The organism is Psychrobacter sp. GW64-MNA-CIBAN-0177 (assembly GCF_040309585.1).
Taxonomy (GTDB): Bacteria; Pseudomonadota; Gammaproteobacteria; order Pseudomonadales; family Moraxellaceae; genus Psychrobacter; species Psychrobacter okhotskensis.
Window position 1 is genome coordinate 1 of the sequence record NZ_JBEOOY010000007.1, and the last position, 57,671, is coordinate 57,671.

Consider the following 57,671-nt stretch of genomic DNA (forward strand, 5'->3'; position numbering starts at 1 on the left):
AAACCAAGTGGTGTGTTATTTCACTCAGATCAGGGCACGCATTACACCAGTAAGAAATTTGCTGAATCAATCGATGATTGCGACGGTATGACACAGAGTATGAGCCGTCGTGGAAATTGTTGGGATAACGCCCCAACTGAGCGCTTCTTTAGAAGCTTCAAAACAGAGTGGATGCCAAAGGGCGGTTATGAGAATATCGCTGAGGCTAAAAGTGCCATTAGTGATTATATCTGGGGCTACTATCAAACCGTGAGACCGCACACTTTCAACAATTATTTAACACCAGCTGAAACAGAAAGACGTTACTTTAATCAAAACCTCTTATCAGGTGTCCTAAATTAGTTGACCACTACATAAGCGTTATTTAAATAGCCGCGCTATGACATTATAAAAGGGAAAGTTATGAATAAGCGTCACATATCCATCCTAATGCTTGCCATGACGGCACTATTATCAGGCTGTGATCAATCGTCGCAAGACCCGAATGTCATGCTGTCAGAAGGGCAAAAAGACCCAATCAAACAGCTGGAGATCACCTCAAAAATTGATCATAGTAAACTTGGCTATCAGCAAACCTTTTATGTGCCGATTTACTCTGACATTTATACCGATAGAGACAATCGTAAGGTCTTGCTGTCTGCGACTTTGAGTGTGCGTAATACCACCTTAAAAAAATCACTTTATATCAATAAAATCGATTACTACGATACCCGTGGGGCTTTCGTAAAATCATATCTGAATAAACCTATCGAGCTACCAGCAATGGGCACGCTCAATTATATTGTCGAAAAAGAAGAAGACAAAGGCGGCTCTGGAGCTAACTTCATCATTGAAGTCGAAGGTATTGATGAGACCGTCGCCCCAGTCATTGAGGCGGTGATGATAGGCAATTTTAGCAATAAAGCCTTTGCCTTTACCACGCAAGGCACGCCAGTTATACATTGATAAATGCTATATTACTAAAGGCTTACTTATAAGGGCTGTGAAGTGCTGTGAGCTTTTTAATACTCCCCCAACAGCCAACCACTGGCAAAGGCAAAATATTCTCGAAACCATGCATTATAACGAATGGATAAAGGGGTCGGGCTAGCCACCGTAATTGGCTGTTGATAGCCTTGATGCCTTGCAATGGCTGCTGCCCGAATGGTATGAAAATCACTGGTCACGATAGCAATAGGGTCAGTGATAGAGACGCCTTGCGCCGCTAATAGGGCTTGGCTATTGGCTAAATTTTCTTCTGTACTGGTGCTTTTACCTTCTTGTAGAATGCGTTCAAACGGGATGCGGTACGTCTCGTGTAAGTAGGACGCCATGATATCAGCCTCGCTACGGCTACGCTGAAAACCAACACCACCGCTGGTTATTACTATGGCGTTTGGTTGTGCATCAATGAGAGGCGCCGCAGTATCTAAGCGCTTGGCTAAGGTAGGAGTGGGTTTGCCTGCGACTGTGCCTGAACCTAATACAATGATAGCTGCCACTGTCGGCGCTGGCTGCTGGCTTCGTTCAATCTGCTGCTGCAGTGACCAAACAAACACCATAAAGCTGATAAGCCATAGGATAAATAAGCCCCATAAGCCATACCATACTCGCTTAAATAGAGGGTGATGCCTGATGAAACGGCGAATTCGTTCCCAGTAAATGCCATGAATGACAAAAATTACGCCAATAATAAATGGCACTACTGAGCCAAAGTTAATCTTGCCAATAATCATCAATACAGCGCAGTCTATGGTGATGATGATACCGACAATGAGTAGGAGTATACGGATGAGTAAGGTTTTGGACATAGCTGAAAACTGCTTGTGTTTAATGAACTGCAAGATAATTATAATACCAACGATATAATCCTTGAGCTAGCTACCGTTAACTTAGATTTTTAGTAAAATATAATATTTTGATTATAAGATATTGACGGATGAGCTGTTTAAGACCCATCAGCGCTCATGAAGATAGGGCATTCATGTCGATGACAGTAGTGGCTGATACTCAAAAAATAGCAGCTGGGATACTGAGAAAAAACAGCGAGGCGTCCAGTAAAGGCGCGGGCGGGGTTTAGTAAATAAGTTTAAATAGGAATAACTAGAAAAATCAGGCAAGATAAAGTTAAGCGTTATTGCTTAACACTTAGGAGATGTTTTAAAGAAATTTGGATAGAGTGTAAAACTAGAGGCTTTGATAAAGCAGAATAAGATTGGCGGTGAAGGAGGAAGTCTAACTATATTTTCAAGTGATTGATATAAATGTATTTAATATACTGTAGCTAAGTATTAGACCATCAAATAGACCAACAGGTTTGTAGTATTGGATGTAAGGTAAATAATGGGATTTATCTCATGATTAATCGTAACTAAATATTTCTAAAGCATTATTTAGTTTCAAACATATACTATCACTAAAAAGCGTTTTTTGGTTATTAAGGTTTCCTTCCCATTCACTAAAGATCTTTTAAAAAGAAATTTCGCCAAATATATCGTCGTAACTGTCATAAGTTTGACGCTTAATTTCATTACCTTGCTTATCAATAATGACCTGCGTGATTTGGTCACCTTCTAAGTACATAGTGGCCAGACCATTGATAAAATAACCGTCGCTGACATCTGTGTATAAAGATAAGTCGCCCACATCGGGAGAGGCTGCATTATATTTTGGCTCAATGACTACTCGACCTGCGTGGTCAATAAATCCCCATTTCAACTTATCGTTATCTCCGACACCTACCGCCGCCAGACCTTCAGAAAAATCCAATGCGGCATCCCATGTAGAGGCAATAACTGGCTGACCTTTAGTGTTTATATATCCTACTTTTTGGTCATCTGTCAGACTAAAATTTGCTAGACCTTCCTTAAAGTTGCCAAGCTGTTGGTATCGAAAATCAATGACGGTATCGCCATTACTGTCAATGGCACCAAATTTTTCATTTCTTAACACCGTTACCAGTCCATTTGAGAAATCTCCAACATAGCGATAGACATAAGGAATGACGAGCTTGCCTTGCTTGTCCATAAAGCCCCATTTGTCATCTTTATAAACCGCAACTCGACCTTCACTAAAATTATGCATCTCAGGTACGAAGTCAAAAAAGATAGGATAAATAACAGGTATGGCAACCTTACCTTGAATATCGACATAACCAATCGTGTCATAACCGTGCGTCACGTAAGCCATGCCGTCATGGAACTCACCGCAATGATCATAGATAGCAGGGGTAATAACATTCCCAGCGCTGTTCTTAAATCCACAAGTGTCGTCATGACCTTCTATTGAGCTATGATATTCAACGGGCAAGTCGGGACTGACACCACGCGTGCTATCACTCGAAGATGAGGGCATAACGCTTGTTCCCCATGAATCCGTCGCTACGTCGGCTGCTGTACAGCCGATTAAGAAAGCTAGTAATGTACATAATCCTAGAGCTTTCATATGAGTCCTTTTCAATAGGTCTTCTTATGAAAAGTTGATAGTCGCCAACTGCACTTGTATCGGCGGTGGGACCGTAATTTTCATATCCACGATAGCACCACTGCGCGTAACCTGATAGCACTCATCCGCAGCAACGTCCTCTGGTGATGAGGGCTCCGTAAGAGTGGTGTGCAGGCACAACCAAGCAGTATTGTCAGTGGCTTGCTTAAGCGACCAGGTTTGAATGGCTGTCTGTGTTAGGTCATTATCATATTCTGTTGGCATCACACTTTTCGCAAATTCACCCGAGTCACCGATAGCGGCTGTTGTAGGTAAGGCACTGAACGTTATGTCAATGTCTAGCGCTTCTTGATCAGGTGAGCCATGACTGGTCAGCGGATCTAAGCTGTAGTAGCGTGTGAGTGTTGCAGAAGTTAGAGGCTTGCTGTTGAGGGTCATTACGTTATCGTTCACCACAGTGAACGCTGTCTTATTATCGACCTTAACTTGGCCTTTTCGAGTTTGGGTGGTCGTTATTTTTGAGATCATACCTTCATTAGACAGTGCTATTATTTTAACGAAATTGCCAGTAATTAACTGAGATAATGGCGCAGAGATAGGATATTGCACGCTATCATTGAGTGGTTTTGTATGACCTTGTATAGTCGTGCCAGCAAGCAAAACAACCGCACAGCATAGTCTTAAGATTCTCATATATTCATCCTTATTTATACCTATCACAGACTGTTATAAATTATTCTCTTAACACCGTCTTCTAATGGGCTTGAATCTACTACTTTAGTACTTAATAAATCACCTTTAGCGTTGATGTTATAGCATTCAGACATAGTGCCATTGGCGTCATTCAATAGCAGATTTTCTGAAGCGTTTATACAAAACCAAGCGGTATCATTAGTAGCGCGTTTCAGCGACCAACTCTGAGTATATTTGCTGATTAACTTATCTTGACTGCTGTCGCTATAGACACTCTCAGTGATAAACTCGCTTGAGTCGCCTATAGTTGCCATTTTGGGCATATCAGAGGTTTGATTAGCTACCGAGTACTCCCCTAGATTGTTGGTAAAGCCATAGAACTTTACAGGGTTTAGGGTATAGTAATTGATTGATATTAGCTGCTGATCGATGATGCCATCTGATTTTATGGTATAAGCAGTTTCGGCACCTTGTGCCTGCTGGTTGTTGAATGTCATTTTCCCTTTGGGAACGACTTTTATCTCAAGCACTGTGTTTTGATTGTCATTGGCTTGTATCAGGGTATCAGTACGCGCTTTGGTATAGATATTGAGTAGGGCGGTCTCTACAGGATATTGCGTGACTATTTGGTTTGATTTATTTGGGGTTATCACATCGTTATTCATAGTAGTACAAGCACTTAGGCCTAGAGCTACCACTGCTATTAATGCTAATACTTTCATAAATTAACTCGCTAATAAGTTATAGGTTTTTATAATATTTATTTAGCTATGACGTATTTTTTTAATGCAAATACATTGTAGCTTGGTTAGTAGTAGAACCTTTTATCTTCATAATCTACTTATTACTTCTATAGTTTTAACACCAACTTCTGTTTTATAAGTTTCTATTATTTTACTATCTAAAATATCGCCATGTTCGTCAATTTCAAAACATTGAATTTTCTTTTTCTTAAAAGCTAAATTACCGTGTGCCAGTTCTTCCATACAAAACCATGCTGTATTCTGACTGGCTTTTGATAACGACCACTTTTCTGTATAAGATCTTATTTGGTTACTTTTGCTACTATCTGAATACACTATTGCAGCTACAGACTTACCAGAGCTACCTACATTCGCTACTCTAGGTAGGATAGCGCTTTGCGTAGCTACGCTATATTCTCCTGAGCTACTCGTATAGCCTTTAAATAGGAAAGGATTGAGAGTAAAGTAACTCATTCTGATATTTCTAGTTATCACTTCGTTATCTATGCTAGTACTAGAGATTGATTGTACGCTTTGAACCTGTTGATTTTCAAAATTAGACGCTGCTTTGGGTATTATTTTATAGTCAAATTCTAAAGATTTTTTATCAGAAAGTAGGCTGTATAGCGAGTCGCTATATTCTTTGGTAAAAATGTTTATCACAGCCGTCTCAACGGGGAACTGAGTTACATCTGAGTCGGGATTATTGATGGTCGAGCTACTTTTTATACCCGTTGTACAAGCGCTTAGAGCTAGGCTAGCTAGTAGACAGAATGCAATTGTTTTCATATGGTTTATTTCTATTATTGGGTTAATTCTAGATATTGCTTACAGCTGTAGCGATTGCCATTTTGACAGGCTTTACCGTACCATTTGATTGCTTCATCATCACTTTGAGCGACACCATCACCATTGAGGTATAACGACGCAAGCATTGCTTGAATTGAGTGGTCGTCCTTACCGCTCTCTACTATCTTGTTCAACCACTTAAAAGCTTGCGTATAATCCTGTTCAATATCGTTACCATGGTAGTACATCCATGCTAGACCTGTTTGTGCCAAGATATTTCTTTGATTTGCTGCTTTTGTATACCATTTTAGGGCTTCTTCATGATTTTTTTGTACGCCTTCACCTCTAGAGTACATTCTTCCCAGTTCCAGTTGAGCAGTATCATGACCTTGTTCAGCAGCTTTTTGATACCAGTATACCGACTGGTGATAATTCCTTTCAGTACCATAGCCATCATAGTACATAAAGCCTAGTGCATAGTAAGAGCGAACAGCATACTCATCGTTCGGATCTTCTCCATTAGCCATTTTCTGAAATAGTTTGAGCGCTTTTATCTGGCTTTCATGCTCGTTGTAGTGACTATGATAGTCATACGCAAGACTAAACAAAGCGGGAGGATAGTTTTGTTCTGCTGCTTTTGTAAGCCAGTATTTTGATTTTTCTAAATCCTCGGTGATTTTATCACTATGAGCGTATATTAACGCTAAGCCAAACTGCGCTTCGGCCACATCCTCTTTAATCGCTTTTTGATACCATTCAAAAGCTTTGGCATGATCTAGCGGGACATGTATACCATCATGATAAAAAAGGGCAACCTTAGACTGAGCGACAGCATTACCTTGGTTAGCTGCTTTTAAATACCAACTTAAAGCTTTTTTAGCATTTTTATCTACGTCTTTACCTTCATAATAGAAGTCGATAGGTTCATTATTAAAAATACGATAGTCTGGTTTTACGAGCGTCTGATAGTGCTTAGCAAGCTCAAGCTGAGACTGAACATCGCCTGATTCAGCTAATGCTTTAATAGACTCAAAATTTGCCGCTAATACTGACCAGCTGATACTCAGTGCTAGTATTGCTATTGCCATTTTTTGGATAAAATGTCGTATTAAAACCATGCTTTGCCTCAAAGTAAAAATAAACAAATGTTACACGAATTTGAAATAATCTCATAGTTAAATACCCATCAGTTTAAGATATCCATATCAGACCCTGCTATCATTACCTCACTATAAAAACTCTTACCTTCCAAAGTATCTAGGAACCATAAATGCCCAGCCAAATCAATCAAGACGATATTAATAAAGCCGTATGGAATGCCTGTGACACCTTCCGTGGGGTCATTAGCGCCGATACCTATAAAGACTTCATCTTAACTATGTTGTTCCTAAAGTATTTGTCAGACGTCTATCGCGATGAGTACAACAAACTGGTTGAGCAGTTTGGTGACAATCCAGAACTGATCCATGCCATGATGTCCAAGCAGCGTTTTGTCTTACCTGAGGGCGCAAGCTTTTGGGATTTATATGAGCAGCGTCATCAGCCGGGCAATGGTCAACGTATCGATGAGGCCCTTCATGCGATTGAAGAAGCCAACGGCACTAAGCTCAAAAACGTCTTTCAAGACATCAGCTTTAACACCGATAAACTCGGTCAAGAAAAGCAAAAGAACGAGTTACTGCGGCATTTATTAGAAGACTTTGGCAAAGATATCCTTAACCTAAGCGTTGAGCGTGTCGGTAGTTTGGACGTGATTGGTAATGCCTACGAGTTTTTAATCAAGCACTTTGCCGCCAGTAGTGGCGCAACGGCGGGTGAGTTTTATACGCCACCAGAAGTATCGAGTTTACTGGCGACTATCCTTGAGCCTGTTGAAGGTGATCAAATCTGTGATCCGGCTTGCGGTTCAGGGTCGCTACTTATTAAATGCGGGGCGATGGTACGCAAAAACTCAAACTCCAAGAAATATGCGCTATACGGTCAAGAAGCCATTGGCTCGACATGGGCACTGGCTAAGATGAATATGTTTTTGCATGGTGAGGACAACCACCGAATCGAGTGGGGCGATACCATCCGCAATCCGCTGCTACTTGATAAGGACGGCAAGCACTTATTACAGTTCGATGTGGTCACTGCCAATCCGCCGTTTTCACTGGATAAATGGGGTCATGAGGATGCCAGCAGCGATCCTTATGGTCGCTTCCATCGCGGTGTACCGCCCAAGACCAAGGGCGACTATGCGTTTATCAGTCATATGATCGAAACGCTCAAGCCTGCGACTGGGCGTATGGGTGTGGTCGTACCGCATGGCGTGCTGTTCCGTGCATCCAGTGAAGGTAAAATCCGTCAGCAACTTATCGAAGAAAACCTGCTCGATACAGTGATTGGCTTACCTGAAAAGCTATTCTTCGGAACCGGTATTCCAGCCGCTATTTTGCTGTTTAAGAAGAATAAAACCGATCCTGTCAGTGGTAAAGTTGATGACTCCGTACTGTTTATCGATGCCAGTAATGAGTTTAAATCAGGTAAAAATCAAAATCAGCTGACTGAAGATAACATTGCTAAAGTCATTGAGACTTATAAGGCGCGAGAAAGTGTCGATAAATATGCGTATCTAGCGAGCTTTGATGAGATAAAAGAAAATGACTTTAACCTAAATATTCCACGCTATGTCGATACCTTTGAGGAAGAGGCGGAGATTGATCTGGATGCGGTGCGTGCTGAACGTCTTGAGTTAAAGGCTGAACTCGATAGCTTAGAGATTGAGATGGCAGGGTTTTTAAAGGAGTTGGGTTATGGTGCCTAAGGGTTGGAAATTAACCTCACTTGGTGATATTTCTAGTAAAGTTCAGACTGGACCTTTCGGTAGTCAACTTCATGCTCACGAATATACAGATGAAGGCATTCCAGTTTTGATGCCAAAAGATTTGATTAACGGCAGAGCAGACATTAATAGTGCTGCAAAAATTACAGAGTCTAGAGCTGATGATCTTGCTAAGCATAAATTAAAAAAAGGCGATATTTTATTCAGTAGAAGAGGTGATGTTGCTCGATTTGGTTTAATAACGGAAGAGTCTGAAGGTGCACTGTGTGGCACAGGATGTTTAAAAGCTTCTATTAGTAAAGAACACTCGGCATTATTTTTATCTTATTTCCTACAAAAAAGTGCAGTAAGAAAGTGGTTAGAGCAAAATGCTGTTGGTCAAACAATGCTTAATTTAAATACTACGATACTTTCTGAACTACCAATTATGGTTGCCTCTTCAAAACAAGAACAACAAAAAATCGCCAAAATTCTATCTACTTGGGATAAAGCGATTGGCACCACTGAGCGTTTAATTGCCAATAGTACCCAGCAGAAAAAAGCCTTGATGCAGCAGTTGCTGACGGGTAAAAAGCGGTTGCTTGATGAGTCGGGGAAAAGGTTTGCGGGTGAGTGGGAAGAAGCAACAGTATCATCTTTTGGTAAGGTTGTTACTGGTAGCACGCCACCAAAAAATGATTCTAGCAATTATGATGGCAATATATCTTGGGCTACAGCTGAAGATTTTAAGCAAAAGTATGTATCAAATACTAAAGTTAAACTAACAGAATCAGGGGCAACTAAAGCTAGAGTTGTTCCTAAAGGAAGTGTCTTAGTAACTTGCATAGCGTCTATAGGAAAAAATGCGATAGCCAATGAAGATTTAGCTACCAATCAACAAATCAATTCCGTGGTAATTAATAAGAATAATTCAAATGAATTCTTTTATTATCTAATAGAGTTTAATACTCATAAATTACTAGCTTGGGCAGGGACTACAGCTGTACCTATACTAAATAAGACGAGTTTTGAAAAGGTAAAATTCATAGTACCAAATCTAAAAGAACAACAAAAAATCGCCACTGTTTTAACCAATGCCGATAAAGAAATTGAGTTGCTTGAGCAGCAATTGGCTGATTTGCAGCAAGAGAAAAAGGCGTTGATGCAGGTTTTGTTGACGGGTAAGAAGCGGGTGCGGGTTGATGGTTTAGTTTAAATATAACTAAGTAAAACTACTAGCGTAAATTAATGATTGTGTATATTATTAATCTACACAATCATTAATAATAATTGTCGATAGGATTGTGATATGGGTCCTCGCCATTATTATGTATTACTTTTTTGATGAAGTCAGGGTCTTGAAACCTATTATTATGAAACCTTAGCCAACTAAAAAGACGTACAATAACATATATTTCAGGACGTTCATTTCCCTTAGGAGATAATAAATGTTTAAAAATATACTTTAAGCCAGGTTCTAACTGGTTTAAATTTTTTTCAAAACTATCTGGAAAATTCCTACTATTCACTAGTAAATTAACATCCCCTATCTGCTTGGCATCGAATGGATACTCATTGAATATTAGTTTATATGCGTAAACACCGAATGACCAAGAATCATAGTTTTTTGTTTTTTCACCTTCTTGTAAAAAGTCTGGCGCCATAGTTACGAACGAAGATAGAAGCCGTCGGTTATTGTCGCTAAACACTAGATCTTCATCTACATCTCTCTCAAAACGAAATGCCTCATGTTGATAGAAGTTATTCTTTTGGCAACTCCCCATATCAAGAAATACCACTCCCGGTTCATTTTGCTTCTGATAATCCAAATCTAAATTAGGCATACTATAGTTGTCTTTAATTAGTATATTTCCTGGATGTATATCTCTATGCTCATAACCTAATCTATTGAAATAATTTAAACCTGAAGCAATCCGATGTAGTAATGTTATTTTTTGCTCTAACGTATAACTGTTCGTCTTTAGATTACTCAGTAAAACACCTTCTTGGTACTCATACGAAAAAAAATTTATTAATCCATCACACATATTAGTATATTTATGGACTAGTACTGGTAGTGGATAACTATTTTTAGGGATTAAAATTCTGCTCGTCTTAATATAATAGTTATCGAAATCTGGAGTTGCGTTAATATGATTATATTCTAAGACTGATGCTTCCTGTTTGAAGCGCTCTAATTCGATGTTATTTCTAGGTGCAATTAAAAACTTAATAACAACTTTTCTTTCGCCTTCCATATATAAGCAGTTTAAAGAACTACCTCCTCCCAATTTTTTATGGAATCTATATCCATCAATTCTATACAAACTTAAACTTTTTAAAAACTTCTTAGTTGAAAACTTATCATCTAGCTTACTATAACTCTTTAATCTCATATTTTTTGCAATATAGCATGATTTCTCCTTTGAATCCTGAAGGTATATCTTTAAAAGACTTCTCAATGCAATAGTATTTACTTTCAAGCCACTCAACAATCTCTTTTTCATCGTAACAACCCTCACTCCTTTCTTCAATATCTTCTTGAATATCAATAAGATCAATTACATTTGGACTGTAAATAAACCTAATACCTTCATCTTCTATAGGTACTATTTTATGGACATATCCAAATCTTAAAGCTTGATGCAAGTCTGTAGTACAAAAAATAGTTTCACTTCTTGCTCTCACTCCGAATTTATTATAAAACCAGTTATCAGCTACATTATGTATATTGATATTAGTATGCAATGGTACTCTAGGTTCTTTCAAAAATTTATTCTCAAGAATATTGTTATTGTTAATGTACGATAATCCTCTATAGAGCTTCACCTCACTCTCCTTTAAATCAATTTTAAGTTATAACGATCAAAATTGTTTAATCCATACCATATTAAAATTATTTTACATATTTACTTTATTTATAAGAACTGCAAATCTTACGTTAGAGTCATTTTAGCCTCACTTTTAATGGACATACTGGCAAATTATATAGGCTATCGTGATCAGTGTGTAGATACCATCTTGCCGAGGGACGAGGCGCGAATACAGTTTTAAAGAATACCGTCCCATGACTCGCATATTTCCCACTTTTTAAAGCATTCAGATATCGAGGCTACTTTTTTTGAGCTTTTACTTTTTATTTCTTGTCAAAGTAAATTGACACCATAACAACTATCAACTAATCTATACCCAACATAACCGCCACGCTTAGTGCCCTTTGGGTAACGCGCAACCTTGGCGGTTTTTCTTTACCTTTTTTATGACAGTATCGGACGAAATAAAGTGGCCTATAGCGATTGCTAACGACTCACTGCTATACTAACTCAATATTACTCATCCTCTATCAATAAATCCTACCGATGCAAAGCGTAAAGCTTGGACATAACCATGGAAATAAAAAAGTTAACGCTAAATAACCTAGGACGCTTTGAGAGCCTTGAAGTGGACTTTGCCCCGACTGAAGATAACGAGTCGAATGTTACCGTATTTATTGGTAATAACGGCGCAGGCAAGACCTCAATATTAGACGCATTAGCGACTTCATTAAGCTGGTTCGTTGCACGCTTGCGTACCGAAAAGGGCAGTGGTCATGCCATCGATGAGCTGTATATTATCGATAACGCACCAGCAGCTAGTATCACTTTGCAATTATCTGATGATATTCAAACCGATAGCGAAGCCGCGCTTTTATCGTATCAATGGACGTTAGTTAAAGCACGTAAAGGGCGCAAAAGCGATAAGTCTAGTAATTTGAGCCATCTTTCTAAGCTTGTAGATAATTACCGTCAGCAACTTACCGATAACGATAGTGCTAGCCTGCCTTTGATTGCTTACTATCCTGTTGAGCGTTCAGTGTTAGATATTCCATTAAAGATTAGAAACAAACACAATTTTGATCAGATAGACGGTTATGACAGTGCGCTGAATCAAGGCGTGGACTTTAGGCGATTTTTTGAATGGTTTCGCGAGCGTGAAGATATTGAGAACGAGGAGGAGAATAGAAGGTACGAATCATTTATTGAGATTGAATTCTCAGACATTGACGCTTTAATGGACAATTATGAGCAAAGAATAAAAAAGATAGATTTTAATGATGTAGATACTGCAAAAAAAGAAATTGGAGACATACAAGAGTCAATATCTTTTATTAAAAAAATTTTAAATGATGAATACCAAGACAATCAACTAAAAGCAGTTAGAACCGCTATCACAGCTTTTATGCCCGATCTAAGCAATATTCGAGTACAGCGTAAGCCACGTCTGCATATGGCAGTCGATAAAAACGGTAAATCACTGAATGTTATGCAACTCTCGCAAGGTGAGAAATCACTTATGGCGTTAGTAGGAGACATTGCTAGACGTCTAGCAATGATGAATCCTGAATTGGACAATCCTTTACACGGCGATGGCATTATCTTGATAGATGAAGTCGATATGCACCTGCATCCCAGTTGGCAGCGTAACCTTGTGCAGCGCTTTACCGATACCTTTCCTAAATGCCAGATTGTCCTAAGTACTCATTCGCCTTTAGTCATTAGCGATCAAAAGGATATTTTAGTTTATTTGTTAAATGATGGTGAGATCATCGCATTGCCACCTTTATATGGTGAGGACGTTAATACTGTCTTGCTAGAAGTGATGGATACTGACATTCGTGATCATGATATTAACGAAAAGCTTGGCAATCTATTAGATGCAATACAGGATGCTGATATTGGCAATGCTAAAACGCTTTTAGAAGCTTTAGAAATGGAGCTGCCATCAGGCAACATGGAGCTTGCCAAAGCAAGGTTGCTACTTCGTAAAAAGGAGCTGCAACTTGCGAAAAATAACTAAGCAAACAGGGTTTGAGCCACAAAGTCTTACCCGCTGGAAGCGAGCAAACCCTCATGGCAATTACGATAAATTAAATAAAGTAGAAAGAGAAGATATTCGACTTGCTTGTGCAACAGAACAGTTCTATCTCTGCGCATACTGCTGCAAACCCATTTCAGGTAATGGCAAAGATTGCATGAATGAACATGTCCTCGCTAGACGCATAGCGCCAAATAGGAGCCTTGATTATACCAATATTGTTGCCAGCTGTAGGACCCCTAAACAATGTGATAATGCACATGGTTCGCAGCCATTACCACTTACGCCTTTTGATATTGAATGTGAGACAGACTTAGAGTTTAAGTTAAGTGGTAGAGTGGAAGGCAAAACTGCTAAGGCCAAAGAAACCGTTCGCGTATTAAATTTGGGCAATGACAATAAATCTTTGGTGGAGCAAAGACGGCAGTTTGTACAAGCTTTATTATTAGGTAATGGCATTAACCCTAATGATGTCATAGATGATAGTGATTTAATCCAAATGGTCATTGATGATTTATCGCATCCTAAGAATGGCAAACTTGAAGCCTTTGCGCCAATTGCTATAAATGCATTGAGGCAATGGGTGGCGTAATGTCTAATAACACGATTAACTTCGCAGAAGAATTTAGCTCAAAGATTCCTGCCTTAACTTTGCTCAGCACGCTGGGCTATCAATTTATTCCACCCAGCCAATGCAATGCCATGCGCTCAAAAGCAGCGTCAAACAAAGCCACTAATCAAGTGGTGTTACTGCCCATCATGCGTGCGTTTTTAGCCGAGCAAACCTTTACGTTCGAAGGCACAGCGCATCATTTATCAGATAGTGCCACTGATAAAATTATGCACGAGCTCAATCCTGCGATGAACTTAGGCTTGCAGCTCGCTAATGAAACCCTCTATAACGCTATGCTTTATGGCGTGACCGTGACGGAGTTTATCGACGGTAAAAAGACCTCGCAAACTATCGGCCTGATAGATTGGGATCATATCGACAACAACAGCTTTCACGTTACCGAAGAGTTTATCGTACAAAATGCCGAGGGTACAGGCAACGTCATTCCTGATATCGTCTGCTTTGTGAATGGTCTGCCGCTGGCAGTGATCGAAGCCAAACGTCCTGATTCGAGTAGAGAGTGGCAATCGACCAACGCCCAGGCGATGTCCCAGCATATTCGCAATCAACATCAAAAAGAAATACCGCATCTATTTGCCTATAGCCAGTTATTACTAGCGGTCAATGGTAATGACGGTCTGTATGCTACCTGCGGCACGCCTGAGAAGTTTTGGGCAAAATGGGTTGAAGAAGAAATCTCTGAGCCTGAGTTTCATCGTTTAAAGAACCAAAAGCTTAATAGTGAGCAGATTGAGAGTTTGTTTAGCCATCGTCCTGCCTCTGTTAAAAATGAATATCGGTCATTAATTAATAACGGTGATCTAGTCGTCACCGACCAAGACCGCTTAATCATCAGTCTTTTGCAGCCTGAGCGTCTGCTTGAGATGACGCGCATGTTTACCTTGTTTGATAAAAAGGCTGGCAAAATTGTTGCGCGTTATCAGCAAGTCTTTGGCATCAAAGCCCTGATTGAACGTATCAGTACTTTTGACGAGCAGGGCAGTCGTGAAGGTGGGGTGATTTGGCATACCACAGGTAGTGGTAAATCTTTTACGATGGTGTTTTTCTCTAAGGCGCTTATTTGGTTAGAGCAGCTCGCGAAGTGTCGAATTATTGTCGTCACCGACCGTGTCGATTTGGAAACCCAGCTGAGCAATACCTTTAAGTCTGGTGGCGTAATAACCAGCAAACGCGATAGTCGTGACGCCATGGCAACTTCTGGTCGCCGTCTAGCTGAGCAAATCGGTCACGGTAATGAGCGCGTTATCTTCTCCATTATTAACAAGTTTGGTTCAGCCGTTAAGTATGATGAATGCTATAACGATAGCCCAAACATCATCGTCATGGTCGATGAAGGTCACCGCAGCCAAAACGGTGAGAACAATATTCGTATGGCACAAGCCTTGCCAAATGCCGCCTTTATTGCCTTTACTGGTACGCCATTGCTAAAAGATGATAAGACCGAAAACAAATTCGGTAGCATTATTCACTCCTACACCATGCAGCAAGCGGTCAAAGATAAAACCGTTACGCCACTGTTATATGAAGAGCGCGTTCCTGAGCTCAATACCAATGACGCCGCTATCGATGCTTGGTTTGACCGTATCACCCAAAAGCTTAGCGAGGATCAAAAGAGTGACCTAAAACGTAAATTCTCCCAAAAAGGTCAAATCTATCAGGTTGAAGGTCGCATTGAGCTCATCGCTCATGACATCTCTGATCACTTCCAAAACTTTAAACAGCAGTACCTTAAAGGTCAACTGGCCTGTGACTCTAAAGCCTCAGCTATCCGCTATAAAATGGCGTTAGATAAGATTGGCAAAGTGACCTCAGTGGTTGCCATGTCGCCACCTGATACCCGTGAGGGGCATGATACCGTCGATGGCGAGTCAAAAGACATTGTCCAGAATTGGTGGCAAGCCAATGTCGCCAATCAGTATGGCGGTGACGAAAAAGCCTATACCAAAGCTATCATAGAAGCCTTTAGTCAGGATGATGGTCCTGACATTATGATTGTTGTCGATAAGCTACTAACGGGCTTTGATGAGCCAAAAAACACCGTACTGTATATCGATAAGCCCTTAAAGCAGCACAACCTGATTCAGGCAATTGCACGGGTAAACCGCTTGCATGAGAAAAAACGCTTTGGTTATTTGATTGATTATCGTGGCATCTTAAAAGAGCTGGATATCACTATTGAAAAATACCAAGACTTAGCAGAACGTACGCAAGGCGGCTTTGATATCGAAGACCTTAAAGGTCTATATAACGCTATGGATACCGAGTATAAGCAGCTACCAAGATTGCATAGCGAGTTGTGGGCGATCTTCTCATCGGTAAAAAACAAGCAAGACGGACAAGCATTAAGGCAGGTGCTGGCGCCAAAGATGCAAGAGATCGACGGCAGAGTAGTCGATACCAGGCTTAAAGAGCGTGACGACTTTTATGCTGCCTTGACCGCATTTTCTAACGCTATGAAAATTGCGTTGCAATCGGCGTCTTTCTTTGAAGACACCTCATTTGATAACAAACGTGATCGCTACAAGCAGGATTTAAAAGCCTTTATTAACCTACGTAAGCAAGTCCGTGAAGATGCAGATGAAACCATCGACTATGATGAGTATGAAGCGGACATTCGTAGCTTACTTGATAAGCATATCGCTGGACTTGAGGTTCGTGAGGCAAAAGGTGCTTACTTGGTTGGCAACTTAGGTAAGAATGTTAAGCCTGAAGCATTAAGCGATGATGAAGCCCGTAACCAAACGGATAAAATCACTGGTCGGGTGACCAAGATGATTGAACAAGATTTGGCTGATGACCCTTATGCCCAAGAGTATTTTTCTAAACTGCTTAAGCAAGCGATTGCTGATGCTAAAGCCATGTTTGATGCACCTGTAAAGCAGTACATGATGTTTGCTGACTTTGAGCAAGCCGTCAAAGACCGTGATGTCGCTGATATGCCGAATGCGTTTATCGATGATAGTGGTAAATTGAACAAACATGCTCAGGCGTACTTTGGTTTGTTTAAGCATTTATTTGATTTTGATTTCTTGATAGATAAAGATTTAGATAACGACAAGCTAGTCGCTTACGCCTTTGAGATTGATAAGATCGTTAAGACAGCAGTGGCTGAGTATTCTATCAATCCAGCAGAAATTGAAAATGCTATTAGTGTCAAATTGCTGCCGATGTTATTTATGGATTTAGGTATTGATAAAGCGCAACAGCTTATCGAGGAAGTACTAAAGATTACCCGTCTTGGACTTTCGAGAGACAAGTAGCCTAAGAGTAGCAAGAGGGTAGTAGGCAATGACTGAGAATGGTGCATTTTATTATGGTCAAGATAAAATTGACTATGAAGTCGTGCGTAAAGAAGCAACTTATGTCGTGCGTAAAGAAGCAACTTATAAAGAAAAGATAAATAAGCCTGAAAGCGACAAGCTGATTGCTAAAAAGGCTAAGCCTCGAAAAGTGATCATTAAAGTACATCCTGATCAGCGTGTGGTCGCCACCGCACCTAACGATGCTACCGATGAGATGATACACGATGCGATGATGCAGCGTGCGCGCTGGATATGGCAAAGCCTACAAGACTTTGCCAAGCAACAAGATCATGTATTACCCAAACGTTATGTTAGCGGTGAGACCCAGTTTTATTTGGGTCGTCGTTATGTGTTAAAAGTGATAACCAGTACAGAAACTGCTGATGGGATAAACAGCACGGTGAAGCTTAGTCGCGGTAAGCTGAATGTGGAATTGTCTCAAATTGATTCTGAATTAGACTCTGAAAAACAAGCAGTTCTCGTGAAAAGCTTGATTGATAAATGGTATAGAAATAAATTTAGATCGATCTCTAGAGAGAGGCTTGAAGCCTTGATATATAAGGCTTCATGGGTGAAAAATAGTCCTTCAATAAAATTAATGACCATGAAAAAGCAGTGGGGAAGTTGCTCAACTAAAGGCAATTTAATACTCAATCCGCATTTAGCAAAAGCCTCAAAGGAGTGCATTGATTACGTGATACTACATGAGCTCTGCCATATCGCTGAGCATAATCATAGCGAGCACTTTTGGCGCTTATTAACGCAAGTAATGCCAAACTGGAAAGAGGTGAAGGCTAGACTTGATGGTATGGCTGAGTTTTACTTGAATGAGTAAAATTTGGAGCTAGATAGTTTAAGATGGTTTTTTGGAAAAATATCAGCCTCCGATATACTCGAGGCGCTTCACTATGCTACTCAATAGAGTTATTCTGTAGTAATTTTAAAGGCACTACAGCATCCGCTTTAAGGTGTTATCCTTTTTAATGTAATGATGATACAAAGCCATAGCAGTGTGGACAATGATTAGTGCTGTCAGCATCCAAGCCAGTGGTGCATGCAGTTGACCCAGCGTTGCCGCCCAAGCAACCTTTTCACCTTCAGCAAAGATATCAAAGCCGAATGCGGTTAGGCCATAGCCTCCACCAATCATTATCATGATTCCAGCTAGCGGCAGCAGTAACATACACGCGTAAAGCAAACCATGACCAGCGATAACCAGCTTGGCAGTGGTTGGCTCGTGTACTGGACGTTGATGGCGTTGCGAAGCGACCCACATCAGTCTCAGGACAACTAATACGAGCAATAGAACACCAATAGAAACATGCCAAGGCACTAACGTCTGACCGATCCAATGCTCGCCGTCGCTGATACGGTCAGTGAACTTAAGTAACTACCAGAAGATTAATACTGTCATACTCCAGTGAAAAAATTTGCTAATGCGACCATAGCGCTCTTTCGAATCAATATTCATAACCTTTTCTTCTTGTATTGGCTGTGATGCTCAATTAAGCCCATTCGATAACAAGCGTCTCTTTGCCAGCCATACGTAGCAAATGATCACTGACAACTTGCTGTAATTTTGGCAACTGCTCGGTATCACTTTTGAGTGTTACTATCAGTAAGTCAGTACAATACATCTGACAGACACCCATGGGCAGCTCAATCTCACCTTTATCTGAGCTTAGGGTAACGGGCAGCTTATGTGCCCAGTGCTTGCACAGTCGATTCATTATTTGCTGCGGATTTTGTGTTTGTATCGTTGCGCTAGATGTTAGCATAATTAAATACCCTTATTATTAATGATAGAAACTTACCGTCTAAAACTCGTTAAGCAATACTTTCTACAATACCACCTTCAACCCGTAGTGCTGAACCCGTGGTTGCGCTCGCTTGTGTTGAGGCAATATAGACACTCATGTTGGCAATTTCTTCAGGGGTTGCAAAACGCTTAAGTAGCGTTGATGGACGGTTCTCATCTAAGAATACGCCTTCCATCTCCTCCGCTGAGACGCCGCGCTCATCCGCCAGTTCTTGCATCATGGCTTTTGCGCCCTCGGTTCGAGTCGGTCCTGGCAAAATACTATTCACTGTCACACCGCTGCCCGCTAACACTTTGGCAAGACCACGTGATACGCCTTGAATAGCTGCTTTAGTCACGCCGTAGTGCACCATTTCAGCTGGGATATTCAATGCCGATTCACTAGAGATAAACTGAATACGACCCCAACCTTTTTCCTTCATTGCTTTTGCATAATGCCGCGACAGACGGACACCGCTCATGACATTAATTTGGAACATCTCCTCCCAAGCATTGTCATCAATATCAAAGAAAGGGGTGGCGCCATAAATCCCTAGATTGTTCACTAAGATATCTACTTCTGGCAAGGTGTTGATAATTGTCTGACAGCCACCAGCCGTCCCCGCATCAGCAACAATGCCTTTTATATTATTGGCATCATTAACAGCATCAGCTTGTTGAAGCTGTTTGATCGCCTCATCAACGCCAGCTTGATCGCGACCAACGATAGTGACTTGTGCGCCAGCTTTGGCAAGACCTGTTGCAATAGCGAGGCCAATACCCGCAGTTGAACCTGTGACGAGTGCTGTTTTTCCATTAAGGTCGATGTTCATAATATTTCTCCGTTTATAAATAATTTTTGTCTATGTATGTTTGCTGCTTTGTGAGTATCAGTTTATAAAGAATTAAATGAATATCAGATTAATAAATTTAGCCAAACTGAAAGGCTGAAATCTGAGTTTTCATGACTTGCTGAGAATATGTTTTCTTACCTCTATCTGTTCCTGCTGCCCCTACGGCAACCATTAAAGGTAGCAAATGCTCCTCCGCACCTAATAGATGAGAATCCAATGCATGAGGTGCCTCTGGCCAATTAGCAAGCGCTGCAAAGCGCTCATCTGCATTAGCTGCAACTGCTGTCGTTAGCCACTCGTCAAATATTACTGACGGTGCGGTAAAACTCGAATCACCATAGCCGCGCATATTATGAAAGCTCATACCACTGCCTACGATCAACACGCCTTCATCACGTAGTGAGGCAAGCGCTTGGCCCGCTCTTAGATGTACTTTTGGGTCTAAATCATGACGCAGAGATAGCTGTACTACTGGAATATCGGCGTCAGGGAACATCAGTTTCAGTGGAATAAACACCCCATGATCAAAACCTCTGGAACTGTCCTGCTTATTGCTTAAACCAGCATCGATGAGCAAATGACCAATTCGCTCAGCCAGTACTGGCGCACCAGCTGCTGGATAAGTCAGCTGATACGTATGCTCAGGGAAGCCAGAGTAATCATAAATCAGCTCAGGCTGCTTGCTGGCAGTAATACTAAACTCCCGCGTTTGCCAATGGGCACTGACTATTAAAATAGCTTTGGGACGCTCTGGCAAACCATTTGAGCTATTAGTTAAAAAGTCAGCCATCTGATCCCAAGTGTCTGCTGGTTGCCAATCCATAAAAAAACAAGGCCCGGCACCATGAGGTATAAACAATACAGGTTGCTTGACTGTGGTTGATTCATTATTCATGAACTTTACTCCTTTATCTTGCTAAATATGTTCAGGCCCTGTGGGCACGATTCCATTGGGATTTAACGCTTTGATAGAGTAATAGCCTGCTTTGATGTGCTTGATACTCACCGTCTCTGAAATGCCATCAAGCGCTAAGATTCGTAGCATATAAGCATGTAGAGAACTCATATCTTTGATCAAGTTACGGTTGCATTTAAATAGACCGTGATAAGCGGCATCAAAACGTACTAAAGTCACAAACAGTCGAATATCTGTTTCCGTCAGCTGCTCACCAAATAGATAATGACGACCATCACTCAGGCGCGCCTCAAGCATATCTAAGGTGTCAAATACTTGCTGATAAGCTTCTTCATAAGCCCCTTGTGTCGTCGCAAATCCTGCTTTGTATACGCCGTTGTTTAAATTCTCATAGATAACTAAGTTTAGGGCTTCGATATCATCAGCAAGCTCTTTTGGAAACAAGTCAACGTAATTTGGCACGAGTTCTGTAAAAGCGGTATTTAGCATACGTAAGATATCAGCAGACTCATTATTAACGATAGTATTGGTTTTTTTGTCCCAAAGCACAGGTACAGTCGCGCGTCCGGTAAATTGAGGGTCTGCTTTGGTATAAAGTTGATGAGCAAATTGGGCATAATTAATAGGATCACTGTCAGCACCGTCAAAGCCACCAAACTGCCAGCCTTGATTGCCAAGCTGCGGATTGACCACGGTAATATCGATTATATCTTGCAGACCTTTTAACTGACGTGCCATCAAGGTACGTGAGGCCCAAGGGCAAATCAGCGCTACGTATAGATGATAGCGGTCTTTTTCTGCTTTAAAGCCCCCAGTACCCGTTGGTCCTGCTTGTCCATCAGCAGTAATCCAATGACGGAACGATGAGGTTTGACGAATAAAACGCCCTTGTTCGTCTTCTGCTTGTACCGGTTGCCAGTCTTCAGTCCAATTGCCATTGATTAACATAATACTTACTCCTAGTCAGATGATTGCTTTTAAAAAGCATGACCCTACTTTACCATCAACATAAAAAAAGAGTAAGATAGGTGATATTGATTAATTAACAACATATCGTTGATAATGGCTTTATTGTTCAATTTCGATAGTTAAAGAAAAACAGGGCAAAATATGGATAGAATCGATGCGATGCGTGCCTTTATAGCGGTGGTGACCGAAGGCAGCTTTACTAATGCGGCAAATACTCTGCAACTGTCACCTCAATTGGTGAGCAAATATGTCTCTAAGTTGGAGGAGCAGCTAAATAATCGTCTGCTGAATCGTACCACCCGTAAAGTAAGCCTCACCGAAGCTGGTAGTCATTACTTTGGTCATGCGCAGCAGATTTTATTGAGTATGGATGATATGGAGTCGCAACTAAGTGGTTTGCAGCAAAACCCTAAAGGTGTGTTGCGCATAAGTGCGCCAGTATCTTTTGCTTTAAAACATATGGCTAAATTAGTCACTGACTTTCAGATCCGTTATCCATTGGTCACAGTCGATCTACAATTGACTGATCGTAAAGTCGATATTGTTGAAGAAGGGTTTGATATTGCACTGCGTATAGGTCAACTGAAAAGCTCATCACTTATTGCGAAGGAAGTGGCACCTATTCGTGTGGTTCTGTGTGCGTCGCCTGAATATTTGAAAAAGCATGACACACTCGATAAGCCTGAAGATTTAGAGAATCATCGCTATTTACATTATAGCTATATGAACATGGACGCGAAGGAAGAGGTCTACCAATTATTAAAGGCGAAGATTCTCAAGCAAGGTAGTGAGTTTCTTAGTAATAACGGTGATGTGTTGGTAGAAGGAGCTATTGAAGGTGCAGGATTGGTATTACAGCCGACATTTATTGTCAGTGAAGCAGTTAGCAGTGGCAAGCTGGTGATAGTATTGCCTGAACTTGAACCTAAACGCTTAGGTTTATATGCCGTCTACGTCCATAGAAAGCTACTACCGCACAAAGTCAGGTGTTTTATCGATTTTATGGAAGGCTATTATGGAGCGCCGCCTTATTGGGATGAGTCTATAGCCAAAAGCCAGTCGCTCAGTAATACGTGAGGCACTGGATAACTAGCTTCTCCTAAGATAGATGCGGCTTGCTATTTTTTATGCTACTACACTTTACAGCGGTTGAGATATTGCTGTTAGTATCCGCTTGTAACTATCCCCTAAACTAACACAGCGATTATTTTATTGGGACGTTATGAATCCACGTATTTTTTAAGTCCAGCGCAAGCACATATCACTTGGATTCTAAAGGGCGTTGATGGTATTGAAAAAGACTATGAGCATTTTTCGCCACCATTTTTGTTAGCCTTGGACGAGGTGTATAACAAAATTCGCAATCTAAATTACCGCTACATGCCTGCTGGTACGTTGTTCCCTGAAGAGGTGCAGCAGTACGACCTCTATATCATCCCTGAAGCATTAAGTAATGCCATTGGTCATCAAGACTATCGTCTGGGTAGACTAGCTGACTTTGATAAGATGCTGACTAATAAATTACCGCAAGTACTAAATGATAAACAGCGTAAAAACAAGGTGCGTAATCTATTACAGAAAATGTGCCGTGATACCCTAGTGGCTTCTAAAGATCAAACTTGGTATCTTGCAGATAGCTAGAAGTGGCTAAACGTAGCTAGATGCGGTTAAGGACAGCAAAAAAATAAGCCGCGTAGTGCGGCTTATTTTCTATCCTTGATCAGTGAATCCGATCAGCCATCTTACTCTCAATCCAAGCAGCCACTTCGCTTTCTACCCATGCTACGCGTCCTTTGGTCATCTTTACTTGAACAGGAAAAGTAGGGTCATAACGTTTAGATCTCTTATTAAGCATATCATAAATTGTGGAACTACTAAGTCCTATACAGTCTTCGACTTGCTGTATCGAAATCATACGAGGTATTTGTGGCATGCTTGGCATTGATGTGTTTGGTTGAGTGTTTGCGTTTAAATTATCCATTGTTTTCTCCTAGTAAGTTAATGAGAGCTTTCTCTCTCATACAGTTAGGGAGTCCTATATTTTTTTACGGCATCCTATACAGTCCGACCGTTCGCCTTAGTTAACCCAATAAAAAAAAGGAGCAGAATGAATCCGCTCCTTCTTATATCAACTGCTTATTTTCATAGAGTTAGCTAACTGCTGTTACGCTTTGCCGTAGTCCTTGCTCAATGCTAGTCACGTTACGGGTTACTAAATTATTCTGATAGTTTCCTTGCTGATCACTACTGACATCATCTGTATCTACTGGATAAAACTCTTCCACCACATCAGACATCTCATCACCATCCACTTCAAAGCAAGAATTGGCATAACCTGTTTTAGCGGCGTCATCCAACGCGATTTGATCGAAGCCATATTCGCTAAGCTCACTATCAATGGCCTTAGCTTGTTGTACCGCATCTTTTAATGTCACCCCATCGCGTAGCGTTAGATCGACAAAGTAAATCGGTGTGCGATAGCTTTGCGTCGTGCTTTTACCTCGCAAGGTGAGTTGCAACGGCAAGCAAGACAGCTTATTGCCAGATACTGCGGCAAAGTAGCTTAAGCGTGCGGCAAGCGTTCTAATACTATTAAAGCCTGTGGTGCGAAAGATAAAGGTGCCAAGCTCATCGTCCTCAGATAGATTGACATACAGACGACCGTAGGGCTTACAAGCCCCGCCTTGCGCTAATGGACAGCGATCAGGTGATGGACACGGCAGTTGCTCAACGCCATTATTGGTTCGGCGCTGACACTGCTCACCGTCGCCCACACATAGCGGTCTGCCCGTTTGCCGATCAAACAGTGTGTACTCAGCTCGCAGATTTAGTGTCGGATCATTAAACAGCATACGCACGGGTATTTGTCTGAGCTTACCGTCATTATTTGCGCGTAGTTTTTCGTCTAGTGGATGATTGATCCATCCGTCTTTATTTTGGACTTGGCTGGTGATGGTAAATTGATCGTCTTTGGCAGGCAGACGCTTGCCATCTTTTTGAATGACACGTCCAATGCTGATACGACCTAATACTGGTGGGGTTATGGTGAGACCTTTAATCATGGTGATATTCCTTATGTGTTTTGATGAGCCATAAAAAAGCCCACCGATTAGGGTGGGCAGTTATGCGCTTTGATTGATTTGCTTTGATTGGTTAATAGATGTTTTGATGATTGAGTAATCTTTGGCTTAGTCATTAAGCACAACGAAGCGTCTGCTACCTTGCTTTGTCTTACCAAACTGCACGAGCAATTCAGGATGCGCCTTGATGGCAGCCTTGCTATCAAGACCGATACTGTCTTTCGAGCGCTTCCATGAAATAGCACCTTTTTCAAACACTGCTACTTCATGATCGGCAATAAGCGTTTGTAGCTGATGTTTGACTTGGTCATGACGCTGCTCTAGATCTTCCATTGACGCGCGATAACCAAGCAATTTATCGAACAGCTTGTTAGCGCCTTTATCCTCTCGTAGATCAACCTTGCTTGACGGCTTAGGCGTTGGATAAAGTAGCTTTAATGCTTTGGCTGCCGACTCGCTATGATCAGGGCTTGGCGGTGTATCGGTCTCTACGTATTGCCAGAACAGACGCTCTTGCTCGATTATTGATTTAATTAAGCGCTCATCACGTTCAACCTTATAGATCTTCGCTTCGTGTCCGCAAAGCAGCACACAGATATGAGCGGCTTGTTTACCTGTAACGGCTAGTTGATGTTGTACTTGGCACGTGACGTATAGCGGTACGCCATTACGCCATAATTTTGCGCCATGCTCCCCAGCCGTTTTACATTCAAGTATTTGTACCTCATCGCTACCTGTTACCGCGTAGTCAAGATTGGCAAGCATAAAAGCTTTATCGGCCTCAGGGTGTTGCAAGATAGCATTGACGCGCCGTACCTTATTGCCTGTCTTCTCTTGGTAGTACTTAGCGACCATAGGCTCTAAGGTATTACCCCAATACAGCGGCGCATAGCCGTCGATGCTCTCATCTAAGTCGGAGCTTGCACGTCCTGTCTTAATCAGCCATAGCTCTAGCATAGACAAATACGGATGAATACCACAAGCAGCAGCGGCATCACTACTACCGACTCCTTGACGGCGAACCTCAAGCCACTCGTCATGACTTAAGTCTTTAGTACTCACTAGTCGTTTAGGGGTTAGCGGCGTATTAGACTCAATAGCAGAGCTATCGACTGGTTTAATCTCTACCTGAGCTTTGTCAGTTACAGGCGCTTTGACTTTAGCGCTTAAACGCTTAGTACGTCTGACTGGTGTGCTGGTGTTTAATGCGATCATGTTCATAGTGAACTCCTTCGATAAATTGATTGAAATGAAATAACAGGCATAAAAAAACCACGCGCTGAGGCGTGGTCTAATTATTAAGTGTACCAATAGACTTTAGGCAATAAGACTAAAGGCTTCCTCTAAGCTTTTGTCTTTAAGCTTAGCGCCTGCGCCAAACCAAGCAGAGTCTAGTCTGTGATCGGTAGACATGGCTCGGCGCTCATGATCGACATACTCTGTCATCGCTGACAGTAGCCCATAAGCGGTATCACGTGCTGAATCGAGGTCGGCTCCGCGACCTTGACCGTTGAACATACTCATCACCTGATTCATGGCGCGAGCATTAGGCACGGCATCCTTCTCCTTCTTAGCGCTGTTAAACAGAATGATGTCATTGTCCTGATCGTTAAATACCCGGTTGAGATAATTAGCGGCTTCTGCTTGCGTCACTCGTCTATTAGTGAGCTGCTTCATCTCATACATGTGCTCATTCCACTGCTTCACCGACACGCCAAGCTGCTGCTTGACTTTGTCGGCATCAAAGGAGGTGCTATGCGGTACTTTCACCACACCGCCACTACCATCAGCAAGGCTTACTGCTAAAGTGTTATTACATACCACACGGATATTAGTGAACTGCGCGGTGGTTGCTAGCGTTCCGTCACACGCAGTTGCCAGCAATAGATAGCCATTACTGACATCACCGCCTTTAAGGGTCATAGACTGACCAGTACGAGCAAGTGCCCACATCTTACGACCACCCTTTAAAATGCCAGCCGTCTCAAGCTCGAAATGCGATTGCTCAGTGAGATCACGGTAGAACTCTAAGATCTCACGCGGTTGTACTTCTTGGTAGCGCTGACTGACGACCGATAACGGCTCAAGCGTATCTGAGCGATATAAGACCTTATTGCTATCAAAGGGCATGATCAGGCTTTGCCCTTTATCGTTGTTTGCCATGTAGCTGACATCGGATGATTCAATACGCCAGTCCATACCGGCCTCACGTGCCCAGACCTCGATTGGCTGGTTCTTAGGAAGCTGATTACCAAGGCCATGCCAAGGGGTATCGCCAACGTATGCCATGTTTTCGATTAAATGTGCCATAAGAGTATTTCCTGTGTTTAAAGTTAAGGGTTAGATAAATGGGTTAAATACGGTAAAGACTTCTAGATAGTCCTTACAAAGAAATATGGGAAGCAGCCAACTTGCGACAGGCAAGCGACTGACCATACAGATAGACTACTGTCATAAAGACTCCTTAAATTTAGGGCATAAAAAAGGCCTGCACGAAGCAGACCTTTATAGGGGGGGGGTTAGATAATCCACTCACAAAGCGTAAGCGGTGGTATCTCATGATAGTAGTATGTATCTGAAATTAGTTTGCTATGGGTGGTAGTCCACGGCGCTTAGCCGTTCTATAAATACCATGGCCAAAGGTACGCATGCTAGGTAGCCATACCTTTAGTTGCTGATCTACCTTATCAGGTTTGGTTAAGTATAATGCCGTATGCACTGCATTCTCGACTTGCTGCGGATTATCACGATGGATCATACCAATACCTAGTTTGCCATTTTCTTCAAACCTTCGCTTAGTCTCAGCATCATGATAGTTGTAGTAAGCTCCCATATTCTCAGTAATGCTTCGCCATTTTTCACCAACCTCTTTAGCTAAATACCAGTCATTCTGTCGCTTCGCACCGTCATAAATCAATAGCAAGTGACAGTGTAGACCACCTTCGATACCTCCCTGTTCTAAAGCCCAAGCATTGCCCTGCAAGTTTGCAAAGCAAGTCTTTTTGTTACCGATAAACTCTCTAAGTTTGGTCATGTGCAAGTTAAAGTCTTCAATCGTTATCAGATGACTGCTCTCTTGAGAATATTTGAGATCAACACGAACAAACAATAACCTTGAGTAGTGTTTAATCAGATTTCTAATGTAGTGCTCAAGGTTCACTTTATTCTGAACCTCCTGCTGACGCCAAACGTTATCTTCGGTCTCAATGATATTTCTGTAGTAGGCCAAGTTATTAACAAATTGCTGAGTCTTATCATGATCCCAGATAACATCGCAGGGGTATAAATCACCGACAATGGCATCAGTACTGTAGACAAATGAGTCGACAGTCTGTGAGTAATATAGATCATGATTGATACTATTCATAAAGGGGTAATATAGAGCGTTTAAGCGATTTCTAACATCATTGAAATAGATAGGCTGAAATACGACGTCCCGTACAAGTCTATCGATATTGTTAATGAGTTGCGACTGGTTGATAAGTGAGTGTGTCATTTTTATGCTCCATTCATTAAGGTTTGGTGTACATAACCATCAATGGAGTACGTTATTTATTACTGATAATTATTTAGTATTTATTAATAATATAAATAACCCACTAAGAATGAATTAGTAGCTAATTTTTGCCGACGTGTATATGGTAGTTGTCATTTAAGCTTTATGGTAAATTGCCGTCAAAGTTCAGGTTTGTAACAAAATGGAGTTAGCCGACACGGCTACAAATAGGTAGAAAGCAAAACAGAAGGGTTACGTTTCCTAAAAATATGTGCTATAAATTAATAGCGTCTATGCTATATTTGCGTAATACGCAATAAAAGCAAGGGATGCAAGATATTTTGTCTAGAAATTTACTAGATTTTCACCAAGAATTTATCAGGTTTATACTGAAATTTTTTTAGATTTTTGCTAGTTTTTTTCAAGGGAGATGAGATCATGAATACAGCATTATCAGACGAAGTCAACAACGTATATCCAGCACAGTCAGTATTAGTTGACAATTCTAGTCCTGTTTTTGATCAGGCTACAGGACAATATATTCACTCTAGAATCGTGAGGTTTGTAACTGATGAATATATAAGGGATGTCAAAAACAATAGAAGGACAATAGAAGATTTCTACAAAGGATTATCCAAAGTTGAAGAGAATGATGCAAAATCACTACTCTACACCAAAAATTATTATCAAGGCAGAGGTTGGGAAAATATATCGTTTGATAGTGAACCGCCCCGGTATTGTCGGAGACTCAACATTCTGAGAGAATACGACAATGAAAAGACAAACCTACACTCCTGAGATTAAAGAACGCGCTGTTCGCATGCTCATTGAAGCAGCAAACGACTATCCCTCCACATGGTCAGCTATTCAAGCCATTGCCCCTAAGATTGGCTGCACGCCTGAAACCCTGCGCTCATGGCATAAAAAGCACATCGATCAAACCATTCCTGCCTCAGTGCAAGCTCAAAGCCAAGATCAACGTATTAAAGAGCTTGAACGTGAATGCAGAGAACTCAAACAGGCCAATGAGATCATACGTAAGGCAGCGGCTTTTTTCGCCCAGGCGGAGCTCGACCGTCCACCGAAATAATGGTCACATTTATCGATGATCACAAGCAGAAATACGGGATCGAGCCAATCTGTAGAGTACTACCGATTGCCCCATCAACCTACTACCGTACTAAAGACTTGGAGAGTTGCCCTGACAAGCGCTCGTTGCGTCAGCAGCATGACGACTATTATATCAGCGAGATTAAACGCATCTGGCGGGACAGCAAGTGCCGTTACGGTGCGCGCAAAGTCTGGCAGCAGATAAAAGCTGACGGGTTAAAGGTTGCTCGGTGTACCGTAGAGCGTTTAATGAAGCAGTATGGTATGCAAGGCATCTGGCGTGGCAAAAGCAAGATTACCACCAACAGCCGTGATGACCAGAAGCGCGCTGATGACCTAGTCAATCGTAACTTTAATGCCCATCGCCCTAACCAACTATGGGTTGCTGATTTTACCTATATAAAGACACTGAGTGGCTGGGTATATACCGCCTTTATCATTGATGTATTTGCTCGCGCTATCGTTGGCTGGAAAGTTTCTAATCGCATGAATACCGATATGGTAATGGCAGCGCTTAATCAAGCCATTGCAGACAGGAACAACCCCAAAGATGTGATTCATCACAGTGATCGCGGGGTTCAGTACTTATCCATTCGTTATGCTGATAAGATGAAGGACTCTAGCATCATTGCCTCGGTCGGCACGACTGGTGATTCATACGATAACGCACTGGCTGAAACGGTTAACGGGCTGTATAAATCTGAGGTAATTGACTATTTAAAGGAGAACTGGACTGGTATCAATGATGTTGAACTGGCAACCCTTGAATGGGTGGACTGGTTTAATAAAATACGACTGCATAGCACGATTGGTTATGTGTCACCCTTTGAGTTTGAAAAGCGGTATTACGATAATTTAACCCTGTCAGGCATCGCTGCCTGACTCAAGTAAATCACTCTCCGATATAGTCGGGGCGGTTCATAGCGACGATTATAGAAACCAGCTTATTTTGCATTTGAGAAGTTGTGACAACCCTTTGGAAGAGTTTAATAATCTCATTAGACATAAAATCGATAACACTCTGCCAGAGACATATTTAGATTGGTTTAAAAACGACCTACGCTGTACCTTATTTTTGGCGCATCTTATTAATCATTTACTAGTTCATGAGGCTTATAAAGGTAAGAAAGAGCTGATTGAAGCCGTCTCAGATTTTTTACGCTTTAATATTTATATGTTTAATCATGAATGCTCGAAAAATTTGTCTAAGTATTCAGTACTATATAATAGAGTTGGTGACTGGAGAACGGTACAAGTACTTTATGTCAAATCTATATACTTGAAAAACCGCACAAAAAAATACGATTGGATCGACCCTAAAAACGATGAAATGATTGACTGGATTTACGATTATCTAAGTAGGGAAGGTCATGAACATATCATACTAGATAAGATATTTATTCCAGAAAACACTCAAGAAAAATATGAGCTTATTCTTGCAAGTTTGGACGTACTATCTAATGTTGAAGATCCATCCGTAGGCACCAAAAACAAAAAAGGCTTCTCGCTTAGATCCTATGTATTATCTAGTATGAAAAAAGCGTGGGATGGTCAAAAGAGTTATGAAGCCAAAAATAAAGTTGATGAGTGGAAGGTAAAGGTATATAAGAAAAATCACGCTAAATTAAAAGCACTAATTGCTTTTAGCGACTTTACAGATAATCAAATGATTAACAACTCTATAGAGCAGATGTATGATCAACTTATTAAAGAGGACATAAATGACCAATAGGTTGAAGATGATTTCTAGCAATCTACTTTTGCAATGATTTATTAGATAGTAAGTTCTGTAAGTCTTTATGGCTTAAGCCCTTATCCAATAAAGCCTGTATTAAAGCATCGCTATCCATATCTGACAGTGATGCTTTGTTAGACTGATTCATAGACTGCTCAATCTGCTGCCTCGCAGTCTGAAAGTCTACAACCTTGCCTGTGTCTCTAAGCAGGTCTAAAAAGTCAGCCCAGACCTGCATGATTTTACGGCGCTCTTCTAAATGCTGAGCATGGTTATAGACCGCACGAATGCTACTTTTCTTATCGTGGGCCATCTGCTTTTCAATCGCATCGCCCATATAGCCAAGCTCGTTTAAGTTGGTTGAGGCAATGTGACGAAAGCCATGACCTGTCTGTTTACCAGCATATCCAATTTTATCTAGAGCATTATTGATGAACTCCGCGCTATAGGGTTGATGCATACCAGTGTTGTAGAACACGTATTCATATTTACCCGTGATAGTTTTTAACTCTTCTAGTACTGCAAGCATTTGATTAGATAAGGGAACCACATGCTTACGGGCAATTTTAAGGTTATCAATATCAACGCGCCATAAGCGATTAGCAAAGTCGATATGCTCCCATTTCATCATACGCAGCTCAATAGTACGACAAAATGAGTATGCTAAAAATTTCATCGCTAAGCGTGTTTGATCATGACCATGATAGCCCTCTATAGCTTGGAGTAGAGCAGGTAACTCATTGATGTCCACATGCTTCATGTGTTGACTTTTGGCTTTAGGGTACAGCGCTTTGAGATCATCAATTGGGTTTTGCTTAATGATACGTTCGCGCTTGGCACGTCTCAAAATATTATCAACTAAACCGATGGTACGTCTGGTCACTTCACGTGGTGGCTCGCCATTTAAATTGACACGCTTTTCAATAGTATCGGCCATTAACTTACAGTCATCGAAACTCACATCTTTTAGTGCAATGCCTTCAAAGTGTGGCAACACGTCTTTATGCATACGATTATTGTCTTGCTGATAAGTCCGTGGCTTAACGTTACGCTTACGCTCAGCGAGCCAATCTAAGGCATAGTCATTAAATTTTTGTGCATGGATATTTGCAAGCTTATCTTGACGCTTTTTATTTTTCGGATCTATACCGTCAGCGAGTAATGCTTTGATCTCAGTATTGGCTTGTCTAGCTTCCGCTAGCGACATAATAGGGTAAGTGCCAAGGGTTATACGCGTTTGCTTACCATCAAAGCGATAAGCGCTTATCCACGACTTTGTGCCTGTATTACGTACCAAAAGCTGCAAACCATACTGATCGCTATATTTGTCAGGACGCGAAGGCGTGCATTTTTCACTTGGTTTGAGCTTGCGGATCTTACTATCACTTAACATGTTGGTCTATTCCTTATAAATGCAAGCCTTATGCTTCAAGCGATACAACGAAGACGCTGGTCTAAAGCTCAATTATAATGTTTGAATGTTGGTCTTTTTATGGTCTAATGAAATCATAAACCAACAGATAGACCAACACAAGCCATGGGATAGATGGGTCATGTTCGGATAGATTAGGAAAACGTTGGGTATAAAAAAAACGCTAGAAGCGTTATATATGAAGGTTTGCAGGGGTATTTAGGAAAGAGTAGGACAACGTAGGAAAACTAGAATTAAATAAGATTGGCGGTGACGGAGGGATTCGAACCCTCGATACGCTATGAACGTATACACACTTTCCAGGCGTGCGGTTTCAGCCACTCACCCACGTCACCAATTTTAGACGGCTAAGTATAACGGATACGATTGCCATTGTCACGGTTTGCGCTTTATCTTTCTTTATTAATAAGTGCCTGCTAGGATAGCGCATCTGTGATGACAGCAGCAGTAATTACACCGGCGAAGGGTACAAAATAACGTGATGAGTTTTGCAGTAGTAGATAGTAGGGCGTTAAGCCGTGTTAGACATAGCATAATAGCCCGCGCAGCAGCGATGATAACGGTAGGGCTACTCGCAATAGCGCCAGCCTATGCCGATGACTTAAGCCAGTGTAATGAGTCGTTTTATGGCGGGGTTTATCCGGAGTTTATCAATGATAAGCTTAGCGCCAACACCCAAGCACTATGTATGGATGGCTTTGCAGTTATGTACTCAGGGGTGACGCGTACGCCGTTATGGTCTGCAGAACATCTGACTCGCGCGCGTCTCAATCAAGCCAAAACGATAGATCGTGAAGACAGCTTCCATGAAGAGAGCCGTCTGCCAGAGTCTGCTCGAGCGTCATTAGAGGATTATTCAGGCTCAGGCTATGATAGAGGGCATCTAGCGCCCAATGCCGATATGGCCACGCGCTCGCAGCAATACGACAGCTTCAGTTTGGCTAATATTGCGCCGCAATCGCCGCGCAATAATCGCTACATTTGGCGCAACATCGAGTCGGCGACGCGCTATCTGACGCAGCAATACGGCGAAGTCTATACCGTAACCGGGGTCGCTTTTATGAATAAAAAGACCAAGCGTCTAAATAGGCAAGTGCTCGTACCGAGTCATTTTTTTAAGGCGGTCTACATACCCGCTATCGACCAAGCCGGTGTCTACTACGCGCCTAACGATGAGTCTGAACGTATCGAGGTGATTAGCCTTGATGAGCTTAGCGAGCAGATAGGAGTCGAGGTGCTACCGGTGTTAGATAGCGCGGTCAAGCGGCAAGCTTTGGCTTTACCCCTAAAAGCGGGGGAGAAGATAGACGCGCCTACTGCGCCTAGCGAGGAGCCACTATGGCTGATATTCGTCTTAGCTTTAGTGGAATGGCTATTGACGCAGCTACAAGCATAAAGACGCTATAGAGTCTAAAAATAACAATCTAAGATATCGCTGAATAAACAAGTCTATCAACGGTTTTTATTGCGAATTATTACTAATACTTGGAGTAGCTTATGATTGAACCTTTTGCAAATAATCATCAAAGTATGCAGATTGGGGAATTGGTTATCGAAAACCAACAAGATAAGATTATTATCTACGGTGATTTGGATTTGTATTTAACGAAAGCTGGATTTGCACAAGCAAAGCAGCTACACGAGCTTACTACTAAGATATTAGCGCAGTTTGAGAAAACTGATCAGTACACAAAAATGGATGAAGTGTCAAAATCAAATGATGACTGGTCAGATGATAATATTGATAATCCGTTTTTGTAACTATTTGATATAGTTATGAATTAGAGAAAGAAATCTTTATAAAAAATTACTAGGCAAAACGTTTTTTTTGCTTATAATGTAATCAGACAGCGCTTGTACTGTTTCGATAAAGATGATTTTTCGTCATTATCGATCTAGATAGAAAAGATAGCTCACAGAATGAACTTCTTTTTTACTTACTATAGATATATGCAGCTTTGGATATAGACAGTTCTAGTCGTAGAGGTTTTTAAGGACAAGCGCAATATACGCAGTTTATTGCACAATCATTGAAGGGAGTCAATCTATGAAATTATTTACAAAAACCGCTTTAGCAGCTGCTGGTATTGGTATGGCGACCATGGCGTTTGCCGCTGATCCATTGCATAATACCACTTGGCAGACTTACGATGACGGCAAGCCTAAAGGCACAGTCAAAATCACTGAGTCAAATGGCGTATTGACTGGTAAGCTTATCGGTACCAACTCAGCTAAAGGCAAAAAGCACGTCGGTATGACTATTATTTCTGGTCTAAAAGCTGATGGCGGTGGTAAATATAGCGGTGGTACGATTACTGATCCAGAAAAAGGTAAAGATTATCGCATGACAGCAAGCTTGAATGGTAATTCTTTGAAACTAAAAGGTTATATCGGGCCATTCTCACGCAGTCAAACATGGAAAAAGAAATAAGTCGATCAAGTAGTTTTTTATCAGATCTGTACTTAATAGATAAAATCCCGCATTACCGAAAGGTACTGCGGGATTTTTTATGTTTTACATTTTATTGTGTCAGTAAGGGGAGGTTGCTCAATAAAATAATAAACGCTGACACTACATAAAGTAGTATCAGCGCATCGAGTAGGATTAAACCTGTCTGCTAGATCTTATCTGACAAATTCAGGATAAGCTTCCATACCACATTCTGCAATATCTGCCCCTTCATATTCATCCTCTTCAGAGATACGGATACCGATGACAGCTTTGATGATGACCCAAACGATGAAGCTTGCAACAAATACCCAAGCAAAGATGGTCGCAGCGCCTGCAATCTGACCGATAAAGGTAGATGCTGGGTTCGTAATTGGCACAATGAGTAAGCCAAATAGACCGACCACACCATGAACCGAGATAGCACCAACAGGATCGTCAATTTTGATTTTGTCTAATGCCAAGATAGATAGCACCACGATGACACCAGCCACAACGCCAAAGAGTGTCGCTTGTAGGGCAGAGGGTGTTGATGGCTCTGCAGTAATAGCGACTAGCCCTGCCAGTGCACCATTGAGTAGCATGGTTAGATCGGCTTTGCCAAAGATAATACGTGCGATGATTAAAGCGCCCACAGCACCGCCAGCAGCAGCAGCATTGGTATTCAAAAAGACCATGGCAACAGAGTTGGCACTAGCGATGTCACCAAGTTTGAGTACTGAGCCACCGTTAAAGCCAAACCAGCCCATCCATAGGATCAATGTACCAAGTGCCGCTAGTGGAAGATTGGCGCCAGGAATCGCACGTATCTCACCTTTAGGACCGTATTTACCTTTACGGGGTCCTAGTAGTAATACACCTGCTAGAGCAGCAGCAGCGCCCGCCATGTGTACGATACCAGAGCCTGCAAAGTCAGAGAAGCCCATATCGCCTAAATTAAACAGCCCAAAGACATCGTTACCGCCCCAAGTCCAACTGCCTTCTAGTGGATAGATAAAGCCCGTCATGACAACAGCAAATAATAGGAAAGCCCATAACTTCATACGTTCAGCAACGGCACCTGAAACGATGGACATACAGGTTGCTACAAAGACAACTTGAAAGAAAAAGTCCGAGGCTGCAGAGTAGACAGAGTCGCCACCAAAGCCATTTTCGGCAGAGGCTGCTAGTGCGTCTTCTACTAAGGTCTCACCGCCTGCAATACCGCTCAAAAACAGATTGCCATCATACATAATGGCATAGCCGCAGATCATATACATAGTACAAGCAGTGGCAAATAGCGCGATATTTTTGGTTAAAATCTCGACCGTGTTTTTTGAGCGCACCAGTCCAGCTTCCAGCATCGTGAAGCCCGCTGCCATCCACATGACCAGCGCCCCACACATTAAAAAGTAAAACGTATCAAGTGCGTACTGGAGCTCAAAGATTTGATTTTGCATGTTAATTCCCCCTTGAATATATGCAATATAGATATCGGTATGTCCTATAAATCTGTGTTTATAGGTGGATCTGCGCGTTAGATAGCGTCAGGACCCGTCTCTCCCGTACGAATACGAATGACTTGCTCAAGAGCGGTCACGAATATTTTACCGTCACCAATTTTGCCGGTGCTAGCGATGCGAGTGATGGCTTCGATAGCAGGTTCAACCATCTCATCGATAACGGCCACTTCAACTTTCACTTTAGGTAAAAAGTCCACCACGTATTCTGCGCCGCGATAGAGCTCAGTATGACCTTTTTGACGACCGAAACCTTTGACTTCGGTGACGGTGACACCTTTGACACCGATGTCAGAAAGCGCTTCACGTACATCATCGAGCTTAAACGGTTTTAAGATCGCAGTGATTAACTTCATAAAAAATTCCTTATATGGGTGATGTCGCAGGTTGATATAGACATTGCGGTGCATCGTATGACTGTCGTGCTTACCTTAAGTCATTCAAGAACTGTGCCAAACCTACTCAAGGGGGTAGGTAGGATTCGGCTGATAGGTTCAAAAGTGGCTTAGATATTGACAATAAATACGGCTTATAGGACAACGATAACGAGCATCATTATCAGCATAAGCAGAGTAGATCAACCTTTAACGTTGCAGTAACGAAAACTTTATTATAACCAACTTTTTAAGCGCTTGGGGAGGCTATCACTTTATTTCATGTGATGATTTGATAAAAGTGTATCGCGAATAAGTAGAGAGTAAAAGTAGGTGGGAGGGGCAGAGACGGATACTCTGCCCGCAAATGGCACGTTGGGGTTATGCTTTAGGGAAGAGTAGGTATGGGGTCTTAGTGCTGCCTAGTAGCTTTTTGGTGTCACTGCCTTTAAGCAGTTCATGCAAACGAGATTGACCAAAAGCACCTGTCATTAGCAGACCAATATTATGCTCATTTTGATAATAATTTAAGGCGGCTGTCACATCACGGCAGTCTAGCAATGCCTTTTTAGACTTAATACCGGCTTGCTTCAGACGGGCATAAGCTTCACGTAGTGCATCGCAGTTTTCTGAGTTGTCTTTACCGACCATGACGATATGAATGGTTAGTGCGCGAACGAGTGGCGTTTTACATAGCCAATTAAGCAGCTTATGAGAAGTGGCTGAGTTGTCGAAAGCAAATAAAGCGGTCGTAGGGGGCAAAAATGGTGCATGAGTCACCAAAATGGGGCAGTGGCTTAAGCGAATAAGCTGACTCAACGTTGCTTTGCAGGTCACATGATGACCAATAACAATCAATTGCGCCTTGTTATCGACATAATCGATACTCTCATTGAGATTTTCGTGGCGATGCAGCGTATAAGTCTTTAGTTTTTGGCGCTGCTGCTCGCAATAGGTAGTGGCTTGATGCAGCAACAGCTTGCCTTGGGCTTTTAGCTCACAGTTACTCAAATGCTCTTTGGTGGTAAATTGATCCAATAAAGCGCTTTCGTCATCGATATTGAGGCAGCCAGAATAATCGACTGCTGCTTTTTGCTGCAAGCTTGGTACTGAATGCAACAGACCGATAGGAGCCTGCAAACGAGGGGCTGCCCACATGCTCGCCTCTAATACGGCTTGTACATGATCCGGACAGTCTAAGCAGGCAATCACGCTATCTGGCTTTAAGTTACTCATAAGGCCACCACATCATCTTATAATTAAAATACCGTCAAGCGGGTCAATGTATTTGTGATGACCCTAACGCTTGAGCTGGTATGCCAATATAATAGTTTATTTACAAACCATGAATTAACGTCCGTTCAATAACGCAGACGCAGTGTTTGGTCATCTAATTCCTTAATCCAACAAGCCAATATCTCGGCGATCATGGATAGAGAAGCGATCGATCAAAGTACGACTTGCATTGTTTAGTCCAACTACTTTGACATCAATACCCTCGCGTTGCAAGCGCACGACCAACTTATCAAGCGTATCGACAGCGCTGACATCCCAAAAGTGCGCTTGGCTGACATCAATCTCGATACTATCTAGGGCTTCTTTGGTATCAAAGCTGTGCAAAAACTGGGTGGTCGAGGCAAAAAACACTTGCCCTTGCACATAATAATAACGAGTATTGCTACTGTCGTCATACTCACTAAATATCGTTAAGAATTGTCCAATCTTATTGGCAAACGCTAGCGCCGATAACAGCACGCCGACACCCACGCCATACGCTAGATTATGCGTAAAGACCGTGGTCAAAACGGTCGCTAGCATGACAATGTTAAACGACATCGGATGGGTCTTAAACTCGCGAATAGATTGCCAATTAAAAGTACCGATAGAGACCATAATCATCACAGCGACCAGCGCTGCCATCGGTATCAGACTGACCCATTCACTTAAAAACACCACCATAATGAGCAGTACCACACCCGCCATCAAGGTAGACAGACGCGTACGTCCGCCTGATTTGATGTTAATCATTGACTGACCAATCATCGCACAACCTGCCATACCACCGAAGAATCCTGATACCACGTTGGCAATACCTTGACCACGACACTCGCGGTTTTTATCGCTCGGCGTATCGGTTAACTCATCCACAATCGTCGCCGTCATCATCGATTCTAATAACCCAACGATGGCCAGCGCGATAGAATAAGGCGCAATGATTAAGAGCGTCGTTAAATTTAGTGGAATATCTGGCAGCAAAAACACTGGTAGAGAATCGGGCAAATCACCCATACTCCCAACGTTACGAATATCGAGATTCATATACATCGCGACTGCGGTTAAGCCGACAATACAAATGAGTGGTGAAGGAATCACGCGACCGATTTTTGGAATGAGTGGAAACAGATAGATAATCGCCAAGCCCGCTGCGGTCATGATATAAACGGTCATCCCGACACGCTCAGTCATCGGGTTGAGCTCGGGGAGCTGCGCGGCAAAGATCAAAATCGCTAGCGCATTGACAAAGCCAATGACCACCGAGCGCGAGACAAAGCGCATCAGGTTGCCAAGCTTTAGAATACCCATAACGACCTGAATGGCCCCGCACAGTAAGGTGGCGGCCAGCAAGTACTGCAAGCCATGATCAGCCACCAAATCCACCATCACTAGCGCCATCGCTCCTGTCGCTGCCGAAATCATACCTGGACGACCGCCGACGAAACTAATCACCACGGCGATACAGAATGAGGCATACAAACCGACTTTTGGGTCGACGCCTGCGATAATAGAAAAAGCAATGGCTTCTGGAATCAGGGCCAGTGCGACCACCAAACCTGATAAAACGTCACCGCGAACATTGGAAAACCACTCGTCACGTAAGCTATCAAAAAAAGATGTCATAAGTAAACTGCATAGAGTTAAAGGCAAAAAAAGTAATCATTACTCAGTGATAAAATGATCGCGTTGTTATAAGTCGTTATAATCAGTGCTATTAAACGTTTTTGTATGCTGCGGTTGCGCCATTATCTGCGGATGATGGTGTAGCAACGCGCTCATCGATTTATTGACGGGTATCGCTAATACGCTCACCAATAGCCAATACGATGACAATGCCTAAAATATAGTGTATTAAAATACAGTGTCTAAAATAAAGTATAAGAGCCGCCATGGGGCAACGCGGTAGAAGGAGATAAATAATCTATCAGACAAAAGCGCATAAGTAGATCGCAGCTAGGGTCTGCCACCTCATGACCGCGATATGAATCGTTGCGGAAGAAGCGTGACAATAGCGCGATAAATGTGACAACATGCTAAACTAAAATACTTAGCTAAAACCCTCAGCCCAAATATCTGTTTAGACTGATATTATAGCATTAGCTAGTCAATATAAAAACAGCCGCATAATAGCACAAAGTCATAAAAAACCAGTACCGAAATCTGAACGATACCGTTATGATGATCTTCATTTTAATAGCATCATGCAGACGGCTAAACCACGCGCGTGCTTGATGCCATTTTGTTCGTCCAATAAGAGGAAGAGATATGACCACCCTTAACGCAACAGAAACCTTACTTCATAAGGGCAGTGGTCTACAAGTTGTGGTCGGTTTGGGACAGTCAGGGCTGTCAGTCGCGAACTATCTTACCAAGCAAGGCTACCGTGTGGCAGTCACTGATAATCAGTCGCAGCCTACCTTAGCCTACCAGTTGCCAGCAGCCGTTGATATTCGTCAATTTGGGGCTATAGATGCAGAATTGCTGCAGCAAGCGGCACGGATTATTATTAGCCCAGGCATTTCTTTGGATACCGATGCGGTTGCCGCTGCCCGTCGCGCCAATATTCCAGTGGTCAGCGATATTCAGCTGTTCTGCGAAGCCTGTACCGTACCGATCGTTGCTATTACTGGCTCTAATGCCAAAAGCACGGTGACGACTTTGGTCGGACAGATGGCGGCAGATGCCGGTGTCAATGTGGGCGTCGGTGGTAATATCGGCGTGCCAGCCCTTACTCTCCTTGCCAATCCTGGCATGCAATTGGCGGTGCTTGAACTATCCAGCTTCCAGTTAGAGACGGTGAGCAATTTGGGAGCGCAAGTGGCAACAGTTCTTAATATGTCGCCCGATCACCTAGATCGCCATGGGGATATGCTTGGTTACCATCAGGCCAAGCATCGTATCTTTCAAGGTGCCAAATCGGTGGTAATCAATCGAGAAGATGCGCTGACTCGTCCGTTAGTGGCTGACAATTTGCCACGGCTGAGCACGGGTATCCATGCTCCTGATAAAGGTCACTATGGCCTCATCACCGATCCAGAGGGACAGATTTATCTTGCACGCGGGACCGAGCGCTTACTATCAGCGGACAAACTGCCAATTAAAGGTCGTCATAATCTGTTGAATGCACAAGCGGCTTTGGCGCTGGGTGAGCTTGCTGGCTTACCGCTGGATAGCATGCTAAATACCTTGCAGCAGTTCACAGGTCTCGAGCATCGCTGCCAATATGTCGCTACTGCGGCGGGTATTGATTATTTTAACGATTCAAAAGGCACCAATATTGGCTCGACCATGGCCGCTATCGAAGGGTTAGGTGCGGTCTATGCACCAAAAGACGGCAAGCTGTTGTTAATCTTAGGTGGGCAGGGTAAAGGTCAACAATTTGGTGAATTGACGCCCTTTATCAATCAATATGTCAGCCAAGTGCTGTTTATTGGTGAGGATGCCAAGCAGATTGAGCAGCATCTACGCGCGGCTAAATTAAGCGATGAAGTGGCGCTGCATCAATGCCAGACCTTAGAAAATGCGTTTGCCACTATTCAGCAAGTCACTATAAGCAGCTTGTCACAAGTGCAAGCCGTGTTATTATCGCCAGCCTGTGCCAGCTTTGATCAATTTAGTGGTTACGCCGCTCGTGGTGAGCATTTTAGCCAGCTGGTCAGCCAGTTAGAGAAAGGCATTTAAATAGCATAAGCCAAATATTTGGCAACTACATAGCCCTACGGACACCACAGCGAATAACCAATCGCATTTTGTTGATAAATGATTGTTTTGCTTATAGATTACTGCTACTGTCAATAACGACCAGTCAGGCAAGTTATCGGTTTGATGATTAGATTGATGATAATAGAGTCGATGACTCTGGGATAGACAGCTAGATAGTCTGCGTTTTTCCAGTATTAATTTATTAATGAGCTGTTTTCTAGTATAAGTGGCTGTTATGGTCCGTGCGGTACGATCTACTTTATATTTTTTATACGGTGGCGTTGCATAAACGCCGTGTTTTTTCGTTTGTTAGTGTATATAAAATTATGGCCCTCTCCTCTCTTTTTCGTTCGTCTCCCTCATCGCAGCAAGCTTCTGGCTCAGATGGCATTCTTTCTATGCCATCAGCGCGAGCAATTTTAATATCGAGTGTCGGCTGTATGCTGGTGCTCAGTCTGCTGATGGTTGCTTCTGCCTCTATTCCCTTCGCGCTCAGTCGCGGCATGACAGAGCTGCATTTTTTTAGAAATCAACTGCTCTATATGGGAATTGGCCTAATCGCCGCTGCTTTTCCTTATTACTTGGTGTCCCTACGAACCTTATATAAGACAGAAACCCAGTTTATCCTGTTAGCGATTACCGGAGGCTTGCTGTTTTTAACTTTGTTTGGCACACCGATTAATGGCTCTAAGCGTTGGTTGAATTTAGGTTTTTTAAACTTTCAGGTCGCAGAATTGGCCAAACTGGTCATGATTGTATTCGTATCTGACTTTGTCGTGCGCCGATCTTTTGAGGTTCGTAATGGCTGGGATGGCTTTTTACGGATATTTTTAGTGGTCGGCATGATTACGCTATTACTGTTATTGCAGCCAGACTTTGGCTCTTTGGTCGTCATTGTGGGTACTGTTTTTGCGATATTTTATATCGCTGGCGCACCTTACAAGCAGTTCTTGGCATTGGGCGGCTTGGTGGCTGGGTTAGCAGTACTGGCAGTGACGTTGGTACAGTATCGCTTGGTACGTGTGATGTCGTTTTTGGATCCCTTTGACGATGTGCAAGATACCGATTATCAGCTCGCGCGCAGTTTGATTGCCTTTGGTCGTGGTCAGTTTACTGGCGTTGGTTATGGTGAAAGCGTACAAAAACTGTCGCATTTACCTGAGGCGCATACGGATTTTTTATTAGCGATTACGGGTGAAGAGTTGGGTTTTGTGGGGGTCGCGATGGTGTTGCTGCTTGAGGCGCTCATTATCGGTAGCGCAATGCGGATCAGTTATAACGCGCTCAAGCGTCGTCAGATGCGTATGAGCTATACCGCCTTTGGTATCGGTGTGGTCTTTATCGCGCAAACAATTATTAACGCGGCGATGAATATGGGTGCGATTCCGACTAAGGGTTTGACCATGCCATTTTTCAGCTACGGTGGTTCATCCATGCTCATCAGCTTAGTGATGGTTGCCTTGCTGCTAAAGATTTACAAAGAAAGCCCTGAGATCGAAAAAAGCCAGTGCCGTTATTATTAGTCGCTTCGGTAATTAGCAAGTTAAAAGAATTTTCATGATTAATGTTTGATGACCACTATTTGACAAAAAGCGTCGCCAGCAGCGGCGCTTTTTGTTTTTTAATAATGAGGCAGATTAAGCACGCTTTTGCCCTGTAGCGGGGTATGATCCCATTGCGCAATTGCTTGCGCTAGCATACGGGTTGGTGTATCTCTATCGACCGCTGGCTGCTGTAATAACTCAAGAGCGGTCTTTAGCAATTGGCTTGGATCGCGAGTATCAATCGGTTGTGCAAGGTTCTGCTTGGAGAGCTTTTGTCCATCAGGATTGCATATCAAGGGCAGATGATACCAGTGATCGATAGCCGGTAAATTAGCTGCCTGCATGATACTAATCTGAGCCGTGGTCATGGGTAAAATGTCCAGTCCACGCATAATATGAGTGACTTGTTGTAGCCCGTCATCGAGGCTGGCGGCTAAGATATAATTGATCATGCCGTCGTTGCGGCGCACCACCATATCCCCTAAGGTCTGTTGTGGATTGTCCCACTGCAAGCCCTGAATAGCATCATTAAAGCCAATGCTATAGTCTGGCAGTTGTATGCGCAGCTTGTGTTGCTGACGATCGAGATTGGCATTGAGGCAGCAGCGTGGGTAGTGTTGTCTATTGGGTAGCAGTTGCTTAATATCCGTAGCATTCAAATCTGCTGGTAGAGGCTCTAGGTTTTGAGTCGTCGAAGATGGCTGTGCTTGCTGAGACCAGTAGCGCTCCAAGTCCTTACGTGAGCACTGACAGCCATAAGTTAGTGGTAGCAGGTCTGATGATAAATAGTCGTTATAGATATCAATACGCTCAGACTGATAAATGACATCTCCATCCCACTGTAGCCCGAGCACTTCTAGATCTATAAGAATCTGCTCAGTGAACTGTCTGTCACAGCGTTCCGTATCAGTATCTTCGATACGCAGCAGCCATCTACCACCGAGCGACTTGATATGGCAAAAGCTGGCAAGCGCAGTGGTCAAGGAGCCAAGATGCAGCTCACCCGTGGGTGAAGGCGCAAAGCGGCCGATAGGAGGGGGTAGTGGTTGCTGATGGGGCATATGAATACGAGTCGTTTGCAAAGTAGAAAGTAGGGGTTATCAAGGTAATTACTCATCAAAGCAGTAGAATGTAGCTATAGTCAGTGAAAAGTAATATCGAACCATCACGCACTGCTAATATTAATTCTTCTGGCTTGCTGTACTTTTGCAGACAGAGGCGATAAAAAATTGATATCAGCAATAGCGTCGCGTCTTTAGGATATTTTGACTATAGAATAAAGAAGAACAGAGTAAAAAGATATTTATTAAATGGGCTTATTTTGTCAGTAAACTAAAAAAGCTATCTATAGAACGGAATTTATAAAACGCAACGAGCGACCAATAAATGGTCGCTCGTTATTATAGAGCCTGTCAGCACGCATTTATCTGCACTGACATAAGGGCGTGTTTAGGTATGACCTTGGTTTTGACGCTCTTTGATCTCTGATAACGTCTTGCAGTCGATACATTGGGTTGCCGTTGGGCGAGCCTCAAGACGGCGCAAGCCAATCTCTACCCCGCAAGTTTCACAAAAACCATAGTCATCGTTTTCAATTTCTGCCATAGACTTATCGATTTTGCGAATGAGTTTACGCTCACGGTCACGCGTACGTAACGTCAAGGCAAACTCTTCTTCTTGAGTCGCGCGGTCGTTGATATCTGGCATGGCGCTAGACTCATCTTGGATATAAGTCTTGGTGCGATCTGCTTCGCCAATCAGTTGCTGCTTCCAATCCAACAAAATAGCCTTAAAATGCTCTAACTGCGCATCAGACATATACTCTTCGTCTTTGGCAGGCACATAAGGAGTAAACTTAACATCACTCGGATTCGTGGTCACGGTGCTCATATGGGTATCCTACTTTTTCAAATTAATTCAATAAAACGACATATCAAAAGACAAGACGTTATAAGTTTAACAAACGCTATAAGTTGTCCCTTTATAAAACGTTTTACCACTTGGTAACACAAGTAACACAGCTGAACTCATCGTACGGTTATATTGATATGTTTATATCAATGGTCAGGTATATTGTTATGCATATTTTTATTTAAATGGCTGGGTCTAAATAATGCGACAAATGACTGACTGTGAAAACTTAGCTTGTGGTCAATGTAGCCATCCTAGCTATTATAATTTTGCTGATGATTAATCGCGTTACCGTTCTAACGCGGTTTGGTTTTATCAGTATCGTTATTCACTTATCATAAAGCAAAGTTTGATTTTGCCAACCATATGGACGAAATTTTTTGTATTAAATCAAACATATGGACAAGGGCAATCATGGTGTTTTTGACGCCGATAAAACTGGGCATCAAGTATCCAACCTTTTAACCCAGCTTGCAACCTCTCCATTGTTGGCTAATTGCAACCAACGATAACCGGGGCGCGCGTTTTCATCGTAAGCAAAATCGTCTCTATAAGGCTTAAATTGATAGCAAGTCGACGGCGTGCTATAAACGCTGACCCCTTGACGATGGCGTACTTGCGCTTGATGGGTATGACCGCTAATGATTACTTTTAATTGGTCAAACGGAGCCATATGCTGCCAAAAAGCCTCGGTATTCTTTGCCATATGGATATCGATCCAGTCAGACTCTACTGGGATAACGTGATGGTGCAGGGCGATGAGCGCAGGCTTATTACATCCTTGCAGCTGCCTACACAACCAGTCGATATCGGTCGCGGTCACTTCTCCTGCCACCTTGCCAGAAATAGAAGAATCCAGTAATAGTAATTGCCAGTGCTCCGTCTCAATAACGTGTCGGCTGAGCAAACGCGCATCGGTCGGCTGGGCGACGAGTTCGCGCTGAAAAAACGGTAAATCGCTACCGATCTCATCAGTGACATCATGATTGCCCGCAATACAGGCAAAAGGGATGTTGGTCGCTTGCAATACCTCAAAAATATGATCGTAAATAGTGGGCTGTACTTGATTGACCAAGTCGCCAGTCACCACGATCAAGTCACAGCGGATATCTTCACTCAATGCTTGTTCGATGATTTTTTCAAAACTGTGCTGACAAACAAATATATCGGAACTATTGTCGATGTCTTCATCCGCCAGCGCAGAGGTGGGTGTTGACAGGTGCAAATCCGTGATTTGTAACACATTTAGCTGTTGATCTGGCGTACTGATGTTATTGGCAGGATAGCTTAGCATTGGGTCAGTCCCTTATCGAATCAAAACAAGTACTGCTGTTAAAACGAGTATGGATAAATCGGTCACTGTTATTGATGACACACTTTAGTATGTTTATAGCGTCTATTTATCATTAATAACAGCATTCTACTAACTATCGCGCTAATAGCATCAGGGAAAGTTTATATCATAAAGCGAATGAAAGCTCTAGCATATTGATGAAATAAAGTTGGATAAAGGGATAATGATTCGCTAAAGACTATAGAAGTCTCTACTACAAAGTTTTAAAGAGCCTCTCTACTGGCGCATCGTCCAAAATTTTGCCGTTAGCACCTTTGATAAAATCAGCGCTACAAAGAATAAAATAGCCAATATCAGTACGATAGACAGACCAGTTTGAATATCTAGCCAAATACTGCCCCAAACACCTAGCGTCACGCCAAGCTGAGCGATAAGCAGCGCGATAACCACCATTTGCTTTGGCGATGCTGACCATAAACGTGCCGTTAAAGCCGGTAGTACCAGCAAGCCACTGATTAATAAGCTACCCACCGCTTGCAGGGCAATGGCACAAAACCCTGCCAATAAACCCATAAAAAATAGCCGCTGGCGTGTTGGGTTGACGCCTTGAATCCGTGCTAACGCTTCGTGAGTAGCAAGCTTAATTTGTGCAGGCCAAATATAGGCGAGTAAACCTAATCCTACCAGTACACTACCGCCTATTAAGGGTAAGTCTGCCCAATCAAGCTCGAGCAAATTACCAAACAAAAACCCCAGCACGTTGGCTTGCTGATCGGTCAGTTGGGTCAGCGCTAACAGCCCCAAGCACAGCAGCGACACCGCAACCACCGCCAGTACGGAATCGACGGGCAAACGCTCATCATCTATGAGCACGAGTCCTAGTACCACTATCACGCTCACCAAAGCAATACCAATGCCCATGGGCAACTGCCACCACACGGCCAAGGCCACGCCTAGCAAAGTACCATGCGCCAAGGCATCGGCAAAAAATGCCATGCGTCGCCACAATACCAAACAACCGAGGGGCGCTGATAGCAGTGCTAAGATACTGCCAGCAATCCAAGCAGGCGCAATAATGGCTAACCAAGCACTCATAATGTGTATCCAATAAACGGTTTATAAAATAAAGATCGTAAAGCAGCTTTTTGCTTTGGTCGGTTGGTTTCGATGATTACAACTCGCTTGGCGCGTGATGTTCACAGGCGTGCGGCTGGTGGACATAAGGCTGCTCATAATGATGACCAAACAGCTTTTGAAACTCACTACTAATGGCAAGTTCGCTTGGTTGTCCCTCGCAGCAAATATGCTTATTTAGACAAATTACCCGTCGGCTGCCTTTCATTACCCAATGCAAATCGTGTGACACTACTAGCATGGCACAGCGTAAGAAATCTGGCAGCTCATCAATGAACTGATAAAGCCAAACTTCGGTATCAGGATCAAGTCCTTGCATCGGCTCATCTAGAATCAATAAATTGGGCTTATCTAGCAAGGCACGGGCCAATAGAACTCGCTGCGTTTCACCACCTGACAGGTGCAACATCTGCCGTGATAGCAAGTGCGTCAATGATAAATTATCAAAGATAAACTGGCGTTGCTCAGCCGTTAAGCGTTTCTTATCGGCCTGCGCCAATAAGTCGCAGACTCGTAATGGCAATATCGGCGGTACCGCAAAGCGCTGCGGCACATAGCCAAGCTGTAACTGATGATGGGGCGTCATTTGCCCTTTAGTTGGCTCAATCAACCCTAAAATAAGCTTAACCAACGTCGATTTACCAGCGCCATTTGGCCCAATAAGACTGACTGTCTCGTTAACGGCAATATCGATATTAATATGTGATAACAAGCGTTGCGAACCAATGTCATAGCTGATATCGCTTAAGCTCAGCAGCTGGTTAGTTTGGCTGGTCTTATTATCCAGACTAATAGAGGCAGACGATTGCTCTGATGATGAAGTGGGTAGGCTCATAGGCTAGTGACTAATATATTGGTAAATGATAAATGGCTGAATACTTAATGCTAAATACTGAATAATAAGTACCTAGATCAGTACTTAATAAAAAAATACAGCAAGCTTTACTGGCATGCTTGGCAACGACCACTGAGCTCAATGACGCTACGAGCGACGATAAAGCCCACATCTTGCTCCGCAAAGCTCATCATTTCTTGTACTGGTAAGCTGCTACATTCTTGAACCCGCTGGCACTGATCGCAGATTAAAAATGCGGCAGTATGCTGGGCGCGTGGGTGACAGCAGGGCACATAAGCATTGATGGAGGTCAGTTGATGTATCAAACCTTCGCTCAACAAAAACTCCAAACTACGATAAACCGTCGGCGGTGCGACGTTTTTTGGCGTCTGATTGGTGAGAGCCGAATCTTGTGTATCCGGTTCTGACAAGCGCATTTGCTGCAATTGCGTGATCAAGTCGTAAGCACCAACCGGCTTATTGGCAGCCAATACTAACTGATATATCTGCTGGCGCAGTAGCGTAAAGCGTACACCACTTATGCGGCATTGTTCTTTTGCCGCCGTCAAGCGCTCGGTTACATCATGCGCGGTGAAGTGTTGCACATCATGCAAATGTTCGCATGTCGATGAAGTAGTGGACATAGGACAAACTCCTAAAAAATATGACGCCTTTTTATGATGGCGTTTTTCATTGTTATAGTATAACATAATGAAATACAAAACAGGCAAGTCGCCTTCACTTAATAATAAAGACCCTACTATGAATGTATTTTTCAGCTATTTTTTACGCTCATTCATTATACTACAACGATTTCTCATTACTGGGATAGTCGCGTTAAGCTGCTTGACGTTAAGCGCTCAAGCAGCCACCGTTAGTGTGAGTAATTATCCATTATTCTTGTTGAGTCAAGCTGTGACTGATGGTGCGCCGCCTGCCAAGCAATTATTGCAAGCAAGGGAGGTGGGGCATCACGGCAGTATTAGTCCGGGCGACATAAAAGCCATTCAAGACAGCAAGTTTGTGGTATGGTTTGGCGAGCCACTAGAGAACAATCTGGCCGCCAGTCTCAATAGCGCGCCCAATGCCATTGCCTTATTCAAGTTTGACGCCTTTAACCGTCATCCACTGCGCGATATCAAAGGCAAGCCTATCGCTGGCACGCTAGATCCACATATTTGGCTCGATCCTCAAAATGCCAAAGCCATCACCCGTGCGCTGGCGGTGATTCATAGCCATGCCAATCCTGAGTATAAAAAGCTCTATCATGCCAATGCGCAAAAATTTGCCCAGCGACTGGATAAAGAAGTGCTTGCCACAAAGCAGAGCACAGCGTCAAAAATATTGCCTTATTGGGCATATCACGATGCTTATCAGTATATGGAGGACAGCTTAAAGCTACAGCTCATCGGCAGTCTTAGCACCGATCACCATTTAGCGCCAAAAGCCAGTCAGTTGCGCTGGCTAAATGAGCAGCGTCCTGCCAAACAAATGTGTTTGGTTAGTCCAAGTGCACCAGCTAAAGGGTTGCTCGCTAAGCTACAACCGGTAAAGAGTACCGTGCAAGCTGAAGACATGAGTAACAGTCAAGACTTTGTTAGCGGCTGGCAGACGATGGCGCAGCAAATCCGTCAATGTATCGCATAGCTATTTTTAGCCCACTTAGACTGTTGTTAGTTGAATTGAGGACATGCCATAGCTAGGCTTTACTAAGTTTTTAGAGGGAGCGTTAGCGCTAAACAATCAAATGCTTGATAAGACGCATATTTTACTTGCTAATCGCGCGTGCGCTCCCTATAATAAGTGGCGTTTTATTTTGGTTAAAAGGCAACGTCTGTATAGTGACTTTTCATGCATAAAGTGGTCATGGATAAACTGGTCACGGATAAAATCGTGGCAAATATGCGACATTATCCCAATACTATAGGATAGCTGCTGATGACCAAGCCTGCCAAACGCACGCAAAAAGATGAGATTGGCATCTACCTGAAACGCCAAGCATGGATTTTATTTATCCTGATTATTATTGGTTGGGTAGTAGATGTGACCTGGCTCGACAGTGGGCTGATAGTAGCAAAAAGTACCGCGATCGGTGCGCTACTCAGTTTTGCCACCCAAGCGGTCTTTGCTGGATTTATCTTTTGGTATACCGGATATCGCGCGCGCCAACACATCGTTAGCCAGCTATATCGGGGTCAAATGTCAAAATGGTTATTGACCGTGTTTGGTTTTGCACTAATTTTTATTACCGTACAACCCCTATCTGCGCCAGCGCTGTTTATCGGTTTTATGGTAATGCAAATTAGTCACAGTTGGATGTTGTGGCATATACGCTAGCGCTAATAAATGATCGCTAAACAGATGGTTTATTAATAGTACTGGCAAGTCACCCTGCCGTCCAGCTTCTCTATGACTAGTTCGAAAAGTCGAACACAACGCTGTCTTAGGATAGCACCAGTGATTATAAAGACCGCACTATGAGTCTCAATGTTAGACGTAGTATGCAGTGAGAGGGTAGGGGGTATTCAACTATCTGTATCGCTGATAATTAGATTACTGATATCTGATTATGGTTAGTGGCTATATTAGCAAGTAAAACTGGTGGCTAACTTATTCATACAGTGGATAAAAAAATCACAATTGACTTTACACGAATACAACGCTGCATTAATATAGGCGGCTAAATATTTTGCTTATAAGCGCTACATTAAGCGCCGATCGTAAAAAACGGTCAGTGGGCAAGCACATATATAATAATTTTGCGTATAAAAATGCAAGGGCTATTACTGAGTTATCATAAGCCCTTTTTTGATAGCTAAAATTTATCTCACGCTATCAAATACTGCATATTAGTAATAGAGCTATGGGTTGGATGTTATTGGTTACATGAGGGCTGTAAGTGTTTTTCTGGATTTGCTTAATCGCAGATTGGTGATAACGCAAACGCCTCATCAGATGACAACCATATTTTTTGGTAGTTGATTAAATCGTTGATTAATAAGAAGCTTACATTATGGCATCCGAGCAAGCATCATCAGAATATATCTCTCACCACTTAACGAATTGGACGTACGGCTATCTGCCGGGCGAAGGTTGGAAAGTTGCTCATACTGCTGAAGAAGCAGGGGCAATGGGCTTTAACGCTATCCATCTTGATTCTATGCTATGGTCGATTGGTCTAGGTATCTTATTTTGCGCCGTCTTTTGGATGGTTGCCAAAAAAGTCACTTCAGGCGTGCCAGGAAAAACTCAGGCAGCAGTTGAGATGATCGTTGAGTTTGTTGATAACAACGTTCGTGATTCATACAGTGGTACATCAAAACTGATTGCGCCATTGGCGTTGACCATTTTTGTCTGGATCTTTTTGATGAACTTGATGGATTTAATACCTGTTGATTTTATTCCAGGTATTGCTGGGCAAATCGGTGCCGCTATGGGCCATGATCCACATCATGTTTTCTTTAAGATTGTTCCAACGACTGATCCTAACATCACGCTTGGCATGTCGTTCTCTGTCTTTGCACTGATTATCTTTTATAGCATTAAAGAAAAAGGTTTGGGCGGCTTTATCGGTGAGTTAACACTGCATCCGTTTGGCGCCAAAAACCCAATCGTACAAGCGATTTTGATTCCCATCAACTTCATCCTAGAAGCAGTTACTCTAATAGCCAAACCTGTATCACTTGGTTTGCGTCTATTCGGCAACATGTATGCTGGGGAATTGATTTTCATACTGATTGCTCTAATGCCGTTTTGGATTCAATGGGCGTTATCGGTACCGTGGGCTATCTTCCACATCTTAGTTATTACACTTCAAGCGTTCGTATTCATGATGCTGACGATAGTTTACATGTCGCTTGCATCATCAACTGAACATTAATTAGACATTCAATAGGTAAATGAGGATACATCAATGGATCCAGTATTAGGTGGTTACACAGTTATCGCAGTAGCACTACTTATCGGTCTTGGCGCACTTGGCACAGGTATTGGTTTTGCTATTCTAGGTGGAAAATTCTTAGAAGGCGTTGCGCGTCAACCAGAGCTTGGCTCACAATTGCAAACTCGTATGTTCATCGTAGCAGGTCTTCTTGATGCTATTCCGATGATCGGTGTTGGTATTGCTATGCTATTGTTGTTCGCTAACCCTCTAGCAGGTTAATCCGAAAGCTCAGTTGTAAATGTTTGGTATTCGGAGACTTTCTATCAAATATAGTCAAGATTTGACTACCAAACATGATCAATGAAACTGATTTTTCATTAACAAAGAGGTGATCACGTGAATATCAATTTTACCCTCGTCGGTCAAGCCATTGCTTTTGCAATATTTGTGATTTTTTGCATGAAATTCGTGTGGCCACCACTTATCGGTGCCATCAATGAGCGTCAGCGTAAAATTGCTGAAGGTCTGAATGCCGCAGAAAAAGCAAAAGCAGATTTGGCGACCGCGGAGCAAAATGTCCAGCAGGAACTTGATCTTGCAAAGACCAAGGCTGCCGCTCTAATCGAGCAAGCGAACAAGAGTGCCAATCAGCTCGTCGAAGATGCAAAATCGCAAGCCCAAGCGGAAGGCGAGCGCATTCGTCAACAAGCGCAAGCATCTATCGATCAAGAAATCAATCAAGCGCGTGAATCATTACGTGCCCAAGTTGCTGAACTGGCTGTACTTGGTGCAGAGAAGATTTTGCAAGACAAAGTCGATGTGCAAAAACATGCCAGTATGTTAGACCAACTGGCGGCGAAGCTGTAATTGTGAGGATATAATGGCTGACTTATCAACCTTAGCACGACCGTACGCTAAAGCCGCGTTTGACTATGCCAACGAAAACGGCGCAGTCAACGAGTGGGAAAACTTCTTACTTGTTGCTAGCACTGTTGTCAATGACAAGTCGTTCAGTACTTGGCTAGACAATCCAGCTGTTTCTGCTGAGCATAAGTCAGCTGCTTTGGTCGATCTTTATGATACGCAAGTAGCTAGCGCTAATGATTCTGCTTTTAAGCAGTTATTAAGCGAAGCTCAAGGGACTAGCCTTGACAGTAACGTAAGCTATCCAAAAGTATCAGTAGCACTTAGTAACTTCGTTAAACAGTTATCAGAACAAGAGCGTCTGGCGCTGCTTCCTGAAGTTTATGAGCATTATCGCCGTCACAAGGCAATAAGCTTAAAGCAGCTTGACGCATATGTGACCTCTGCCTACCCATTGACTGATGAACAGCGTCAAACGCTACAAACGCGTCTTGCTGCCTCGCTAAATGCTAGTGTAGTGATTCACGAATCAGTTGATCCAAGTCTATTGGCAGGCGCTACAATCAAAGTCGGTGACAAAGTCATTGATGATTCGATGCGCGGCAAGTTACAACAGTTAAAAACACAGCTAACTGCCTAATGCCAATCATCAATACAGTCAAATATTGACTGTATGATTATAAGAGCAATTAAGTCAGTGGGCGGGTTATCATAAATTAAAGGAAACAAGGCAATGCAACAATTGAATCCAGCGGAAATCAGTAACCTGATTAAGCAGCGTATTCAAGACCTTGATGCGGGTGCAACTGCAAAGAATGAAGGCACGATTGTCAAAGTATCTGACGGTATCGTGCAGATTCATGGTCTTGAAGATGCCATGTACGGCGAAATGATTGAGTTTGAAGGCGAAATCTACGGAATGGCTCTAAACTTAGAGCGTGATTCTGTTGGCGCGGTAGTACTTGGTGATTACCTAAAGCTGCAAGAAGGTCAAAAAGCCTATTGTACTGGTCGTATTCTTGAAGTACCAGTAGGTCCTGAGCTGTTAGGCCGTGTTGTTGATGCTTTGGGTAATCCTATTGATGGCAAAGGTCCTATCGATGCCAAAATGACTGATAAAGTCGAAAAGATCGCTCCAGGCGTTATCGACCGTCAATCAGTAGATCAACCAGTAATGACTGGTTATAAAGCCGTTGATACCATGATTCCAATCGGTCGTGGTCAGCGTGAGCTTATCATTGGTGACCGTCAGACTGGTAAAACAGCGATGGCTATCGATGCGATCATCGCACAGAAAGCGTCAGGCATTAAATGTGTATACGTGGCTATCGGACAGAAACGTTCGACTATCGCTAACGTAGTACGTAAGCTTGAGCAAACTGGTGCACTAGAATATACCACTGTTGTGGTTGCTTCAGCATCAGAGCCTGCAGCACTTCAGTATATCGCACCGTACTCAGGTTGTACGATGGGCGAATACTTCCGTGACCGCGGCGAAGATGCACTGATTGTATTTGATGACTTATCAAAGCAAGCAGTTGCTTATCGTCAGATTTCACTACTATTACGTCGTCCGCCAGGTCGTGAAGCTTATCCTGGTGACGTATTCTATTTACACTCACGCCTACTTGAGCGTGCATCACGTGTAAATGCTGATTATGTAGAAAAGTTCACTAACGGTGAAGTGAAAGGTAAAACTGGTTCTTTAACCGCACTACCAATCATTGAAACACAAGCTGGTGACGTATCTGCATTCGTACCAACCAACGTGATTTCGATCACTGATGGTCAGATCTTCCTAGAGTCTAGTTTATTCGCCTCAGGTATCCGTCCAGCAGTAAACGCCGGTATCTCGGTATCTCGTGTTGGTGGTGCCGCTCAGACTAAGATCATCAAAAAGCTATCTGGTGGTATTCGTACCGCTCTAGCTCAATATCGTGAACTAGCAGCATTTGCTCAGTTCGCATCAGATCTTGATGACGCAACTCGCGAACAGCTTGATCATGGTGAGCGTGTGACTGAATTGATGAAGCAGAAGCAGTATCAGCCGATGTCAATCTCTGAGCAAGCAGCCGTTATCTATGCTTCAAACGAAGGCTTCTTAGCTGACGTACCTGTCGAAAAGATTGGTTCTTTCGAAGAAGCGTACCTACGTTATATGCATGATGAGCAAAGTGAATTGATGCGTGAGATTGATGACACTGCGAACTACAATGATGATATCGCAGGTCGTTTAAAGTCATCTCTAGAGACCTTTAAACAAAATCACAGTTATTAATTTAACGGGTTAAGCCGAATTGGTTATAACTGTAGCTTAGAGCTGATAAAGTGGCGCGTTGTCTGACTAGATATTTGCGCCACTGTTTTAACCATTATCGGTATTAGATCGCGTAATGCCACAAGATATAAAATGTTATTCTGTAGGACTGATGTTGTATATCAAACGATTGTCGCATGCGCCAATGCTTTTTAACCCTCTTATATTGGAATCATTATGGCAAGCTTAAAAGAGATACGTGCCAAAGTCACCAGTATTAAAAGCACCCAGAAAATTACTCGTGCTATGCAAATGGTAGCGGCAAGTAAAATGCGCCGTGCGCAAGAGCGCATGGACGTGGGTCGCCCGTATGCTGATAGTATGCGCCGGGTTATTTCACATTTGGTGCATGCCTCATCAGACTATAAACATCCGTATATGGTATCGCGTCCAGTCAATAAGGTTGGCTATATTGTCATTACCTCTGACCGTGGCCTAGCGGGTGGTTTGAATATTAACTTATTCAAAGCCCTAACTAAAAGTATCCAAGATTATCAAGATCAGTCTGTACAGGCTGAGTTTGCAGTCATCGGTGCCAAAGGTGTGAGTTTCTTCAAAAACTTTGGTGGTAAAGTTACGTCGGCTGTGACCGATTATGGCGATAAACCAACGTTTGAACAATTGAATGCACCGGTTCAAGCGATGCTTGAAGACTATAATAACGGCAATATTGACCGTATTTATGTAGTCTATAACCGATTCGTCAATGCAATGACTCAGAAACCAACGGTTAATCAGTTGGTTCCTCTACCAGAGCAGTCATTTGATGATGAAGACAGTGGTCTACAGACAGAACTTAGCTGGGATTATATCTACGAGCCTGACATCAAGACGTTAATTGATGAATTGCTTGGTCGCTATATTGAGTCGATTGTTTATCAAGCGGTAATGGAAAACATTGCCTCTGAGCAGTCTTCACGTATGGTTGCGATGAAAGCGGCAACAGATAATGCTGGTGACCTTATTAACGATTTACAGTTGGTTTATAACAAGCTGCGTCAAGCGGCGATTACCCGAGAAATCTCGGAAATCGTTGGCGGTGCTGCTGCTGTTTCATAATTGACTACACCTATATATAGAAGTTCAAGGAGAACGCAATGAGTAGCGGTCGTATTGTACAGATTATTGGCGCGGTTCTTGACGTTGAGTTCAACCGTAATGAAGTTCCTCAAATTTTTGATGCCTTGCAAGTAGACGGTACCGAAACTACCCTAGAAGTACAGCAACAGCTGGGTGACGGTATTGTACGTACTATTGCAATGGGTTCAACCGAAGGTTTAAAGCGTAACCTACCTGTTACTAATACTGGCGCACCTATCTCTGTGCCTGTAGGTACTGGTACGCTAGGTCGCATCATGGATGTTCTTGGTCGTCCTATCGATGAAGAAGGTCCTGTTGTTGCTGACGAAAAATGGTCTATCCACCGTGAAGCGCCAAGCTACGCGGATCAGTCGAACAGTACTGAGCTACTAGAGACTGGTATTAAAGTTATCGATCTACTTTGCCCGTTTGCTAAAGGTGGTAAAGTTGGTCTGTTTGGCGGTGCTGGTGTTGGTAAAACCGTTAACATGATGGAGCTGATTAACAACATCGCTCTAAAACATGAAGGTTTGTCAGTATTTGCTGGTGTTGGTGAGCGTACTCGTGAAGGTAACGATTTCTATCACGAAATGCAGGAAGCTGGCGTTGTAAACACTGAAGACTTCAGTAAGTCTAAAGTAGCAATGGTGTATGGCCAGATGAATGAGCCACCGGGTAACCGTTTACGTGTTGCACTGTCTGGTTTGACCATGGCTGAGTACTTCCGTGATACCAAAGATCCTGTTACTGGCAAAGGTCGTGACGTCCTATTGTTTGTTGATAACATCTACCGTTATACACTAGCGGGTACAGAAGTATCAGCACTACTTGGTCGTATGCCATCAGCGGTTGGTTATCAGCCAACACTAGCTGAAGAGA

Annotated in this window: 56 protein-coding genes, 1 tRNA gene and 1 other annotated feature (1 of these 58 running past the window's edge); of the genes, 27 read left to right on the plus strand and 30 right to left on the minus strand. The window is 42.7% G+C overall.

Annotated elements, in window-relative coordinates:
- Together AAEY79_RS06255 and AAEY79_RS06260 are read left to right on the plus strand one after the other, a co-directional pair.
- Positions 1-342, plus strand: a 342-nt coding sequence (locus tag AAEY79_RS06255; RefSeq protein WP_352287665.1) for an integrase core domain-containing protein, incomplete at its 5' end; no start/stop codon positions are given.
- A 60-nt stretch (positions 343-402) separates the two neighbouring features.
- Positions 403-945: a DUF3124 domain-containing protein gene (locus tag AAEY79_RS06260; RefSeq protein WP_025653237.1), complete on the plus strand. Its 543-nt coding sequence runs from the start codon at positions 403-405 to the stop codon at positions 943-945.
- A gap of 56 nt (positions 946-1,001) precedes the next feature.
- Here the strand turns inward: AAEY79_RS06260 and AAEY79_RS06265 are convergent, their stop codons facing one another.
- The 6 genes from AAEY79_RS06265 to AAEY79_RS06290 form a co-directional block, all read right to left on the minus strand.
- On the minus strand, positions 1,002-1,790 hold the full coding sequence (locus tag AAEY79_RS06265; RefSeq protein WP_350588191.1) for a YdcF family protein: 789 nt from the start codon (positions 1,788-1,790) through the stop codon (positions 1,002-1,004).
- A 658-nt stretch (positions 1,791-2,448) separates the two neighbouring features.
- Positions 2,449-3,423, minus strand: coding sequence for a WG repeat-containing protein (locus AAEY79_RS06270; protein WP_101211353.1), 975 nt, complete (start codon positions 3,421-3,423; stop codon positions 2,449-2,451).
- Between the two features lie 24 nt (positions 3,424-3,447).
- Positions 3,448-4,116 (minus strand): hypothetical protein, encoded by a 669-nt coding sequence (locus tag AAEY79_RS06275; RefSeq protein ID WP_101211352.1) that lies wholly within the window; start codon positions 4,114-4,116, stop codon positions 3,448-3,450.
- A gap of 23 nt (positions 4,117-4,139) precedes the next feature.
- Complete coding sequence (locus AAEY79_RS06280) at positions 4,140-4,838, minus strand: hypothetical protein (RefSeq protein ID WP_101211351.1); 699 nt, start codon at positions 4,836-4,838, stop codon at positions 4,140-4,142.
- Between the two features lie 108 nt (positions 4,839-4,946).
- A complete protein-coding gene (locus tag AAEY79_RS06285; protein ID WP_101211350.1) occupies positions 4,947-5,648 on the minus strand; it encodes a hypothetical protein in 702 nt (233 codons plus the stop codon).
- Between the two features lie 14 nt (positions 5,649-5,662).
- On the minus strand, positions 5,663-6,793 hold the full coding sequence (locus tag AAEY79_RS06290; protein WP_352287670.1) for an SEL1-like repeat protein: 1,131 nt from the start codon (positions 6,791-6,793) through the stop codon (positions 5,663-5,665).
- Between the two features lie 125 nt (positions 6,794-6,918).
- On the opposite strand from AAEY79_RS06290, the gene AAEY79_RS06295 reads away from it, so the two are divergent.
- Positions 6,919-8,454, plus strand: coding sequence for a type I restriction-modification system subunit M (locus AAEY79_RS06295; protein WP_352287673.1), 1,536 nt, complete (start codon positions 6,919-6,921; stop codon positions 8,452-8,454).
- Positions 8,444-9,667 (plus strand): restriction endonuclease subunit S, encoded by a 1,224-nt coding sequence (locus AAEY79_RS06300; RefSeq protein WP_350588193.1) that lies wholly within the window; start codon positions 8,444-8,446, stop codon positions 9,665-9,667. Before AAEY79_RS06295 ends, AAEY79_RS06300 begins: the two co-directional genes overlap by 11 nt.
- Positions 9,668-9,731: 64 nt before the next feature.
- Here the strand turns inward: AAEY79_RS06300 and AAEY79_RS06305 are convergent, their stop codons facing one another.
- Positions 9,732-10,847, minus strand: coding sequence for a protein kinase domain-containing protein (locus AAEY79_RS06305; protein WP_350588194.1), 1,116 nt, complete (start codon positions 10,845-10,847; stop codon positions 9,732-9,734).
- Positions 10,828-11,280 carry a hypothetical protein gene (locus AAEY79_RS06310; RefSeq protein WP_350588195.1) on the minus strand — a complete coding sequence of 151 codons (453 nt, stop codon included), beginning with the start codon at positions 11,278-11,280 and terminating at the stop codon, positions 10,828-10,830. Before AAEY79_RS06310 ends, AAEY79_RS06305 begins: the two co-directional genes overlap by 20 nt.
- A 558-nt stretch (positions 11,281-11,838) precedes the next feature.
- Between AAEY79_RS06310 and AAEY79_RS06315 the strand changes: the two genes are divergently transcribed.
- From AAEY79_RS06315 to AAEY79_RS06330, 4 genes are read left to right on the plus strand one after another with little or no spacing between them, the layout of a single operon-like run.
- Positions 11,839-13,287: an AAA family ATPase gene (locus AAEY79_RS06315; RefSeq protein ID WP_350588196.1), complete on the plus strand. Its 1,449-nt coding sequence runs from the start codon at positions 11,839-11,841 to the stop codon at positions 13,285-13,287.
- Positions 13,271-13,897, plus strand: a complete 627-nt coding sequence (locus AAEY79_RS06320) for a hypothetical protein (RefSeq protein ID WP_350588197.1) — start codon at positions 13,271-13,273, stop codon at positions 13,895-13,897. The genes AAEY79_RS06315 and AAEY79_RS06320 overlap by 17 nt, the downstream gene beginning before the upstream one ends.
- Positions 13,897-17,199 (plus strand): HsdR family type I site-specific deoxyribonuclease, encoded by a 3,303-nt coding sequence (locus AAEY79_RS06325; protein WP_352287677.1) that lies wholly within the window; start codon positions 13,897-13,899, stop codon positions 17,197-17,199. Before AAEY79_RS06320 ends, AAEY79_RS06325 begins: the two co-directional genes overlap by 1 nt.
- 28 nt (positions 17,200-17,227) lie before the next feature.
- Positions 17,228-18,076, plus strand: coding sequence for a SprT family zinc-dependent metalloprotease (locus AAEY79_RS06330; protein WP_352287680.1), 849 nt, complete (start codon positions 17,228-17,230; stop codon positions 18,074-18,076).
- A gap of 114 nt (positions 18,077-18,190) precedes the next feature.
- On the opposite strand, the gene AAEY79_RS06335 is transcribed toward AAEY79_RS06330, so the two are convergent.
- From AAEY79_RS06335 to AAEY79_RS06355, 5 genes are all read right to left on the minus strand, one after another.
- Entirely contained in the window at positions 18,191-18,574 is a 384-nt protein-coding gene (locus AAEY79_RS06335; protein WP_227692073.1) for a cytochrome b, read from the minus strand.
- A 172-nt stretch (positions 18,575-18,746) separates the two neighbouring features.
- Positions 18,747-19,019 carry a DUF2218 domain-containing protein gene (locus tag AAEY79_RS06340; protein ID WP_101210643.1) on the minus strand — a complete coding sequence of 91 codons (273 nt, stop codon included), beginning with the start codon at positions 19,017-19,019 and terminating at the stop codon, positions 18,747-18,749.
- A gap of 49 nt (positions 19,020-19,068) precedes the next feature.
- Entirely contained in the window at positions 19,069-19,872 is an 804-nt protein-coding gene (locus tag AAEY79_RS06345) for an SDR family NAD(P)-dependent oxidoreductase (RefSeq protein WP_101210644.1), read from the minus strand.
- Positions 19,873-19,969: 97 nt separating this feature from the next.
- Complete coding sequence (locus tag AAEY79_RS06350; RefSeq protein WP_045452399.1) at positions 19,970-20,788, minus strand: class III extradiol ring-cleavage dioxygenase; 819 nt, start codon at positions 20,786-20,788, stop codon at positions 19,970-19,972.
- A 21-nt stretch (positions 20,789-20,809) separates the two neighbouring features.
- Positions 20,810-21,757, minus strand: a complete 948-nt coding sequence (locus AAEY79_RS06355) for a glutathione S-transferase family protein (RefSeq protein ID WP_352287685.1) — start codon at positions 21,755-21,757, stop codon at positions 20,810-20,812.
- A gap of 162 nt (positions 21,758-21,919) precedes the next feature.
- Here AAEY79_RS06355 and AAEY79_RS06360 point away from each other — a divergent pair, with 162 nt between their 5' ends.
- Both AAEY79_RS06360 and AAEY79_RS06365 read left to right on the plus strand, forming a co-directional pair.
- Positions 21,920-22,855, plus strand: a complete 936-nt coding sequence (locus AAEY79_RS06360; protein WP_352287688.1) for a LysR family transcriptional regulator — start codon at positions 21,920-21,922, stop codon at positions 22,853-22,855.
- Between the two features lie 135 nt (positions 22,856-22,990).
- A complete protein-coding gene (locus tag AAEY79_RS06365; protein ID WP_201567303.1) occupies positions 22,991-23,419 on the plus strand; it encodes a hypothetical protein in 429 nt (142 codons plus the stop codon).
- Between the two features lie 79 nt (positions 23,420-23,498).
- Here the strand turns inward: AAEY79_RS06365 and AAEY79_RS06370 are convergent, their stop codons facing one another.
- The 5 genes from AAEY79_RS06370 to AAEY79_RS06390 form a co-directional block, all read right to left on the minus strand.
- Complete coding sequence (locus AAEY79_RS06370; RefSeq protein ID WP_227692074.1) at positions 23,499-23,759, minus strand: AlpA family transcriptional regulator; 261 nt, start codon at positions 23,757-23,759, stop codon at positions 23,499-23,501.
- A 169-nt stretch (positions 23,760-23,928) separates the two neighbouring features.
- Positions 23,929-24,840 (minus strand): hydrolase or metal-binding protein, encoded by a 912-nt coding sequence (locus AAEY79_RS06375; protein ID WP_201567305.1) that lies wholly within the window; start codon positions 24,838-24,840, stop codon positions 23,929-23,931.
- Between the two features lie 126 nt (positions 24,841-24,966).
- Positions 24,967-26,079 (minus strand): lambda-exonuclease family protein, encoded by a 1,113-nt coding sequence (locus AAEY79_RS06380; RefSeq protein ID WP_352287691.1) that lies wholly within the window; start codon positions 26,077-26,079, stop codon positions 24,967-24,969.
- A 96-nt stretch (positions 26,080-26,175) separates the two neighbouring features.
- A complete protein-coding gene (locus AAEY79_RS06385) occupies positions 26,176-27,168 on the minus strand; it encodes a DUF932 domain-containing protein (RefSeq protein ID WP_352287694.1) in 993 nt (330 codons plus the stop codon).
- A gap of 271 nt (positions 27,169-27,439) precedes the next feature.
- Positions 27,440-28,354 (minus strand): inovirus-type Gp2 protein, encoded by a 915-nt coding sequence (locus tag AAEY79_RS06390; protein ID WP_352287697.1) that lies wholly within the window; start codon positions 28,352-28,354, stop codon positions 27,440-27,442.
- 438 nt (positions 28,355-28,792) lie between these two features.
- On the opposite strand from AAEY79_RS06390, the gene AAEY79_RS06395 reads away from it, so the two are divergent.
- The 3 genes from AAEY79_RS06395 (at position 28,793) to AAEY79_RS06405 (ending at position 31,196) form a co-directional block, all read left to right on the plus strand.
- Positions 28,793-29,152 carry a hypothetical protein gene (locus AAEY79_RS06395; RefSeq protein WP_352287700.1) on the plus strand — a complete coding sequence of 120 codons (360 nt, stop codon included), beginning with the start codon at positions 28,793-28,795 and terminating at the stop codon, positions 29,150-29,152.
- Positions 29,127-30,346, plus strand: a protein-coding gene (locus tag AAEY79_RS06400; protein WP_407074183.1) for an IS3 family transposase whose coding sequence is annotated in 2 segments (ribosomal slippage) — positions 29,127-29,403 and positions 29,403-30,346 — 1,221 coding nt in all. Because the reading frame shifts where the segments join, the coding sequence is not laid out codon by codon here. Before AAEY79_RS06395 ends, AAEY79_RS06400 begins: the two co-directional genes overlap by 26 nt.
- Positions 29,402-29,518 (plus strand) — a sequence feature (AL1L pseudoknot). It overlaps the preceding gene by 117 nt.
- Before the next feature lie 94 nt (positions 30,347-30,440).
- Positions 30,441-31,196: a hypothetical protein gene (locus tag AAEY79_RS06405; protein ID WP_352287702.1), complete on the plus strand. Its 756-nt coding sequence runs from the start codon at positions 30,441-30,443 to the stop codon at positions 31,194-31,196.
- A gap of 22 nt (positions 31,197-31,218) precedes the next feature.
- Here the strand turns inward: AAEY79_RS06405 and AAEY79_RS06410 are convergent, their stop codons facing one another.
- Entirely contained in the window at positions 31,219-32,592 is a 1,374-nt protein-coding gene (locus AAEY79_RS06410) for a tyrosine-type recombinase/integrase (protein WP_352287705.1), read from the minus strand.
- A 283-nt stretch (positions 32,593-32,875) separates the two neighbouring features.
- A tRNA-Ser gene (locus tag AAEY79_RS06415) sits at positions 32,876-32,966 on the minus strand.
- Between the two features lie 146 nt (positions 32,967-33,112).
- Here AAEY79_RS06415 and AAEY79_RS06420 point away from each other — a divergent pair.
- The 3 genes from AAEY79_RS06420 to AAEY79_RS06430 all read left to right on the plus strand — a co-directional run bounded on the left by AAEY79_RS06420 (position 33,113) and on the right by AAEY79_RS06430 (position 35,062).
- On the plus strand, positions 33,113-34,027 hold the full coding sequence (locus tag AAEY79_RS06420; RefSeq protein ID WP_352287784.1) for a DNA/RNA non-specific endonuclease: 915 nt from the start codon (positions 33,113-33,115) through the stop codon (positions 34,025-34,027).
- 101 nt (positions 34,028-34,128) lie between these two features.
- On the plus strand, positions 34,129-34,392 hold the full coding sequence (locus AAEY79_RS06425; protein ID WP_025646758.1) for a hypothetical protein: 264 nt from the start codon (positions 34,129-34,131) through the stop codon (positions 34,390-34,392).
- 286 nt (positions 34,393-34,678) lie between these two features.
- Entirely contained in the window at positions 34,679-35,062 is a 384-nt protein-coding gene (locus AAEY79_RS06430; RefSeq protein ID WP_352287709.1) for a DUF2147 domain-containing protein, read from the plus strand.
- Positions 35,063-35,256: 194 nt separating this feature from the next.
- Here AAEY79_RS06430 and AAEY79_RS06435 read toward each other — a convergent pair whose 3' ends face one another.
- From AAEY79_RS06435 to AAEY79_RS06450, 4 genes are all read right to left on the minus strand, one after another.
- On the minus strand, positions 35,257-36,519 hold the full coding sequence (locus AAEY79_RS06435; protein ID WP_352287712.1) for an ammonium transporter: 1,263 nt from the start codon (positions 36,517-36,519) through the stop codon (positions 35,257-35,259).
- 77 nt (positions 36,520-36,596) lie between these two features.
- Positions 36,597-36,935: a P-II family nitrogen regulator gene (locus AAEY79_RS06440; protein ID WP_010197981.1), complete on the minus strand. Its 339-nt coding sequence runs from the start codon at positions 36,933-36,935 to the stop codon at positions 36,597-36,599.
- A gap of 399 nt (positions 36,936-37,334) precedes the next feature.
- Entirely contained in the window at positions 37,335-38,189 is an 855-nt protein-coding gene (locus AAEY79_RS06445; protein WP_025651452.1) for a universal stress protein, read from the minus strand.
- Between the two features lie 162 nt (positions 38,190-38,351).
- Positions 38,352-39,851, minus strand: a complete 1,500-nt coding sequence (locus tag AAEY79_RS06450; protein ID WP_352287715.1) for a SulP family inorganic anion transporter — start codon at positions 39,849-39,851, stop codon at positions 38,352-38,354.
- A gap of 642 nt (positions 39,852-40,493) precedes the next feature.
- Between AAEY79_RS06450 and murD the strand changes: the two genes are divergently transcribed.
- The gene (gene murD / locus AAEY79_RS06455; RefSeq protein ID WP_201566428.1) at positions 40,494-41,909 is read left to right on the plus strand and encodes a UDP-N-acetylmuramoyl-L-alanine--D-glutamate ligase; all 1,416 of its coding nucleotides are present in this window, start codon (positions 40,494-40,496) and stop codon (positions 41,907-41,909) included.
- 347 nt (positions 41,910-42,256) lie between these two features.
- Complete coding sequence (ftsW, locus tag AAEY79_RS06460; RefSeq protein ID WP_201617071.1) at positions 42,257-43,453, plus strand: putative lipid II flippase FtsW; 1,197 nt, start codon at positions 42,257-42,259, stop codon at positions 43,451-43,453.
- Between the two features lie 98 nt (positions 43,454-43,551).
- Here the strand turns inward: ftsW and gluQRS are convergent, their stop codons facing one another.
- The 6 genes from gluQRS to AAEY79_RS06490 all read right to left on the minus strand — a co-directional run bounded on the left by gluQRS (position 43,552) and on the right by AAEY79_RS06490 (position 49,292).
- Positions 43,552-44,535, minus strand: coding sequence for a tRNA glutamyl-Q(34) synthetase GluQRS (gene gluQRS, locus AAEY79_RS06465; protein ID WP_201566427.1), 984 nt, complete (start codon positions 44,533-44,535; stop codon positions 43,552-43,554).
- A gap of 388 nt (positions 44,536-44,923) precedes the next feature.
- Positions 44,924-45,364, minus strand: a complete 441-nt coding sequence (dksA, locus tag AAEY79_RS06470) for an RNA polymerase-binding protein DksA (RefSeq protein ID WP_173240364.1) — start codon at positions 45,362-45,364, stop codon at positions 44,924-44,926.
- Positions 45,365-45,830: 466 nt separating this feature from the next.
- Positions 45,831-46,679: a metallophosphoesterase gene (locus AAEY79_RS06475; RefSeq protein WP_201566425.1), complete on the minus strand. Its 849-nt coding sequence runs from the start codon at positions 46,677-46,679 to the stop codon at positions 45,831-45,833.
- A 276-nt stretch (positions 46,680-46,955) separates the two neighbouring features.
- The gene (locus AAEY79_RS06480) at positions 46,956-47,774 is read right to left on the minus strand and encodes a metal ABC transporter permease (RefSeq protein WP_025651444.1); all 819 of its coding nucleotides are present in this window, start codon (positions 47,772-47,774) and stop codon (positions 46,956-46,958) included.
- 76 nt (positions 47,775-47,850) lie between these two features.
- Positions 47,851-48,648 (minus strand): metal ABC transporter ATP-binding protein, encoded by a 798-nt coding sequence (locus AAEY79_RS06485; RefSeq protein ID WP_025651443.1) that lies wholly within the window; start codon positions 48,646-48,648, stop codon positions 47,851-47,853.
- 107 nt (positions 48,649-48,755) lie between these two features.
- A complete protein-coding gene (locus AAEY79_RS06490) occupies positions 48,756-49,292 on the minus strand; it encodes a Fur family transcriptional regulator (RefSeq protein ID WP_025651442.1) in 537 nt (178 codons plus the stop codon).
- Positions 49,293-49,410: 118 nt separating this feature from the next.
- On the opposite strand from AAEY79_RS06490, the gene AAEY79_RS06495 reads away from it, so the two are divergent.
- The 9 genes from AAEY79_RS06495 to atpD all read left to right on the plus strand — a co-directional run.
- Positions 49,411-50,295: a metal ABC transporter solute-binding protein, Zn/Mn family gene (locus tag AAEY79_RS06495; RefSeq protein WP_352287720.1), complete on the plus strand. Its 885-nt coding sequence runs from the start codon at positions 49,411-49,413 to the stop codon at positions 50,293-50,295.
- Between the two features lie 291 nt (positions 50,296-50,586).
- Complete coding sequence (locus AAEY79_RS06500) at positions 50,587-50,985, plus strand: ATP synthase subunit I (protein WP_352287722.1); 399 nt, start codon at positions 50,587-50,589, stop codon at positions 50,983-50,985.
- A 676-nt stretch (positions 50,986-51,661) separates the two neighbouring features.
- On the plus strand, positions 51,662-52,528 hold the full coding sequence (gene atpB / locus AAEY79_RS06505; RefSeq protein ID WP_352287725.1) for a F0F1 ATP synthase subunit A: 867 nt from the start codon (positions 51,662-51,664) through the stop codon (positions 52,526-52,528).
- A 33-nt stretch (positions 52,529-52,561) separates the two neighbouring features.
- Positions 52,562-52,810, plus strand: coding sequence for a F0F1 ATP synthase subunit C (gene atpE / locus AAEY79_RS06510; protein ID WP_010197960.1), 249 nt, complete (start codon positions 52,562-52,564; stop codon positions 52,808-52,810).
- Between the two features lie 117 nt (positions 52,811-52,927).
- Complete coding sequence (locus tag AAEY79_RS06515; protein WP_101205956.1) at positions 52,928-53,398, plus strand: F0F1 ATP synthase subunit B; 471 nt, start codon at positions 52,928-52,930, stop codon at positions 53,396-53,398.
- Positions 53,399-53,411: 13 nt separating this feature from the next.
- Entirely contained in the window at positions 53,412-54,035 is a 624-nt protein-coding gene (locus tag AAEY79_RS06520; RefSeq protein WP_057762004.1) for a F0F1 ATP synthase subunit delta, read from the plus strand.
- 93 nt (positions 54,036-54,128) lie between these two features.
- On the plus strand, positions 54,129-55,673 hold the full coding sequence (gene atpA / locus AAEY79_RS06525; protein WP_057762002.1) for a F0F1 ATP synthase subunit alpha: 1,545 nt from the start codon (positions 54,129-54,131) through the stop codon (positions 55,671-55,673).
- Positions 55,674-55,889: 216 nt separating this feature from the next.
- Positions 55,890-56,771, plus strand: coding sequence for a F0F1 ATP synthase subunit gamma (gene atpG / locus AAEY79_RS06530; protein WP_101205955.1), 882 nt, complete (start codon positions 55,890-55,892; stop codon positions 56,769-56,771).
- 38 nt (positions 56,772-56,809) lie between these two features.
- On the plus strand, positions 56,810-57,671 hold the 5' portion of the coding sequence (gene atpD / locus AAEY79_RS06535; RefSeq protein WP_352287729.1) for a F0F1 ATP synthase subunit beta. It continues 572 nt past the right edge of the window; only the first 862 of its 1,434 coding nucleotides appear in the window; it begins with the start codon at positions 56,810-56,812; its stop codon lies off the right edge, out of view.

Coding starts and splice junctions, on each gene's coding strand:
- AAEY79_RS06260 (WP_025653237.1), top strand. CDS start 403: ATGAATAAGCGTCACATATCCATCCTAATGCTTGCCATGACGGCACTA.
- AAEY79_RS06265 (WP_350588191.1), bottom strand. CDS start 1,790: ATGTCCAAAACCTTACTCATCCGTATACTCCTACTCATTGTCGGTATC.
- AAEY79_RS06270 (WP_101211353.1), bottom strand. CDS start 3,423: ATGAAAGCTCTAGGATTATGTACATTACTAGCTTTCTTAATCGGCTGT.
- AAEY79_RS06275 (WP_101211352.1), bottom strand. CDS start 4,116: ATGAGAATCTTAAGACTATGCTGTGCGGTTGTTTTGCTTGCTGGCACG.
- AAEY79_RS06280 (WP_101211351.1), bottom strand. CDS start 4,838: ATGAAAGTATTAGCATTAATAGCAGTGGTAGCTCTAGGCCTAAGTGCT.
- AAEY79_RS06285 (WP_101211350.1), bottom strand. CDS start 5,648: ATGAAAACAATTGCATTCTGTCTACTAGCTAGCCTAGCTCTAAGCGCT.
- AAEY79_RS06295 (WP_352287673.1), top strand. CDS start 6,919: ATGCCCAGCCAAATCAATCAAGACGATATTAATAAAGCCGTATGGAAT.
- AAEY79_RS06300 (WP_350588193.1), top strand. CDS start 8,444: ATGGTGCCTAAGGGTTGGAAATTAACCTCACTTGGTGATATTTCTAGT.
- AAEY79_RS06305 (WP_350588194.1), bottom strand. CDS start 10,847: ATGAGATTAAAGAGTTATAGTAAGCTAGATGATAAGTTTTCAACTAAG.
- AAEY79_RS06315 (WP_350588196.1), top strand. CDS start 11,839: ATGGAAATAAAAAAGTTAACGCTAAATAACCTAGGACGCTTTGAGAGC.
- AAEY79_RS06325 (WP_352287677.1), top strand. CDS start 13,897: ATGTCTAATAACACGATTAACTTCGCAGAAGAATTTAGCTCAAAGATT.
- AAEY79_RS06330 (WP_352287680.1), top strand. CDS start 17,228: ATGACTGAGAATGGTGCATTTTATTATGGTCAAGATAAAATTGACTAT.
- AAEY79_RS06340 (WP_101210643.1), bottom strand. CDS start 19,019: ATGCTAACATCTAGCGCAACGATACAAACACAAAATCCGCAGCAAATA.
- AAEY79_RS06345 (WP_101210644.1), bottom strand. CDS start 19,872: ATGAACATCGACCTTAATGGAAAAACAGCACTCGTCACAGGTTCAACT.
- AAEY79_RS06350 (WP_045452399.1), bottom strand. CDS start 20,788: ATGAATAATGAATCAACCACAGTCAAGCAACCTGTATTGTTTATACCT.
- AAEY79_RS06355 (WP_352287685.1), bottom strand. CDS start 21,757: ATGTTAATCAATGGCAATTGGACTGAAGACTGGCAACCGGTACAAGCA.
- AAEY79_RS06360 (WP_352287688.1), top strand. CDS start 21,920: ATGGATAGAATCGATGCGATGCGTGCCTTTATAGCGGTGGTGACCGAA.
- AAEY79_RS06370 (WP_227692074.1), bottom strand. CDS start 23,759: ATGGATAATTTAAACGCAAACACTCAACCAAACACATCAATGCCAAGC.
- AAEY79_RS06375 (WP_201567305.1), bottom strand. CDS start 24,840: ATGATTAAAGGTCTCACCATAACCCCACCAGTATTAGGTCGTATCAGC.
- AAEY79_RS06380 (WP_352287691.1), bottom strand. CDS start 26,079: ATGAACATGATCGCATTAAACACCAGCACACCAGTCAGACGTACTAAG.
- AAEY79_RS06385 (WP_352287694.1), bottom strand. CDS start 27,168: ATGGCACATTTAATCGAAAACATGGCATACGTTGGCGATACCCCTTGG.
- AAEY79_RS06390 (WP_352287697.1), bottom strand. CDS start 28,354: ATGACACACTCACTTATCAACCAGTCGCAACTCATTAACAATATCGAT.
- AAEY79_RS06395 (WP_352287700.1), top strand. CDS start 28,793: ATGAATACAGCATTATCAGACGAAGTCAACAACGTATATCCAGCACAG.
- AAEY79_RS06410 (WP_352287705.1), bottom strand. CDS start 32,592: ATGTTAAGTGATAGTAAGATCCGCAAGCTCAAACCAAGTGAAAAATGC.
- AAEY79_RS06420 (WP_352287784.1), top strand. CDS start 33,113: ATGAGTTTTGCAGTAGTAGATAGTAGGGCGTTAAGCCGTGTTAGACAT.
- AAEY79_RS06425 (WP_025646758.1), top strand. CDS start 34,129: ATGATTGAACCTTTTGCAAATAATCATCAAAGTATGCAGATTGGGGAA.
- AAEY79_RS06430 (WP_352287709.1), top strand. CDS start 34,679: ATGAAATTATTTACAAAAACCGCTTTAGCAGCTGCTGGTATTGGTATG.
- AAEY79_RS06435 (WP_352287712.1), bottom strand. CDS start 36,519: ATGCAAAATCAAATCTTTGAGCTCCAGTACGCACTTGATACGTTTTAC.
- AAEY79_RS06440 (WP_010197981.1), bottom strand. CDS start 36,935: ATGAAGTTAATCACTGCGATCTTAAAACCGTTTAAGCTCGATGATGTA.
- AAEY79_RS06445 (WP_025651452.1), bottom strand. CDS start 38,189: ATGAGTAACTTAAAGCCAGATAGCGTGATTGCCTGCTTAGACTGTCCG.
- AAEY79_RS06450 (WP_352287715.1), bottom strand. CDS start 39,851: ATGACATCTTTTTTTGATAGCTTACGTGACGAGTGGTTTTCCAATGTT.
- murD (WP_201566428.1), top strand. CDS start 40,494: ATGACCACCCTTAACGCAACAGAAACCTTACTTCATAAGGGCAGTGGT.
- ftsW (WP_201617071.1), top strand. CDS start 42,257: ATGGCCCTCTCCTCTCTTTTTCGTTCGTCTCCCTCATCGCAGCAAGCT.
- gluQRS (WP_201566427.1), bottom strand. CDS start 44,535: ATGCCCCATCAGCAACCACTACCCCCTCCTATCGGCCGCTTTGCGCCT.
- dksA (WP_173240364.1), bottom strand. CDS start 45,364: ATGAGCACCGTGACCACGAATCCGAGTGATGTTAAGTTTACTCCTTAT.
- AAEY79_RS06475 (WP_201566425.1), bottom strand. CDS start 46,679: ATGCTAAGCTATCCTGCCAATAACATCAGTACGCCAGATCAACAGCTA.
- AAEY79_RS06480 (WP_025651444.1), bottom strand. CDS start 47,774: ATGAGTGCTTGGTTAGCCATTATTGCGCCTGCTTGGATTGCTGGCAGT.
- AAEY79_RS06485 (WP_025651443.1), bottom strand. CDS start 48,648: ATGAGCCTACCCACTTCATCATCAGAGCAATCGTCTGCCTCTATTAGT.
- AAEY79_RS06490 (WP_025651442.1), bottom strand. CDS start 49,292: ATGTCCACTACTTCATCGACATGCGAACATTTGCATGATGTGCAACAC.
- AAEY79_RS06495 (WP_352287720.1), top strand. CDS start 49,411: ATGAATGTATTTTTCAGCTATTTTTTACGCTCATTCATTATACTACAA.
- AAEY79_RS06500 (WP_352287722.1), top strand. CDS start 50,587: ATGACCAAGCCTGCCAAACGCACGCAAAAAGATGAGATTGGCATCTAC.
- atpB (WP_352287725.1), top strand. CDS start 51,662: ATGGCATCCGAGCAAGCATCATCAGAATATATCTCTCACCACTTAACG.
- atpE (WP_010197960.1), top strand. CDS start 52,562: ATGGATCCAGTATTAGGTGGTTACACAGTTATCGCAGTAGCACTACTT.
- AAEY79_RS06520 (WP_057762004.1), top strand. CDS start 53,412: ATGGCTGACTTATCAACCTTAGCACGACCGTACGCTAAAGCCGCGTTT.
- atpA (WP_057762002.1), top strand. CDS start 54,129: ATGCAACAATTGAATCCAGCGGAAATCAGTAACCTGATTAAGCAGCGT.
- atpG (WP_101205955.1), top strand. CDS start 55,890: ATGGCAAGCTTAAAAGAGATACGTGCCAAAGTCACCAGTATTAAAAGC.